Origin of the sequence: Spirosoma soli (assembly GCF_042684525.1) — a bacterium.
GTDB lineage: Bacteria > Bacteroidota > Bacteroidia > Cytophagales > Spirosomataceae > Spirosoma > Spirosoma soli.
This window is the reverse complement of record NZ_JBHULN010000002.1, coordinates 115,344-164,502: the sequence shown is the minus strand read 5'-3', so window position 1 is coordinate 164,502 and position 49,159 is coordinate 115,344. Positions and strand designations below refer to the sequence as shown.

At 49.4% G+C, this 49,159-nt stretch carries 36 protein-coding genes, 1 pseudogene and 1 riboswitch (1 of these 38 running past the window's edge); of the genes and pseudogenes, 19 read left to right on the top strand and 18 right to left on the bottom strand.

Annotated features, from left to right (window positions below):
• Positions 1 to 7,857 (bottom strand): SdrD B-like domain-containing protein (locus tag ACFSUS_RS04185; protein ID WP_381519498.1); only part of this gene is annotated, 7,857 nt, incomplete at its 3' end.
• Between the two features lie 362 nt (positions 7,858 to 8,219).
• On the opposite strand from ACFSUS_RS04185, the gene ACFSUS_RS04180 reads away from it, so the two are divergent.
• The 6 genes from ACFSUS_RS04180 to ACFSUS_RS04155 all read left to right on the top strand — a co-directional run bounded on the left by ACFSUS_RS04180 (position 8,220) and on the right by ACFSUS_RS04155 (position 13,746).
• Positions 8,220 to 9,716: an arginine deiminase family protein gene (locus ACFSUS_RS04180; RefSeq protein ID WP_381519495.1), complete on the top strand. Its 1,497-nt coding sequence runs from the start codon at positions 8,220 to 8,222 to the stop codon at positions 9,714 to 9,716.
• Between the two features lie 153 nt (positions 9,717 to 9,869).
• Positions 9,870 to 10,799 (top strand): citrulline utilization hydrolase CtlX, encoded by a 930-nt coding sequence (gene ctlX, locus ACFSUS_RS04175; protein ID WP_381519492.1) that lies wholly within the window; start codon positions 9,870 to 9,872, stop codon positions 10,797 to 10,799.
• 189 nt (positions 10,800 to 10,988) lie between these two features.
• A complete protein-coding gene (locus ACFSUS_RS04170; protein ID WP_381519489.1) occupies positions 10,989 to 11,453 on the top strand; it encodes a MarR family winged helix-turn-helix transcriptional regulator in 465 nt (154 codons plus the stop codon).
• A 51-nt stretch (positions 11,454 to 11,504) separates the two neighbouring features.
• Complete coding sequence (locus ACFSUS_RS04165; protein ID WP_381519487.1) at positions 11,505 to 11,714, top strand: hypothetical protein; 210 nt, start codon at positions 11,505 to 11,507, stop codon at positions 11,712 to 11,714.
• A 75-nt stretch (positions 11,715 to 11,789) separates the two neighbouring features.
• Positions 11,790 to 12,674, top strand: coding sequence for an NAD(P)H-binding protein (locus ACFSUS_RS04160; RefSeq protein ID WP_381519485.1), 885 nt, complete (start codon positions 11,790 to 11,792; stop codon positions 12,672 to 12,674).
• A 226-nt stretch (positions 12,675 to 12,900) separates the two neighbouring features.
• Complete coding sequence (locus ACFSUS_RS04155) at positions 12,901 to 13,746, top strand: SDR family NAD(P)-dependent oxidoreductase (protein WP_381519482.1); 846 nt, start codon at positions 12,901 to 12,903, stop codon at positions 13,744 to 13,746.
• Between the two features lie 90 nt (positions 13,747 to 13,836).
• On the opposite strand, the gene ACFSUS_RS04150 is transcribed toward ACFSUS_RS04155, so the two are convergent.
• Positions 13,837 to 14,787, bottom strand: coding sequence for a porin family protein (locus ACFSUS_RS04150; protein ID WP_381519479.1), 951 nt, complete (start codon positions 14,785 to 14,787; stop codon positions 13,837 to 13,839).
• Positions 14,788 to 14,931: 144 nt separating this feature from the next.
• On the opposite strand from ACFSUS_RS04150, the gene ACFSUS_RS04145 reads away from it, so the two are divergent.
• The gene (locus tag ACFSUS_RS04145; protein WP_381519476.1) at positions 14,932 to 15,645 is read left to right on the top strand and encodes an SDR family oxidoreductase; all 714 of its coding nucleotides are present in this window, start codon (positions 14,932 to 14,934) and stop codon (positions 15,643 to 15,645) included.
• Positions 15,646 to 15,764: 119 nt separating this feature from the next.
• Here ACFSUS_RS04145 and ACFSUS_RS04140 read toward each other — a convergent pair whose 3' ends face one another.
• Positions 15,765 to 17,720, bottom strand: coding sequence for a S8 family serine peptidase (locus ACFSUS_RS04140; RefSeq protein ID WP_381519473.1), 1,956 nt, complete (start codon positions 17,718 to 17,720; stop codon positions 15,765 to 15,767).
• A gap of 210 nt (positions 17,721 to 17,930) precedes the next feature.
• Here ACFSUS_RS04140 and ACFSUS_RS04135 point away from each other — a divergent pair, with 210 nt between their 5' ends.
• A complete protein-coding gene (locus tag ACFSUS_RS04135) occupies positions 17,931 to 18,353 on the top strand; it encodes a hypothetical protein (protein ID WP_381519471.1) in 423 nt (140 codons plus the stop codon).
• A gap of 2 nt (positions 18,354 to 18,355) precedes the next feature.
• Here ACFSUS_RS04135 and ACFSUS_RS04130 read toward each other — a convergent pair.
• The 3 genes and pseudogenes from ACFSUS_RS04130 to ACFSUS_RS04120 form a co-directional block, all read right to left on the bottom strand.
• Positions 18,356 to 18,919 (bottom strand): annotated as a pseudogene (locus ACFSUS_RS04130) (Uma2 family endonuclease).
• Positions 18,920 to 19,024: 105 nt separating this feature from the next.
• On the bottom strand, positions 19,025 to 19,432 hold the full coding sequence (locus ACFSUS_RS04125) for a MaoC family dehydratase (RefSeq protein ID WP_381519468.1): 408 nt from the start codon (positions 19,430 to 19,432) through the stop codon (positions 19,025 to 19,027).
• Between the two features lie 148 nt (positions 19,433 to 19,580).
• A complete protein-coding gene (locus ACFSUS_RS04120) occupies positions 19,581 to 20,639 on the bottom strand; it encodes a 3-oxoacyl-ACP synthase III family protein (protein ID WP_381519466.1) in 1,059 nt (352 codons plus the stop codon).
• Positions 20,640 to 20,866: 227 nt separating this feature from the next.
• Between ACFSUS_RS04120 and ACFSUS_RS04115 the strand changes: the two genes are divergently transcribed.
• Together ACFSUS_RS04115 and ACFSUS_RS04110 are read left to right on the top strand one after the other, a co-directional pair.
• Positions 20,867 to 22,198 (top strand): OmpA family protein, encoded by a 1,332-nt coding sequence (locus ACFSUS_RS04115; RefSeq protein WP_381519463.1) that lies wholly within the window; start codon positions 20,867 to 20,869, stop codon positions 22,196 to 22,198.
• A gap of 279 nt (positions 22,199 to 22,477) precedes the next feature.
• Positions 22,478 to 23,422: a DUF2382 domain-containing protein gene (locus ACFSUS_RS04110; RefSeq protein WP_381519460.1), complete on the top strand. Its 945-nt coding sequence runs from the start codon at positions 22,478 to 22,480 to the stop codon at positions 23,420 to 23,422.
• Positions 23,423 to 23,500: 78 nt separating this feature from the next.
• Here ACFSUS_RS04110 and ACFSUS_RS04105 read toward each other — a convergent pair whose 3' ends face one another.
• From ACFSUS_RS04105 to ACFSUS_RS04085, 5 genes are all read right to left on the bottom strand, one after another.
• Positions 23,501 to 24,976, bottom strand: coding sequence for a RagB/SusD family nutrient uptake outer membrane protein (locus ACFSUS_RS04105; RefSeq protein ID WP_381519457.1), 1,476 nt, complete (start codon positions 24,974 to 24,976; stop codon positions 23,501 to 23,503).
• 20 nt (positions 24,977 to 24,996) lie between these two features.
• A complete protein-coding gene (locus ACFSUS_RS04100) occupies positions 24,997 to 28,194 on the bottom strand; it encodes a SusC/RagA family TonB-linked outer membrane protein (RefSeq protein ID WP_381519455.1) in 3,198 nt (1,065 codons plus the stop codon).
• 202 nt (positions 28,195 to 28,396) lie between these two features.
• Complete coding sequence (locus ACFSUS_RS04095; RefSeq protein WP_381519453.1) at positions 28,397 to 28,876, bottom strand: hypothetical protein; 480 nt, start codon at positions 28,874 to 28,876, stop codon at positions 28,397 to 28,399.
• 62 nt (positions 28,877 to 28,938) lie between these two features.
• Positions 28,939 to 30,438, bottom strand: a complete 1,500-nt coding sequence (locus ACFSUS_RS04090; RefSeq protein ID WP_381519450.1) for a RagB/SusD family nutrient uptake outer membrane protein — start codon at positions 30,436 to 30,438, stop codon at positions 28,939 to 28,941.
• A gap of 24 nt (positions 30,439 to 30,462) precedes the next feature.
• Entirely contained in the window at positions 30,463 to 33,600 is a 3,138-nt protein-coding gene (locus ACFSUS_RS04085; protein ID WP_381519447.1) for a SusC/RagA family TonB-linked outer membrane protein, read from the bottom strand.
• Between the two features lie 141 nt (positions 33,601 to 33,741).
• Here ACFSUS_RS04085 and ACFSUS_RS04080 point away from each other — a divergent pair, with 141 nt between their 5' ends.
• Positions 33,742 to 35,079, top strand: a complete 1,338-nt coding sequence (locus ACFSUS_RS04080; protein ID WP_381519445.1) for an amidohydrolase — start codon at positions 33,742 to 33,744, stop codon at positions 35,077 to 35,079.
• 90 nt (positions 35,080 to 35,169) lie between these two features.
• Here the strand turns inward: ACFSUS_RS04080 and ACFSUS_RS04075 are convergent, their stop codons facing one another.
• From ACFSUS_RS04075 to ACFSUS_RS04065, 3 genes are all read right to left on the bottom strand, one after another.
• Positions 35,170 to 35,967, bottom strand: coding sequence for an SDR family oxidoreductase (locus ACFSUS_RS04075; RefSeq protein ID WP_381519442.1), 798 nt, complete (start codon positions 35,965 to 35,967; stop codon positions 35,170 to 35,172).
• Positions 35,968 to 35,973: 6 nt separating this feature from the next.
• A complete protein-coding gene (locus tag ACFSUS_RS04070; protein WP_381519440.1) occupies positions 35,974 to 36,888 on the bottom strand; it encodes a S66 peptidase family protein in 915 nt (304 codons plus the stop codon).
• Between the two features lie 75 nt (positions 36,889 to 36,963).
• The gene (locus tag ACFSUS_RS04065; protein WP_381519438.1) at positions 36,964 to 37,977 is read right to left on the bottom strand and encodes an ion channel; all 1,014 of its coding nucleotides are present in this window, start codon (positions 37,975 to 37,977) and stop codon (positions 36,964 to 36,966) included.
• Between the two features lie 149 nt (positions 37,978 to 38,126).
• Between ACFSUS_RS04065 and ACFSUS_RS04060 the strand changes: the two genes are divergently transcribed.
• The 4 genes from ACFSUS_RS04060 (at position 38,127) to ACFSUS_RS04045 (ending at position 41,860) form a co-directional block, all read left to right on the top strand.
• Positions 38,127 to 39,125 (top strand): glycosyltransferase family 2 protein, encoded by a 999-nt coding sequence (locus ACFSUS_RS04060; protein ID WP_381519435.1) that lies wholly within the window; start codon positions 38,127 to 38,129, stop codon positions 39,123 to 39,125.
• Positions 39,077 to 39,862 carry a polysaccharide deacetylase family protein gene (locus ACFSUS_RS04055; protein ID WP_381519433.1) on the top strand — a complete coding sequence of 262 codons (786 nt, stop codon included), beginning with the start codon at positions 39,077 to 39,079 and terminating at the stop codon, positions 39,860 to 39,862. The genes ACFSUS_RS04060 and ACFSUS_RS04055 overlap by 49 nt, the downstream gene beginning before the upstream one ends.
• 81 nt (positions 39,863 to 39,943) lie before the next feature.
• Complete coding sequence (locus ACFSUS_RS04050; protein ID WP_381519431.1) at positions 39,944 to 41,113, top strand: glycosyltransferase family 87 protein; 1,170 nt, start codon at positions 39,944 to 39,946, stop codon at positions 41,111 to 41,113.
• A 45-nt stretch (positions 41,114 to 41,158) separates the two neighbouring features.
• Entirely contained in the window at positions 41,159 to 41,860 is a 702-nt protein-coding gene (locus ACFSUS_RS04045; protein WP_381519428.1) for a class I SAM-dependent methyltransferase, read from the top strand.
• A 36-nt stretch (positions 41,861 to 41,896) separates the two neighbouring features.
• Here the strand turns inward: ACFSUS_RS04045 and ACFSUS_RS04040 are convergent, their stop codons facing one another.
• Complete coding sequence (locus tag ACFSUS_RS04040) at positions 41,897 to 42,223, bottom strand: DUF721 domain-containing protein (RefSeq protein WP_381519426.1); 327 nt, start codon at positions 42,221 to 42,223, stop codon at positions 41,897 to 41,899.
• 189 nt (positions 42,224 to 42,412) lie between these two features.
• A riboswitch (SAM riboswitch) is annotated at positions 42,413 to 42,531 on the top strand.
• Between the two features lie 198 nt (positions 42,532 to 42,729).
• Between ACFSUS_RS04040 and ACFSUS_RS04035 the strand changes: the two genes are divergently transcribed.
• The 4 genes from ACFSUS_RS04035 to ACFSUS_RS04020 all read left to right on the top strand — a co-directional run bounded on the left by ACFSUS_RS04035 (position 42,730) and on the right by ACFSUS_RS04020 (position 46,733).
• Entirely contained in the window at positions 42,730 to 44,046 is a 1,317-nt protein-coding gene (locus ACFSUS_RS04035) for an O-acetylhomoserine aminocarboxypropyltransferase/cysteine synthase family protein (RefSeq protein WP_381519424.1), read from the top strand.
• 95 nt (positions 44,047 to 44,141) lie between these two features.
• A complete protein-coding gene (locus ACFSUS_RS04030; protein ID WP_381519423.1) occupies positions 44,142 to 45,200 on the top strand; it encodes a homoserine O-acetyltransferase family protein in 1,059 nt (352 codons plus the stop codon).
• Between the two features lie 76 nt (positions 45,201 to 45,276).
• A complete protein-coding gene (locus ACFSUS_RS04025; RefSeq protein ID WP_381519420.1) occupies positions 45,277 to 45,930 on the top strand; it encodes a GDSL-type esterase/lipase family protein in 654 nt (217 codons plus the stop codon).
• A gap of 74 nt (positions 45,931 to 46,004) precedes the next feature.
• Positions 46,005 to 46,733 (top strand): esterase family protein, encoded by a 729-nt coding sequence (locus ACFSUS_RS04020; RefSeq protein ID WP_381519418.1) that lies wholly within the window; start codon positions 46,005 to 46,007, stop codon positions 46,731 to 46,733.
• Positions 46,734 to 46,754: 21 nt separating this feature from the next.
• On the opposite strand, the gene ACFSUS_RS04015 is transcribed toward ACFSUS_RS04020, so the two are convergent.
• The 3 genes from ACFSUS_RS04015 to ACFSUS_RS04005 form a co-directional block, all read right to left on the bottom strand.
• Positions 46,755 to 47,186 (bottom strand): hypothetical protein, encoded by a 432-nt coding sequence (locus ACFSUS_RS04015; protein ID WP_381519416.1) that lies wholly within the window; start codon positions 47,184 to 47,186, stop codon positions 46,755 to 46,757.
• 93 nt (positions 47,187 to 47,279) lie between these two features.
• The gene (locus ACFSUS_RS04010) at positions 47,280 to 48,371 is read right to left on the bottom strand and encodes a lipase family protein (protein WP_381519413.1); all 1,092 of its coding nucleotides are present in this window, start codon (positions 48,369 to 48,371) and stop codon (positions 47,280 to 47,282) included.
• Between the two features lie 92 nt (positions 48,372 to 48,463).
• A protein-coding gene (locus tag ACFSUS_RS04005) for an amine oxidase (RefSeq protein ID WP_381519411.1) crosses the window boundary here: on the bottom strand, positions 48,464 to 49,159 show its 3' portion. The gene runs 513 nt beyond the window's last position; 696 of the gene's 1,209 nt are visible here — the last part of the coding sequence; its start codon lies off the right edge, out of view; the stop codon is at positions 48,464 to 48,466.

Genomic DNA, 49,159 nt, shown 5'->3' with positions numbered 1-49,159 from the left:
GGCCGAGAGGCACTCGCCGGGAGTGATGGCTAAAGCCAGGGCCGGAGGCAAGACTGGTGCCACTGAGCAGGAGCTTGGAGCGGTGTAGGTTGCACTCACTGGGTTGTATCCTGTACCGCTGACGGTTACAGTGTGGGTGTTGGTGCCTGAGCTCAGACCCGTCAAGCTAAAGCTGGCGGTGGTCTGTCCAGCCGTCAGTGAGACGGTGGTGCTCACCAAGCCATCGGTGATGGTGAGTGAGGAAGCCTGGGTGTTGGTCAAGGACAGCGTACCACTAAGAGTGTACTGGTTGGTGGCTGAGAGGCACTCGCCCGGAGTGATGGTTAAAGCCAGGGCCGGGGGCAGCACTGGTGCCACTGAGCAGGAGCTTGGAGCCGTGTAAGTGGTGCTGATGGAGCTGTAGCCTTGCCCACTGACGGTAAGGGTATGGGTGTTGGTACCTGAGCTCAGACCGGTCAGGGCAAAGCTGGCGGTGGTCTGTCCAGCCGTCAGCGAGACGGTGGTGCTCACCAAGCCATCGGTGATGGTGAGTGAGGAGGTCTGGGCGTTGGACAAGGACAGCGTACCTGAGAGAGTGTACTGGTTGGTGGCCGAGAGGCACTCGCCCGGGGTGATGGCCAAAGCCAGGGCCGGGGGCAAGACTGGTGCCACTGAGCAGGAGACAGGAGCCGTGTAAGTCGCACTCACTGGGCTGTAGCCTTGCCCACTGACGGTTACAGTGTGGGTGTTGGTACCTGAGCTCAGACCCGTCAAGCTAAAGCTGGCGGTGGTCTGTCCAGCCGTCAGTGAGACGGTGGTGCTCACCAAACCATCGGTGATGGTGAGGCTAGCGGCCTGGGTGTTGGTCAAGGACAGCGTACCTGAGAGGGTGTACTGGTTGGTGGCCGTCTGGCACTCGCCCGGGGTGATGGCCAAAGCCAAAGCCGGGGGCAAGATCGGTGCCACTGAGCAGGAGACAGGAGCGGTGTAGGTGGTGCTGATGGGGCTGTAGCCTTGACCACTGACGGTTACAGTGTGGGTGTTGGTACCTGAGCTCAGACCCGTCAAGCTAAAGCTGGCGGTGGTCTGTCCAGCCGTCAGCGAGACGGTGGTGCTCACCAAGCCATCAGTGATGGTGAGACTACTAGCCTGAGCGTTAGTCAAGGACAGCGTACCTGAGAGGGTGTACTGGTTGGTGGCCGAGAGGCACTCGCCGGGAGTGATGGCTAAAGCCAGGGCCGGAGGCAAGACTGGTGCCACTGAGCAGGAGCTTGGAGCGGTGTAGGTTGCACTCACTGGGTTGTATCCTGTACCGCTGACGGTTACAGTGTGGGTGTTGGTGCCTGAGCTCAAGCCGGTCAGGGCAAAGCTGGCGGTGGTCTGTCCAGCCGTCAGTGAGACAGTGGTGCTCACCAAGCCATCAGTGATGGTGAGACTACTAGCCTGAGCGTTAGTCAAGGACAGCGTACCTGAGAGGGTGTACTGGTTGGTGGCCGAGAGGCACTCGCCCGGGGTGATGGCCAAAGCCAGGGCCGGGGGCAAGACTGGTGCCACTGAGCAGGAGACAGGAGCCGTGTAAGTGGCACTCACTGGGCTGTAGCCTTGCCCACTGACGGTTACAGTGTGGGTGTTGGTACCTGAGCTCAGACCCGTCAAGCTAAAGCTGGCGGTGGTCTGTCCAGCCGTCAGTGAGACGGTGGTGCTCACCAAACCATCGGTGATGGTGAGGCTAGCGGCCTGGGTGTTGGTCAAGGACAGCGTACCTGAGAGGGTGTACTGGTTGGTGGCCGTCTGGCACTCGCCGGGGGTGATGGCCAAAGCCAAAGCCGGGGGCAAGATCGGTGCCACTGAGCAGGAGACAGGAGCGGTGTAGGTGGTGCTGATGGGGCTGTAGCCTTGACCGCTGACGGTAAGGGTATGGGTGTTGGTACCTGAGCTCAGACCGGTCAGGGCAAAGCTGGCGGTGGTCTGTCCAGCCGTCAGCGAGACGGTGGTGCTCACCAAGCCATCGGTGATGGTGAGTGAGGAAGCCTGGGCGTTGGTCAAGGACAGCGTACCACTAAGAGTGTACTGGTTGGTGGCCGAGAGGCACTCGCCCGGAGTGATGGCCAAAGCCAAAGCCGGGGGCAGCACTGGTGCCACTGAGCAGGAGACAGGGGCCGTATAAGTGGTGCTGATGGGGCTGTAGCCTTGCCCACTGACGGTTAGGGTATGGGTGTTGGTACCTGAGCTCAGACCCGTCAGGGCAAAGCTGGCGGTGGTCTGGCCAGCCGTCAGTGAGACGGTGGTGCTCACCAAGCCATCGGTGATGGTGAGTGAGGAGGTCTGGGCGTTGGTCAAGGACAGCGTACCACTAAGAGTGTACTGGTTGGTGGCCGAGAGGCACTCGCCGGGGGTGATGGCCAAAGCCAAAGCCGGGGGCAGCACTGGTGCCACTGAGCAGGAGCTTGGGGCCGTATAAGTGGTGCTGATGGGGCTGTAGCCCGTACCGCTCAGGGTGACGGTGTGGTTGTTGGTACCTGAGCTCAAGCCGGTCAGGGCAAAGCTGGCGGTGGTCTGTCCAGCCGTCAGTGAGACGGTGGTGCTCACCAAGCCATCGGTGAGGGTGAGTGAGGAAGCCTGGGTGTTGGTCAAGGACAGCGTACCACTAAGAGTGTACTGGTTGGTGGCCGAGAGGCACTCGCCCGGGGTGATGGCCAAAGCCAAAGCCGGGGGCAGCACTGGTGCCACTGAGCAGGAGACAGGAGCAGTGTAGGTAGCGCTAGCAGAACTACAACCGATTATACTAGCTGTCAGCGAGTGACTGCCTGTACCCGAAGGCAGACCTGTTAAAGAGAAACTAGCCGACGTTTGACCTGCATTGACCGAAAGGGTAGTACTGAAAGCACCATCTGATATAGTTAAAATACCTGCTGATGAGTTACTAATAGACACAGTCCCTGTTATACTATACTGATTAGTAGTTGGCTCGCACTGACTAGCTGTAGCCGTTACCGCTGCGACCGAGCAATTACATTGAGATGGTTGCAACGTCACGGTTAGATCTGTGAAGCAGCCCCAATTGTTATAAATGCGTACGGTGTAGTGCTTGTCTCCCGTTGGATTAACTAGTGTGCTGGCTAGAACACCGTTCGTGGGAATCAGTTTTGCTGATCCTGATAGCACTGCGCCCGCATTGAAGCTGGTACCTTCAGAATACTGATAGGTGTATGATCCCTGGAAATTTGTCAGCACAATCTGACCGTTAGTTTGTGGAGTGCTCCCTACGCAGCTAACAGGTGTCGTTGTCGCCTTGATGGCAGCTAACTTATCTTCTTCTACAATAAACGGACAGCAGCTGAAATTAGGACACTTTCCTGACAAGCTATCTACTGAAAGCTTGTATTCACCAAGTTGAGTGATATCTAAAATATTCGTAGTAAAGCTGGTTAACTCTGTTGTCACACCATTGGCAGTCCGGAACCATTGATATTTGCTACGTCCCGCCGGGGCGGTAAGGCGAATAGTAAATGGTTTGCCTGCGCAAACTTCAACGGGAATACTCGTACAAACTATAGCTGTGTCACCGGGGATGGTGGCCATATTGTAAAGAATACCTGCGCTATCAGCTTTAGCCTGGTATGTTAAGCTTAAGCTCTGCCCAGCTGCTATGTTTGGGATTGTCCATACACTTATAGGTGCACCCGCAACGAAACTAGTACCCGTCGAAGCCGTGGCTGAACCCGGAACATAGGTAGCTCCCGTGCTGAGAGAATCTCGGACAGTAGTACTTCTGGAAGTAGAGCCACCATTAGTGAGTATTAATGTATACGTCAGGATGGAACCCTGGCTGGCTTTTGGCTTGTCGACAAACTTAGTAAGACTTAACGTGGTGCTGGGAGAATTCTGTTGGCACGACGCCGGAGCGGTGTAGGTTGTTCTGGCTGTACTGCATCCATTCAGATTAGCTGTTAACGTATGGCTACCCGTGCCCGAGCTTAATCCTGTTAAGGCGAAGGGGGCCGTAGTCTGACCGGCTGTTACCGATAAGGTAGTCGTGGTGTTGCCATCGGTAATTGTCAGGGTGCCCGCCTGAGCGTTAGTTAATGAGAGTGTGCCACTTACGCTGTATTGATTGGTAGCGGTCTGACACTGACTAGCTGTGGCTGTGGTCACCTCCAACAGACAGCTGCATTGTGTTACAGGCAGGGTTAACGTAACATCTGTGTAACAACCTGACGTATTATAAACACGAACCGTATACTGAGTAGTAGTGGCTGCATTCTGCAGTGAGTTCACTAGAATACCATTAATAGGTACCGCCTTCGCAGGCCCTGATAGCGATGCTGCCGGATTAAAGTCAGCTCCTTGTGAATACTGATAGGTGTATGATCCCTGGAAGTTTGTTAGTACGATCTGGCCGTTGTTTTGCGAAGAACCACCGGTGCAGGTAGGGAGTATTATGTTGGCGGTGAATGTTGGTAAAGCGTTCTCCTCCACAATAAACGGACAGCAGGAAAAATCAGGACATTTTCCGGTTACGTTATCCACAGCCAGGCTGTATTCACCCGGTTGAACGACGTCTAATACGTTAGATGTTTGACTAGTCAACTCTTCGCCGTTGCGATACCAACGGTAACTACTACGACCAGGCTTGGCTGTTAGTCGGAACGTGTATTGATCGCCCGTGCAGACTACGACAGGAACACTCGTGCAAACAATGGCGGTGTCGCCCGGAATGGTAGCGAAGTTGTAAAGAATACCGGTACTGTCGGCGGTTACCCGGAACGTCATAGACAAGCTTTGCCCAGACGAAATGTTAGGAATACTCCACAGGCTAACGGGTTTGCCCGCCGTAAATACAGTTCCGTCAGGAGCAGACGCTGATCCTGATACATAGGTTAAGCCTGAGCCCAGTGAATCACGAACAACTGTCGACGCTGGCGTCGAACCTGTGTTAGTTAACACCAGGGTATATGTCAACACATTACCTTTTTGCGCTTTAGATAGACTTACCTGCTTGTCGAGTTTCAGGGAGGAATTTAAAGCTACGGGCTGACAGGGGTTAGGTGCCTGATAGATTGCTGTTGTGTTACCGCAGCCAGGTAGGCTAATGGTTACGACATGCGTCGAGTTGTCGGCGGACAAGCCGTTAAAAACGCCAGTTATAACGTTGGTCGAAGGTGTCACCGCAAACGTAAGGGTCTGCGAACCGTCGGTGATGGTTAACGTGCCTACTGTTGGGTTAACCAGAGAAACTGTAACACTTGAGTTGTAAACGCTGCTAACAGTTCCGCCATTATTGACCGTGCTACAGCTACCTGCCGTGGCTACAGCGTTTAAGGTGCAAGTGGGGGTGCTCACGCCTGCACAGGAAGCGGGTGCTGTATACGTGGTTGAAGCTACGCCACAGTCAGAGCCTGCTGACGTCACTGTTAGCGTGTGCACGCTTTGATTAGCCATTAAACTGGCACCACTCAGGGTAAACGACTGCGGACTGGTACCAGCGGCCAGCGTTGTAGTTGCCTGCCCATCACTGATGGTGAACGGACCCGTACCGGCGTTGGCGAAATTAATTGTACCAGTTACTGTGTATTGATTGGTAGCTGTGTTACAGGTAGTACCCGTAATGGCTGCGCTCAGAACACAGGCTGACGTAGTTAGATAAGCGACATCATACGAGAAATTGTTCTGACCAGCCTGCCCGAGCGTAAAGTTGACGACGCCACTGGCATCGACGTCTGAGTCAATGTTGTCAGCATTGTCGCCTGTGGCTGCGTTATTCTTGCTGCTTAAAATTAAGCTACTGAAGCTAGTCGGGAAACTCAATGAATATGAGCCGCCATAACTTAGCGGTAATCCATAGGCGTAACCAGTAGCAGAGGCACCATTACCACTCGAAAAATAGTATTCTCCTTTTGCATCGGTCGTAACTGTTGCACCCGATGGTGGCAAGCCTGCTCCTTTTAAGGTTACCTGCACGCCAACCAGCGGAAGTTCGCCGGCGTCCTGCACGCCATTGTTGTTCAAGTCGGCCCACACACGGTTGCCAATTTCAATTGGTGCCGATGCACATTGGAGTACTAAATCACCCGTTCCGGATGCTTTTCCGAATGAACCTGGGTCTGTTGAACTATACAATTGAAAACCACGAGTAGTCGTACCGGTTGTGTTATTAAACCAGCGTATACCGCCCGTAAACGTATTGTTAACGGGATCCATGGCTGAAACAGCCAGCTCATTCGAACCCGCGAGCAGACTGATGCCACCATTCGAGATCTCTCTGTGAAAATCGTTCAGGGCATTGTCCTGGTAGTAGAATTCACCACCGCCGGGCCCTTGGTTGTTCTGGGCTGATGCCGAAGCCACTGGCCGACCACATACTGATCCGTTGCTTTCCAGTGTGAACTGATTGGCAGATGAACACCGGGCGGCCCGTAATTGATCGCCGTTTGCCCAACCCCTAATCAATGTATTATCGTTGGCATCTGGTGGGTAGTTTCTGTACCCCATCTGATGCCCAAACCGATCCATAATGCTGACGATCATTTCGCCATTGACATCGAAATCAATGTCAGACAGCAGCGGTTGAGGATAAGCATACTGGTCACCATTTTCTGCTGACAGCCACGAGCCTACGTTCGTGTTGGTGAGCCATGGGTGCCACCGATCGCTTTCGCTGCCAGCCATTCCGTTATCACCTACACGCCCTCGTTTGAAATTTGACAAAGCGAACGAAAGCACCTGAGTAAACGTAGTCCCATCGAACTCATAAACCGTCGCCGTAATTCTTGTATTTCCAGGCTGCCCGAGTGCTGTCCTATCCTGATTTGATTCGCTGGTACAAGTGACACCCACGTAAACTTTACCCCGGTAATATTTAACCGCAAATGGCCGGAAGTCAAGCACGTTGGTGCAAGGACTGGGAATAGACCATGAGATTATATTTGCTGCGGTAGGCGAAGTAGTTGGAATGCGGTATAGTTTGCGGTCAAATAAATTGATTGTGTACAGGTATTGGTCATCATCTGAAATAGTCAGACCACCCAAGCCCATCTTACCTACCTGAAGAAAACTGTTTGAATCATGAGAGGGTTGGAGTGGATCATTCGGGAGCGTCTCGTGCGGATCGGTTCCCGTATCGAAACCTAGCAAATCTAAGTTAACCAGGGTGGTTGCATTCGTAGCGTTTCCGGTAACGTCCGTACTGTAAATGGCTCCTGTGCCACTAGGGCCGAACCCTGCATGGCGCTTCAAAAAAGCCGCAGAGTACACTTTCCGGCGTGTTCGGTCATAAGCGAGGCCCCAAACCGATCCGACTTGGCCGGCTCTAGCCCAGCGGCTGGGCGTTGTCGATGTGCCGGATGTTGTGTATGGAAAGCTAACAACGACGTCATCTGTAAAGTTAGAGTTGGCCGGAATTGCATTCTGAACGAAGCGCGTAGCGTATACCGGTGGATTCTGAGTATCGCAGTAGTTCTGGGCGTAGTTGACCCCCAGATTAGCGTTGGTTGTTCCTCCAGCAACAAACTGAATGTTTGTACCATTATTGGCACCACTGAAGCTCACGAAATCGCCAGAGACCAGGTTCGTAAACTCCAGGCGGTATTGACTCGTCGAACCAACAGCCAGTGTATAACCGCCCGTTGCCGATGTTGTTGTTGAAATTGGCGCTGTTGTGCTAGCACTACCGTAAGCCGTAACGATCACTCCCGCTATACCTGGCTCGCCATACGTAGCATTGGCCGGGTTGGCGATGCTCTCGTAAATTCCGTTTGAATTGAAATCTCTGTAAACAGTACCCGTTATTGTCTGCCCCAGGCTTTCTAAAGAGCTGCTCACCAAGCTTACAATAAGTACAAGAAACAGAAAAAAACGCTTTACGGTAGATGTACGCATAATCCACTGGTTATGAATGGTTGAGTAGTGGTCAGATTCGGAGCAACTGATGAAATGCATATTAACTTGGGGATGCTTTCTTCGTGATGGATAGAAGAGAACAGTTACTTAAAATCAAGAATCTAGCAGTGAGCAGTCACATAAACGCTACTGAGCGACAACTAGTCAAATTGTATGCCAATTATTTAGACTGAGCTAATTGCCGCTAGCTACTTATGGATTTGTAAGGTTAAATACTTGTTAATGAGAGTGTTAATTTAAGGCCGCGGCTGAGGCTGGTATAAGGAAAGGTTTTTACTTTTCTCAATCAAAGCTGTACCTTGCATAACAGACCTGATTTAAACCAGGCTTATTTTATTGGTATGAAAAACGGAAAACAGGCTATATCAACGGATACGTTGACCAGCGAAACGGCAGTAGCTCTCCCTCGCATCAACGTTTCGTCGGAGATTGGCACACTTAAACGACTGCTTATTCATAGCCCTGATCGAGGACTAGGAAAAGTTGTTCCTTCTAAAGCGCAAGACTGGCTATTTGAAGACATCGTTCACCTCGACATGATGCGCCGGGACGAGTACGATTACTACGTTAAGATTTTGTTATACTTCTTAGATCCCGATAAGGTGCGGGGAAATGTAGCTAAACTCGGACCTACTTCCGACCGGTCATTCTTTAAACCTGATCACGATGATTACTTCCGCTCAGATAGGGTCGTAGATATTCAATGTCTGCTGTCCGATATTTTGGCTGATGAAGTCATTCGTACCCGCATGATTGCGGCTATCTGTGGTATTGAGCGAACATCGTTTCGGACACAGCAACAACTAAATCAGTATGACCCCGTTGAGCTGGCCAAGATCATGATTTCGGGATCGTTGCCTAACGAAACGATGTTGTTTGCCCCCTTGCCTAACTTCATTTTTACCCGTGATATTGGCATTGTTATCAACGACCATATTCTGCTCAACAAACCCGCTAAATTAGCTCGTACCCGCGAGGCATTGCTGGCTCAATACATCTTCTTCAATCATCCGTTGTTTGCCGACTACCAAGATAAAATCATCGAAATTCCAGACAACGAACATGCATTTCTGCTGCCCGACGCCGACATTAATCGCGACGTTACGCGGTCGACGCTCGAAGGGGGAGATGTGATGATGATTGCAAAGCGCCACTTAATGATTGGCGTCAGCGAACGGACCACCCTCTACGCAGCGCAGCAGGTTATGCGGCTGGTATTCAGCAAAAATCTGGTCGATACCGTCACAATTATTAAGATACCGAAGAAGCGCGATTACATGCACATCGACACGATATTCACGCAGGTGAAACGCAATGTATGGGTGTTACTGGCGTCGCTGGCCCGAACGGGCGATGAAGCCAAGAAGCGCGATGTTATTCATTTTTTCGCGCCGAAGGACGTATCGGAGGATCTGAAAATTCTCCAATTCATTAAAGGGCTTGAGCATAAGCCTATTGAAATTGAAAATCTGGAAGATTTGTTAGCCGACATCAGTAAGAACGATTTAGGTGCCACCGAACCTGTGCAATTTATTTATTCGGGGAATAACGAATTTCCATTTGGAGCTCGCGAGCAGTGGACCGACTCGTGCAACCTACTAGCGCTGAAAGATGGGGTTGTGGTTGGGTACGACCGAAATCAGAAAACGGCTGAAGCGTTCCGGAGAGCTGGTTTCGAGGTTATTGAAGCGGCTAAATTGTTAGAGCGTTTCGAGCGGGGAGACTCATCCCCCGACACCATTGAAAACACATTTATCATGCTGCCATCGGCCGAGTTAAGCCGGGCGCGGGGTGGCTCGCATTGCATGAGCTTGCCGTTGCTGAGAGAGGAGATTTGAATGAATACGTAACGAGGTGTTTGCTGTCAAAGCTGCCAGAGAATACCCAAAAATGATACCCGCTTTCGAGCAAAGGTTGGCCGATTGAGGGATCAATACTAATTTGCCCGTCGATTCTGTCTTACTGACCGTCCAACTGACTAATTATCGTTTATGCAATCTCAGGCTACTTCAAGAATTCTCATGATTCGTCCGGTTCGTTTTGGCTTCAACGAGCAAACCGCCGAATCAAACGCGTTTCAGGACATAAAGTTGGCTGCGCAAACGAAAGATGTAGCTCAGGACGACGCCCGCCGTGAGTTCGATGAAATGGTTCGTCAACTTGAGGCTATTGGGGTTGACGTTATGGTATATGATGATACCCTTGAGCCGTATACGCCCGACTCAATCTTTCCGAACAACTGGGTCTCTTTTCATGCCAGCGGCACGGTAGTGCTTTATCCCATGCAGGCCGAAAACCGGCGCTTAGAGCGCCGGCCTGATATTATTAATAACCTGGCAGAACGGTTTCACGTAGCCAAAATTATCGACCTCACCCACTTTGAGCAGGAAGGTAAGTTTCTGGAAGGTACGGGTAGTATGGTACTCGACCGGATGTATAAAGTAGCCTTTGCCTGTCTGTCTCCCCGAACCCATGCTGATGTACTTGATGAATTTAGTCGTCAAACGGGCTATCGGACGGTATCGTTTCGGGCAACCGATGCCAACGGCAAGGCTGTTTATCATACCAATGTATTGATGTGCATTGCCGATACGTTCGCAATTGTGTGCCTGGCTGCTATCAGCGATCCTGATGAGCGATTGATGGTTCGGCAAGAGCTGGAAGGATTGAGGAAACGTGTTATTGACATTTCGCTGGAGCAGATGGCCAGTTTTGCCGGAAACATGTTGATGGTACAAACTCGCAAAGGGCAGAAACTGCTTGTTATGTCTACCCGGGCGTTTGAGTCACTGACAGCTAAGCAAATCGATTTGCTGGACGATTACGCTACGTTGCTTCATTTCGATTTGTCAATGATTGAGGGAAATGGAGGAGGGTCGGCCCGGTGTATGATGGCCGAGGTACACCTGCCTTTAAAGTAGCACAGATAAATTATTGTCGCGGAAGCGCAGAGAACACGAAGGCTAGAAAAATCTCCGTGTTCTCTGCGCTTGTGATTGTCAGGCGGTTACTGAATTAGCGTTATAAATTAAGAATAAATTTTTAGGAATATTGCTTGCACATACAAATGTGATCTGTTAGTTTTGTTTCACCAATATGAATGAGGAGCCATGAACGAAGAGAAAGCAATAGCCGTAGCCGAAGAGGAAAAGAGCGCAACGCGTTATAGCGCTTGTTTGCTGTTCTCTGCTAATGCATTGGCGCGCGCCATTACGGCTATTGGCGATGAAGAATTTGGTCGGTTTGGTTTATCTTACTCGCATGCGTACCTGTTGTGCGAAGTAGTCGATAATCCAGGTATAACCCCTTCAGAAATAAGTGGAACGCTGTACCTGACGCCGTCTACCATCACGAGACTCGTCGAAAAGTTGGAGCAGAAACAGTTGGTTCGGCGGGAAACCGAAGGCAAAAAGACGCTTATATACCCCATGACCGCTGGTATTGCAATGCGTCCTGCCATTGACGAAGCCTGGAGTCGCGTGGGTACCCGATACTCGCAGGCGGTTGGCGAAGTGGATGTATGCCAACTGACAAAACAAGTGTTTAAGGCGGCTCAGGCACTGGAGAAGGTATAAAAAATTTGTGTTTTTGGTTGTATGTGCAAGCAATATAAATAAGGAGTAGTGATGAAAACGAGACAAGACGCAGTATGCCTGCTAGCAGGTAATAGTAATGCAACCTCACAGGATATTTGCCGGTCGCTGGCCAAAGAAGGAATTTCGGCCATTGTTGTCCAGAAGGAGGCAGATGCGCCCGAAGCTGAAGACACATCCCGGCAGTGGTCGGGCCAACCCGGTAAAGATTTGTTCTTTAATGGGTGGAAACTACTCTTCTAATCGAAGCCTGCTGCTAGAATTGTAGGGGCTAATTAAGTATATCTCACACTACTAAACACTAACTTTTAAGCAGTCATGCATTACGTAATCACCGGCTCCATTGGCCACACCGGTAAACCCATCACCGAAGGTCTTGTTAAGGCAGGTCATACCGTTACAGTTGTTACCAGTAAACCAGACAATGCTGCGGCTATTGAAGCCCTTGGTGCAAAGGCCGCAGTTGGTAGCGTTGAAGACGCCGACTTTATACAACAAGCTTTTGCCGATGCTGACGCTGTTTATCTGCTTATTCCGGCGAAGTGGGGCGTTGAAGGCTGGCGTGCCTACCAAAACCAGATCATTGATAATTATATAGCTGCCATTCGGGCCAATGATATTCGGTTTGCCGTGTTATTGAGCAGCGTTGGAGCTCATTTGGGCCAGGGCGTCGGGCCGGTAGACGGCTTACACGACGCCGAACACAAGCTAGCTGAAGTGGCGGGGTTAAACAGTAAATTCCTGCGGCCGTCCTATTTCATGTACAATCTGTTTAGCATGATTGGTATGATCAAAAACGGCGGCATTATAGGCAGCAACTTCGGCGATGATCCCATTGTGCTGACTCATACCAATGATATTGCCGATGTAGCATTGACAGAGTTACTAAATCTAGACTTCACGGGTCATCAGGTGCGATACATTGCCAGCGATGAACGTACTGGAGCCGAGATTGCAAAAGTTCTCGGCGAGGCCGTAGGTAAGCCCGAAATCCCGTGGGTGGTGTTTCCGGACGATCAGAATAAACAAGGCTTGTTGCAAGCCGGCCTGAACGAAGAAATGGCTACGGAGTACACCAAGTTGGGGCAATCCATGCGAAACGGTGAAATGCAGAAAGACTTCTATAAGAATAAGCCAACGTATGGTAAGGTAAAGCTCGAAGACTTTGCCAGGAACGAGTTTGCTCCTGCATTCAGCGCCTGATCGGCCATCCTGTGCAGACACGCTCATTATACCGGATGACCACCTGCGTTGTCTGGTATTTTTATTGATACCTTCCGTCACTTATACTCTTGTAACAACCTTACCTAGTTCTCGTTGGTAGAAAGCGGACTGAAACAAAAAGCGTCGACAACGATTTACATAATACATGTTCAGGCAGGGCAGTCGCAACGTACCTGCTTCGTATTCTCAACTTACAATCCATTGTATGGGAAGTAAAACTGCTGTCATTACGGGTGCTAACTCTGGCATAGGCTTAGCTACGGCCAAGGCGCTCGCTCAACGTTCGTTCGACTTAATTCTGATCTGCCGTAATCAGCAAAAAGGTCGCGAGGCACAGGCTAACGTGCAGATGGCGAATCCAGCGGTAAAAGTAGACTTACTGTTTGCTGATCTCGCCAGTGCCGATTCGGTACGTGAAGTAGCCAGGCACATCAAAACAAATTACACAAAGCTAGATGTCCTCATTAATAACGCAGGGTACACACCAGCTAAGATTGAGTTTGTCGATGGTATCGAAAAATCGTTTTACGCCAGTCATATCGGACATTTTATTCTGACGTATCACCTGATGGACTTGCTTAAGGGGGCCGGAGCAGCGACTGGCGATGCCCGCATTATTAATCTGTCGTCAGCCGCTTATTTGGGTGGTAGTGCCGCCCGGTTCTTTCGTAAGATTGATGACTTGTCGCCTATGTTCGCCTATTGTGATGATAAACTGGCTAATTTGCTCTTTGCCAAAGAGCTGGCTCACCGGACTGCGGGGCAGGGTATCACCGCCTATTCTGTTCATCCGGGTGCCGTTCGGACCAACTTTGCGTCGGACACGCCTGGGTTTTTAGGAAAAGTATTCTCAGTGGCGGGACCGCTCATGCGCTCACCCGAACGAGGGGCTGAAACATCGGTTTTCCTGGCGGCAGCTCCGCTTAAGGCTATTGGCGAACGTAACAATGGCGGATATTTTGCGGATAGTAAACCTAAAAATACGCACAACCGCGACATAACCGACGAAAAAGCTAAATGGCTTTGGGAGAAGACTTTGCCATTTGTTTAACCGGGTATTGTACGCGCCAGCTCAAACAAAAATGGCAGCGCCCAGGCGGTCGTTGCCATTTTAAACCCACTCTATGAGAAGTCGTATTGGCTACCGGCCACCTAAGGGAAAGATGTAGCCAAGTGTTGCCTGCGAAAAAATCGTATTAACGTCGGTAGAAAAGCCATTCTCTATATCGCCCAGTGGATAATGACCACGTACTTCGACGGTGAAGTGCCCAGGCCCCGCTTTAATAGCAGCGCCTATTCCCGCAGCTGCCCCAAATCCAAAACGAGTGTTGCTATCATCGAGCGATTCTTTTTTGCCATCTACGCTAACGCCCGCAATATAGGTGGCATAAGGACCAACGTTCAGGAAGAAGCGGTTGCCTTCGTACGTCCCCGATGAAATCTTCAGAAACAACGGAACCTCAACTAAATCACTGGCTGCGGTGATTGAAAGACCCAGTATTGATGCTTTTGTACTGTAGCGAGCATAATTGATTTCGGGCTGAAACGATAACGTGCCTTTCCCAAAATTGAACGTAATACCGCCGACAAAGCCAACCGTCGGGTCCGCTCCTGCTCGTTGCTCGGTAAAAACCAAATAGGTTACGCCCCCTCGGAGACCAATCCGAACATTGGACTCGCTGCTACCCGCTGGCGAAGACGGAGCAGATTGCGCCGGTGGACTGGCAGTTTCAGTTCTAGCTGACGGCGCAGGAGTGGGGCTAGACTCAATCCGGCTGGCTGGTCGACTTACCGCCTGTTTTTCGGCAGTGGCAGGAGCTGTAGTCGCCGTCGTTTTCTTATTTATACCGTGATATTGATCATAAAGCTCCTGTTGCCGGTTGGAGCTGGTTGACGGTGTGGGAGTAGCATTTGTAGAGGCACCTCCTTGATTGTCAGTTACTGCTGGCCGTGTGGCAGGGGGCTTCACGGCCGGTCGGCTGGTTGTAGCAGGTTTCGACGGGCCAGTTGACGATGTTGGTGTACTAGTCTGAGCTACCGATAAACCAACTGGCAACAGACTTAAGAGCAAAAAAGAACAGAATGATCTCATTGGATGCATGGTCAGTGAACTGATTGTGTAAGATTAGTCGCTAAAGTATCGAAATTCGTAACAGCACTGAGGAAACGGTCAGGTAGTTGAGCATACGGTTAGCTTTCTGCAAACATTTTGAGGCCGGGTCGAGTAAGAACTAGTATGAAGACTGAACACCAACGTACGGCTCTCATTACGGGAGGCAATAAAGGAATTGGAAAGGAGATTGCCCGGCAGCTGGCTGAGCGTGGCTTTGCGGTATTTATTGGCGCCCGCGACATAGCTAAGGGCCGGGAAACTTCCGAAGAGTTATGCCGTCAGGGCTACGAAGCGACGTTTATTCAACTCGACGTAACGGACCCGGTTAGTATAAAAAACGCCTGTGGTACGTTTTCACAGAAGGCCGACCACCTCGATGTGCTGGTCAATAATGCCGCGGTTCTCGAAGATCACGGCGAAAACATTATTAAACTAAACACCGAAATGCTCGACCGGACATTGAAGGCAAATGTCAGTGGACCAATTTTAGTGATTCAGGACTTTTTACCCTATCTTCTCAAGAGTACCATTGGGGCGCGTATTATTAACGTATCGAGCGGGGCCGGAGCACTGAACGATATGACCACTTACGCACCAGCGTACAGCATTTCGAAGACGGCTTTGAACGCCGTCACGAGGCAGTTTGCCGGAGCACTCAAAAGTGAAACTATTGCTGTGAACTGTGTTGATCCGGGCTGGGTTCGTACCGATATGGGAGGCCCTAATGCGAGCCGACCCGTTGAGAAAGGAGCCGAAACCATTGTTTGGCTAGCTACAGAAGCTCCACTATCTGAAACCGGTAAATTCTGGCACGATAAGCGAGAGGTTGAGTGGTAAGGAATAGCATGCGTTTAAGCAGATCATCATTCATTGCCAGGGATCGTCGTGTATTGAAATCAGCGATTTAACAACGAATCACAACCAATAGCCCGGTATTTATTTGACCCGGTTGTTTTTTAATTACCCAGTGCCAGCTTCACGGCTTCGTAGGCATTCAACAACCCGCCGGATCGGCTCAAGCTTTTAAAGGGGACCTTCTCCGATAAACGGCCCGGCTTGCGTACCGTAATGTCGGGCTTATGACTGCTTTTTACCAAAATCTCTTTTACCTGCACCGCTGTTAGTTTCGGAAAATAAGAGCGGAGTAAAGCCGCAACGCCGGCTGCATTTGGAGCGGCCATGCTTGTACCCGATAAATTAGCATATCGATTGTTGGGTAAGGTTGAAAGTATGTCCGTGCCAGGTGCAAACAAATCTACTGTTTGGGCGCCATAGTTAGACGAACGACTGACCAGACCTTCGTTGATGCGCCAGGTACTGTTCCCAACAACCAGCACGTTCTGCGCTATTTTGCCATTTTCGTAGCGAGCCGAGGGATAAGCCGGGAGCGAATCATAGTTCTCGCCGTTATTACCAGCTGCGTGAACAATCAATACGTCATGTTCCTCGGCAAATTGGATGGCAGCATCAACCTGCTCTTTGAAAGGCGATAGCCGTTTGCCAAAGCTCATGTTTATTACCCTGGCGCCGTTCTCGACGGCATAACGAATGCCGTTGGCTACATCCTTATCACGTTCGTCGCCATTGGCTGGTACTACCGATACCGGCATAATCCGAACGTTATCGGCCACGCCATCAATTCCCCGGCCATTATCACGTTTGGCTCCAATGATACCCGCTACGTGACTACCATGGAACGCTAGCTGCTGCGATTGGCCAATGCGCATGGTCGGGCTGCCGTAATAGCGTTCAGTTGGGTTAGCCGGATCATCGCCAACGGCTTTTCGAGCATTGTAACCCGGATTGTAGGCAATCTCTGCATCGCCCGCTGCTATCTGCCGAAACCGCGACCAATTCTGACGAATAACGGCGGTGTATGTCCAAAAGGGGCCGTATTGTGGATCATAAACATCGGCTAACAAGTTTCGAACCGCAATCGCGACAGAGTCTGCCCCTACATCAACGGCTCGGATGGCCTGTTGCGAGGTAGCTGTACTCGGTAACTTAGTAGCAAGTTGATCGGCTATCTGCCAGAATCGGCTTGTGTCGGCGAAGGCAAGGCGTTTTGATCGGCTGGCGTTGTATCGCTGCAGAAACTGCTTTTTCGCGGTTTGGTAGGTCTCGTATTGCCGCTTTTCGTAAGCGCTAAGTCTGGCCGGGTCCGCTTTGTCATATTTATCCTTCAGAAGAAGATACGTTTGCGAAATCTCGGGTTGGTCGTACTCATAGGTCGTGCCATCCTTGGCTCCCATGAAGTTCCAACCGTTTACATCGTCGATATAGCCGTTTTTATCGTCGTCAGTAGTGTTGTTAGGTACCTCTTTGGGATTTATCCAGACCACATCCTTTAAATCTTCGTGGGCTATGTCGACGCCCGAGTCCAACACGCCTACCACGACTGGCACTGACGACCGTCCTTTGAGTAACTCATAAGCCCGGTACAAGCTCATGCCAGCCACAGAGTCGGCGGCAGGGTCTAGATAGGGCCAATTACGAGGGGGCGGGCTAAGGCTGGTACGTACGCGTTTGAACGCCGTTTTTGACAGTAAAAGGTCTGTACGCTCGGGACAATCATCACTAATTATCTGTAAAGTAAACTGCTCACCGTTGTCCAGATAAGTTAGGCGGTATAATCCGGCGCTACGTTGCGTACATGAAGTCAAACGTGAATCAGTCAATACGGCCAACGTATCGCCGATCTGCTCATACAGCATTGGTGGCAGCGAATTGTTGGACGATTCGAATGTAATCTGTAGTGTATCATTACGAAACGTCATTAGAACACGTGTCTCCTGACTCCCTTGCACGACACCCTGCCAACGTGAATTTCTGAGTGGTAGTTGTGCTTTCGTAATGACCGATAATCCTAGAACGATAAACAGGACCAGTAGACTGGTTTTTCGTGAATTCATGAGTATTTAATTAACGTCCTGCTAAGGTAGAACACGGGCCTTCATGATGGAGCGATTCAATACATGGGCTAAAAAAATCCCCGGACTATGCTGTAACGTTTCTGCACTGCCTCTTTATTATTAGCTGCGTAGTAATCCTGTTTATCCTGTCAAAAACACGCTATTCCAACGGATTGATCATTGGTTGGGTCATTCTTCCAAAACTGCGTCATGACTCATATTAAACGCTTATCGTTTTTCTCGGGAATGCTGCTGATTGGCTTGTGGGGTTGTTCACAAGAAGACGCTCAACCAACGCCTAATCCCTCAATCGTTGGGAGTTGGCTGTTTGTAGAGTATGGCTATTCGCCGGGAGCAGGCTATATTGTCAAGAAAGCTCCTCTGATTCCACCCCAGGCTGTAAGCTTCACGGCTCAGGGAGAAGTGGCAACCGTGAACATGGGTAAATCGGCGCTGGCCCAAGCCCGAACCTACCGAATAGATTCGACTCGGTACGGCACTTATTTGATTATACTCGATAGCACCCAGCGGCAAATCGGCTACAGTTTATTCGTCAGTATTAGAAACGATACGCTACGGTTGTCGCCACCTTGCATTGAAGGATGCCACAGCGGCTACGTTCGTATTCGATAAGTTTAAACAAATAGGGCACTCACTTCCACCAGTAACCCTTTGAGGACAAACGACTCTACTTCGCCTTTTTCTACCGCGAACGACATTAATTCATAGCCAGACTCCTGCCGTTGATACACCTCAATACTACGGTTATTTACGTCGACAATCCAATACTCCGCTACGTTCATGCGCTCGTATAGCTTGAACTTTTTACCCCGGTCGGTTTTGATTGAACTCGGCGAAATAATTTCAACCAGCAAGTCGGGAATGCCAAAAATGCCAGCTTCCTAAATGATCTCCTGCTTTGCTTGAGAGACAAACATAAGGTCCGGCTGAACGTCGTTAAAGCCATCTATAATAACGCCGAAGGGAGCAAACAAGACCCGACCAAGTTGGTTCGTTTTAACGTGGCTACCTATTAACATGGTTAGCTCAAATAAGATACGCTGATGCGTAGCGGTAGGGTAGTTACGGGCTACAATTTCTCCGTCAATAAGTTCAAATATGAATTCTTTGAGTTCCTGCTCCTCAAACTCCATCTCTCTGAACTCCTGATACGTAATTGGTCGGGTGAGCGTCTGCATAATCATCAGCGGCTGGTATCGGTATCCTGGTAAAAATAGCGAAATAAGTTGATCAGGGGAAGGGTATATCTTACTCCACTCAATTCACTCACTGCACTTATTTTGCTACTCAACAAACATCTCTTTGTGAAACACAATTCCAGTGCCCCGTAGCGTTACTTTACCCGTTTCTGGATCGACAACTGTGCAGCTGATCTCAGCCGTATGGCGTCTGGTATCAATGGCCTTGCATTCAAAACGAGCTTCGTAATCGGTGTCGGGGTACATGGGTCTGACAAACTCAAGTAGCTGCGAAAGATGAACTCCACCCGTACCGCCAAAGTCCCGCCCAAAGACCCGAGCGAACACGCTGGCACTCAGCATACCGTGCATAATTGGTCGTTTGAAAGGCGTACCAGCCGCAAACTCGGGGTCGAGGTGAAGTGGATTATCATCGCCGGTTACCTCGGCGAACTTTCGGACGTCGTCCTGCGAAAAATGATAGCGGTAACTGTATGTGTCTCCTACTTGCATAGTGAAATCGGACCGCCAAAGCGGAGCGAAAGAGTGAATGAGTGAAAGAGCGAAATTGGACCGCCGAAGCGAAGTGGGTCGTTAGTGCGGTAAATAATACGCCTGGATAGCCACCCTTTCATTCATTCGCTCATTCACTCTTTAGTTTTTACCAACGAATCAGCGCCGAGGCCCAGGTGAAGCCGCTCCCAAACGCTGATAGACAAAGTAAGTGGCCTTTGTGTAATTTGCCGCTCTCCCAAAGTTCGCTAAGGGCAATAGGTATCGAAGCCGACGTAGTGTTACCGTAGTGCTGGATGTTGTTCCACAGTTTCTCGTCGGGCAGGTTCATCTTACGCTGCACATATTCAACGATGCGTAGGTTTGCCTGGTGCATAACAAAAAAGTCAACATCGTTTAGCGTATAACCGTTTGAACAAACGGCTTCACAAATAACCTCTGGAAATTTCTCGAAAGCTTTCTTGATAACTTGTAGTCCTTTAAAAATACCGGTAAAGAGGTAGGGAAGCTCAAACGGTCCATCGTTTTGATGAATGAAATTATGCGCTGTATCTAGGTAGTAGGGCTTGTATTTCTTAAAATGATAATTTCCGTGACTACCAGGGTTGATGATCGATAGTTCTTCGGCATACGTACCGTCGGCGTGCAGGTGCGTTGATAGAATACCCTGACCGGGCTCGTCCGTTGGTTGTAGCACCACCGCCCCGGCTCCATCGGCAAACAAAACAGCTACGTCGCGCCCACGAACGCTATAATCCAGATTAAACGATTGGCGTTCGGCGCCCACAACCAGAATGTTTCGGTACACACCTGATTTAATAAACTTATCCGCTACTGATAGCGCATACAGAAACCCCGAGCACTGATTCCGAATGTCGAGGGCGCCAATTTCGGTGTGGGTAATTCCTAACTCCCGTTGAAGCAGAACCCCACAACCGGGCACCTGATAATCGGCACTCATGGTCGAAAAAACAATAAAATCGATGTCGGAGGCTATGATGCCAGCTCGTTCGATAGCGATTTTTGCGGCAGCGGCTCCTAATGTAGTGGCAGTGTCTTCACCCGACGCGGCATACCGCCGTTCTCGAATACCCGTACGTTCTTCAATCCAGGCACTATTCACCTCTATTTGGGGCGCCAACTCGTCATTGGAGACAATCCGCTCGGGTAAGTAATGGCCAACGCCGGCAATTCTGGAGTTTATCATGTAGCTGAAAGGGGCGCAACGTATTCGTTTCGAATTGAGCAGATAAGGTTTGCCCAACAGTTAGCACGTTACTCTATGCATAACCATTTTATCGGACATTTGTCCGAAAAACTGACCGAGCGTATCCTGTTACCTGCCGCTGGGCACATAGCTAACGAGGTCCTGAATGTAACTTTTGTGAACATATCACATACGCTTAGGTTCCTACTATAAAAACTCTATAGGATATGTCTAGTATAATATTAGACCACATGCGGTCAACGTTTAGTTCTACCGCGGTCAACGATCTAGCACGGGTACTCGGAGAAAATGCAGCTCCAACGCAGAAGGCTGTTGATGGACTTTTACCTACCATAACAAGTGGAGTAATCAACTACACCGAAGATGGTAATGGGGCTGCCACTCTGTATCAATTGCTTAAAACAACTCCCTTCGACACTGACCCCAGTTTAGCGCAGTTAGCCGAAACAAGTGACCATCGTCGAAAAGCGGCCGAATCGGGTAATGACCTGTTGAGACGGTTGTTCGGAGATTCAACAGACCGGCTCGCAGACGCCACCGCTCAGTACAGTGGGGTTAGTACGACGTCGGCCAGTACGTTGGCGGGATTGGTTATGTCCGTATTGATGGGATATCTTCACAAGCAGATAACCACCCGCAATCTGAGCGAAGCACAATTAGCCAGCTTACTGCGGGGCGAAGCCGATACAACCCGGCAGGATGTACCAGCTGCGTTGGCCGGAATACTGGGTCTACTGCTGACTGCAGGCACAAGACGTCCGGTTACTACAACCACAACGGTACCGACCGGGGCGCCTGTTACGCCGGTATCCACCAGCGACGACCGGACTGGTACACCCTGGTGGAAGTGGCTCTTATTGGCCCTAGGTCTATTACTGCTATTTTTACTGATTACCCGGATGTGCAACCGGGACGAAAACGAAGGCGCCACAAGCGGCCAAACCGACGGGTCGTCGGGTGTGGTGGCAACGGATACGATTGCTAGTGACACGGTAGGCTCCGATGGTACTGCCGGAGCGGGTGCAGTATCGGGCGATTCGGCCAATGGAGCAGCTGGTAATGGGACCGCTAGTAGTTCGGGACCAGAGGTGCGGGTTGGTGTTGACCTGCCAGGAGGACGGCGGCTGAACGTTGCCGAAAATTCGTTCAACTATTCGCTGGCCCGGTACCTGGCTGATAAAAGCCGCAAACCGAACAAAGTCTTTACGTTCGATAACCTGACATTTGAGTCTAACTCGGCTCAGATTACAGCACAGGCTCGTCCTCATGTTGACGATCTTATTCAGATCATGCAAGCCTACCCAACGCTGGCTATACGCATTGAGGGAAACACAGACAGTACGGGGCCTGATGCTATCAATGACCCACTCTCTGCTGATCGGGCTGAGGCTGTGAAACAAGCCTTGGTTAAGGCAGGCATTGACGCTGGCCGGGTTACAACCAGAGAACGTGGTGAAAATAAGCCGGTAGCCTCTAACAAGACTGAAACGGGGCGAGAGAAAAACCGACGCATCGACGTTATCGTTACCAAAGTGTAAAACCTCAGTTATATGTAGTAATGGAGCTTATTTCAAAATAAGCTCCATTACTAAACGTGGGGTGTTTGCCTATGGCACGTAAAGTTGAATTCATCACATCTGCTATTAGCTGAAGTACACAAAACTGTGTACTATTTACCTCATAGACTAAGTATTCTAAATACTTCGAGGTTTATCAATTTTCTTGTTAATGTCTAACTTACAGGTATTTAGGTCAGCACGTTGTTGGTTGGCATAATTTTTAAGTACCGAGCAGACATAACTAACTCTAAACCGATTATGGCACTTACAGTAATTGGCGTTTTCGATAATGCCACTGAAGCACAACAGGCCGTTGACCAATTAGTAAGCAATGGTTTTTCTCGCAGTAACATTGATCTGTCCGCGCAGACGGGCAACTATACAAATGACTCCTATACCTCTGGTAGCCTAAGCGGCACAGTTCCTGACCGGCACCAGAATACCAGCGGTACGTACGCCGAGGAGGTCGTAGACGACACAAAAGACGTTGGTGATAAAGTTGGCAATTTCTTTGGTGGGCTGTTTGGCAGTAACGACAATGACGATGCTCGTCGGTATACAACGGTCGGTCAACGCGGTTCGATTGTAACGGTCCACGCCCAATCAGATGACGAGGCCGAACGGGCAGCCGATATCCTGGACGATAATGGAGCTGTAGACGTAAACGAGCGTGCCGCTCAGTATTCGGGCACAGCAGCTACGGGTGTGATCGGTACGAGTATGACCGATGCAACGACAGTAAATACGTCTGATCGCTTTGGCACTACCGACAATGACCAGACCTTAAAGGTGGTTGAAGAAAATCTGCAAGTTGGCAAGCGCGAAGTAGAACGCGGGGGCGTTCGCGTACGAAGCCGCATCATTGAACGACCCGTTGAAGAAAGCTTACGACTACGTGAAGAACGGGTTCACGTGTACCGCACCCCTGTGAACCGTCCAGCAACCGAGGCTGATTTAAATGCGTTTCAGGAAGGTGAAATTACGCTGACCGAACATACCGAAGTTCCGGTTGTTTCGAAGACGGCCAACGTAGTTGAAGAAATTTCGGTTAATAAGGATGTGACTGAGCGTGAAGAAGTGATTCGAGATACAGTTCGTCGAACGGATGTCGACGTAGAGCAGATAAACCCTACGGATTCAACCACACGCACGGGGCTTACGACCGACCTCGACGACGATGATGTGACGTATTCGACAAAGTAAGGACGCAGTCAATTCGCATAATTAAACAAAAAGAGCTCTCGGCGATGAGAGCTCTTTTTGCTTGACAACATTAATCAGTTAATTATCCGTAGCTAGGTTGTTCAGTGCTAATTCGGTCGCTGAGATTGGCCAGATGTAATTTGGCTCAGTAGGCGCTTTTGCTGGTACTGTTCCTTTTGCTGGAATTGGTTGCAGCAAACGAACCAGATCGTTATTCCGTAAGCCTTCGCCCAGGAATTCTATACGTCTTTCGAGTAAGATGGCGTTGATTAAATCCGTAGGACTGGCAAAGCCAGCGACTGTGTATGTCTTCGTGGCATCTGATCGGTTCCGAACGGCATTTAATAAAGCAACCGCCTGAGGGTCTACCGAGTTTGTCGTACGAACTTTGGCTTCCGCTAAGTTCAATAATACCTCAGAGTAGCGCATAACCGGTACGTAATCCGTATATGGGCTGGGGGCTTTATACTTGGTTAACCAATTTTTGATGGTGGTTGTACCGGTTTGTCTAATGAAAGACCGCCGTTTATCCGTTGCCCGCCAGGACGTATCAGCAATAATGCCTTTCGGATTTAATGAATACTCTGCGTTACCCACACCACCATTCGCCGTAGTTGGCGAGTAGTAATAAGCCAATTGGTTTTGCGTTCCAGGAAAATCACCCGTCGTTGAAGTCATTGGCATCGACAAAATTGACTCTGGGTTTACATAAGCCGTAAATAGTGTCGTGATGTCTGGCTGCAATTGGTGCGCTACCCCAGTAGGAGCCTTGAACGGTGCCGTTGCGCTAACAATCTTATTCGCTTCTGTTACAACATTCGCGTAGTTCTGCATAGTCAAATACACTCTTGTCTTCAAGGCAATGGCTGTATTCTTGTGAGCACGCGTTGTGTTGTCAGAAGCCGCCGTGTAGGTTGCAGGTAAAGCCGCTTCCGCTTCATTCAAATCTTTCAGGACCTGAGCATACACATCGGCAACGCTGCTTCTGGCCAGGTTAGACTGTCCAACACTATTGATGCCCGTTAGCCGAAGCGGAAGGCCGGGTTTGTTGCCGTTGCCATCTGCATACGGCCGAGCATAGTATTGAAGCAGGCTATAGTAAGTTAGAGCCCGAATGAATTTAGCTTCGGCGATGTACTTGGCAGCAGCATCGGCACTGACAACTGATGTTCCACTAGCCGCCATACCATCTAGAAACACATTACACTTGTTGATCGTCAGATAGCCGAAGTACCAGAGCGTTGATACCGCTGTGGCACTGTTAGTGGCGTTGAGGCCCCATACGTCCGAGCCAGTAACCAGGTTAGACGTTTCGTTGATGAAGTCCTCCCCCCGAATATCGCCGTAGATTACATACCGTCCGCCATAAAAATTTCCGTCTTTCAGCGCACCATAGAGCGATAAAAGCTGGTTTTGTACACGGGCCGGTGTGCTTAGGGCCGATGCGTCGAGAACCGTGGTTTGGGGAATTGGGTTAAGCAAACTCCTGTCGCAGGAGCTGAGCCCCACCAAGGTCAGGCAAAAAAATAGAGAGTAATTTATCTTCTTGTTCATGATGTCTCTTCGTATCAAAATTAGAAGCCAGCCCGAAGGCCAACGGTGATAGTACGCGTGTTGCCCACTGTGTTTCTGTCAACGCCCTGGCTGGTGTTACCGCCAATACCCGAGCCGTTCGCCGATACCTCTGGATCAGGACCTGGATACTTAGTAAGAACAGCCAGGTTCTGGCCACTTACGTATACGCGCAGACTACTGATTTTGGCTCTGCTCAACAGGGAGGCAGGCAGGGTATAGCCCAATGAAACCGTCCGCACTTTCAGGAAGTCGCCTTTGAATACGTTAATGTCCATTGGGAATGCCGAGCCATTCGACGTGTTGTCGTTAAACACAGGCTTCGCGTATTTCTTGCCGGTATCGCCTTCTTTCTGCCACGCGTCGGTCAGCACGTCGCGATCGTTGTTCCAGAAACGCTGATCGTGTAGACCTGCGTTAGTACCGTAGTAGACGTAAAAGCCCAACTGATACGTGAGTAAAACACCCAGATCAAAGTTCCTATACTTGAAGTTGTTATCCCAGCCACCGTATGTTTTAGGATTCACATTGGCATACATCACAGCATCTGCCGCTTGGGTAATGGAGGAGCCTCCCGTTGGGCTAACGTATCTGGTTTTTCCGTCCGGCGTCGTGGAGTAATTGAATTGGCCGGAAGGAGCGTAGAATTGATAGTACACGTTCTGGCCAGCCGAGTTAACGAAGATTCGTTTGCCGGTTGACGGATCAACACCAGCCGTACGAACCACCCACAACTGCCCAAGCGAATAGCCTACAGCCGTCTGGTTTACTGTTTCCAACGAACCCGTTGAGGTTTGGATCACATTAAGGCCAGGCGCTAATGCCGTAACCTCATTCTTGTTAAACGTTATGTTGAAGTTCGACGACCATTGAAACGATTTTGTATTGACAACTCGCGCATTTAGTGAAACTTCTAATCCTTTGTTGTACATGGCACCAACGTTTTGTGGAGGATACACAACGGTAGTGACCGGGCCGAGCGGACCAGGAATACCTGTAGAAGGAGCCTGCGCTACGTTCAGAATCAGGTTGTTAATATCGTTTTTGTAGTAAGCCAGCTCACCCGTAATCCGATTATTAAACAGACCGAATGTAAAGCCAACATCTGTTTTAGTACTGGTTTCCCATTTAAGGTTGGTGTTACCTACATTCTGGAAAAACAGGGTTGGAACTCCACCATACAGGCCAGACGCGTAGAGTGAGTAAGGCGAGTAGTCATTGATACCGCCGATGTTACCCACTTTACCGTAGCTACCCCGCAGTCTGAAGCCACTGAAGATGTTGTCGAGGCCAGCCCCTTTCCAGAAGCCTTCCTGCGCTAATTCCCAACCCGCCGAAACGCCGTAGAAGGTTCCCTTTTTCACTCCGAGCGCCGAATACTCATCCTGACGTAAATTACCGCTCAGGAAGTACTTTTCTTTATAGTTGTAATTCAACCGCCCAAAAGCAGACAGAAGGTAGTTTTCGGTATAAATCAGGTTGGCCGGGTTGTTCGTGGCCCAGCCAGCCTGAATTACGTTGTAGTTAGGGTCCGATACGTTTTGCCGATTTAATCCATAACCCGTCTGCGTGGTGCGTTGCTGCTCCTGACCAAGCAAAAGGCTAAAGTTATGAGCACCTCCAAACGAGCGGTCGAACTGAGCGGTATTCGTCCACAGCCATGTTTTCAGTTTCCGGAAGTTACTCGTAGCAAATCCACTGGAAGCGTAACCATCACTGGTGATTGGCGACTGGTATAAATCATTGTCTACCAACAGATAATCAATGCCGTAAGTGCTTCGTAGCGTTATCCAGTCTAATGGCTTGAACTGAAGGTAAGCGTTCGATTGAATGTGATCATTTTCTGTATTAGACCGGTTAAGATCTAACATTGGCAGTGGATTAGGATACGAGATAGACGTGCCAATTACATTGTTGGCAAAGCCAATGGCCGAGCCATTGAGGTTATACGTACCATCGTTATTGTACGGCGACAACAGCGGAGGCAATACCAGCCCAACGCGGCCTAAACCACTCGTATTGAATGCCTCTCCGCTCAACGAGCCAGATGTGCCCGCTGCCAGATTCTTTTCGTTAGAATAGGCAATTTTACCGCCGATAGTGAATAACTTACTCAGCTTGCTGTCAATATTGAACAGGACGTTCATCCGCTTGAAGTCGTTTCTACGAATAACTCCCTGTTGATTTGTGTAACCAGCTGAGAAATAGTAGTTCGTGTTTTCGCCACCGCCCGACACATTCAGATTATGGTTGTGAGACACCCCCTGGCGGTAGATATAGTCATACCATTTTGTGTCAATGGGGTTGCCGTTGGCGTCATTGGTTTGTACAAACTTTACAGCCGAAGCCGTTGGGTTATTAGCAACCGCTGCGGTTTTGAAGCCGATGTACTCCTGAGCATTCAACAACTGGGGGAGTCGATACGTATTAGAGAAGCCTACCCAGCCATCGTAATTTACTCTGGCTTTACCTGACTTACCCCGTTTGGTTGTGATGAACACAACACCATTGGCGGCACGGCTACCGTAGATGGCGGTGGCTGCCGCATCTTTAGCTACGTCCATGCTTTCGATATCGTTCGGGTTGATACTGGCCAGCGGGTTGCTTGGCGCATTGGTAGAGCCTTGATCGCCGGTGAACGTCGGAACGCCATCGACAATAATCAATGGGTAAGAACTCAGCGAAATAGAGTTAGTCCCCCGAATCCGGAAAACGGGTGGGTTATTTAATACGCCGTTTGGTACGGTAATTTGCACGCCTGGCGTTCGTCCTGCCAAACCTGATTCAAAGCTTTGAATAGGCATCTGAGCAATGGCAGCACCTTTAACTGTTGCAATGCTACCCGTAGCGTCCTGCCTGCTTTGTGTACCGTAACCAATAACGACTACTTCACTCAGTTGTTGAGCATCTCCAGCCAACGTGACGTTGACAGTCGAACGATTGTTCACGGCAACTTCCTGCGTTGTGTAGCCAATAAAGCTAAATACTAATGTGCTATTGGCAGAGGCACTAATACGATAGTTGCCTTGGGCGTCGGTGTTTGCACCACGATTTGCCCCTTTCACTTGTACAGTCACACCGGGTAGGGGAGAGCCGTCATCTGATGAAGTGACTCGACCGCTTACCGTCACATCCTGTGCCAGAGCGGGCAGGCAGACGAGTACCGAAAGGAGCCAAATTCCCAATAAAATTTTGCGCATAAACGTGTTGATATTACGGAAATAATAAGATTTATGGAATAAGGAGACAAATATAGGGCGAAGAGTATTTATTAGTCTGCTAACTATTTAAGTTATTTTTAATGCTACACTTGTAATTTACTTCTGATATCGATACATGAATATCAAAAAAGCCCCTCAGATGTCTTGAGGGGCTTTTTTGATATTCATGTATTTGGAGATATTACTGCCGGAACGAGTAGCCTAGGCGCTTGTAGTTCTGACTAGGCTTAAAATCTGTACTCGTACTGTCAATGACCAAAACAACATTAGTCATTGGTGCCGTTGTGCTCGTTGCTCTAGCTACTGTCATTCTTAACACACCAAAACTTGAGTCAGCTGGTATCACAACATTACCGCCATTGGCTAGTGTATAGCTGCTTGCTGCTGCGGTCGTCGCAGCCGGATCAGGTAGTACACGTACGGTTAAAGCAGTACTACGTTGGCGACCAACTAAATTTAATTGAGCGGTAACTGTGCTAACAGCTGTCGTATTCGAAATGGGGGTGATTGAATACGTCCGTCCAGTAGCGTTGGTGCGCAGGATGGCATCATTGAATTCCACCAAAGTCTGATCGTCAAAGACTTTGTCGATACTATTGTCGCAGGCATAAAGCATTAATAACGCTAAAGCCCCCGCTATAAATCCAGTTATTTTTTTCATTGAAAACGAATAGTTGATGCCCACAGGTCCTTCTGATGCATCAGAAGGCTCCGCAGAGCAGGTTAGTAACCGAAATTCTGCCGAATGCTCTTATTAGTTGATAATTCGTTAACCGGAAGGGGAGCCAGAATTCGGAAGTCGTTGTAAGGAATATTGTTGGGCGTAGTAGTCAGCGGAATAGTCTTGACAACATCCTGTCCGCGTCGTTTCAGATCGAACCAGCGGTGACCTTCAAAACCAAACTCCAGCCGACGCTGCCGCAGAATCTCTGCCAGCAGTGCGTCGCCAGTCAGACCAGTCCGCTCAGGCAGGCCCGAGCGTGTACGGATTACGTTCAGATCGACCAGCGCGTCTGCCGTGTTACCCAGCATAGCGTTGGCTTCGGCCCGGTTCAGGTAAGCTTCCGAAATTCGAATAACCGGCACATTATCCAGGTTAATGGTTCCGTTTTTGCCTAAGAACTTTGTACACTCGATAAAGGCGTTACCCCGCCCCGTGGTCCCTAACTCGTATAACTGCCGACGAATGTCGAGCGGCTGACCGGCTGCGTTTTTCTCAGCTTCCAGCTCAGCAATGAAAGCATTGTTTGGTACCAGATCACCAAAACCACCCGTTGTCGACCGATCGCCGACGCGTACCAGCGTGGTATAGGTTGTTTGCAGCGAGTTGTTCACCCCAATATTTTCCGGTGTTGTGAACGCTAGTTCGAACAGCGATTCAGGGTTACGTGGAGCCCGCCAGCCACCGACATACGATGCATTTGGCGATAGCTTGATGGCACCGGCAATAGCATCAGTAGCGTTTTTCACGGCTGTAGCGTAATCTTTGTTGTACAAGGCTACCCGTGAGAACAGCACCTGAGCAGCCTGTAGGTTTCCGTTCGTAGGCAGGGTACCGTTGCTTGATGCGCTGCGGCCAAACGAGTTGATTGAGCCTTGCAGATCAGTGTAAATCTGTGAGTATACATCAGCGATAGCGGGCCGGGCTGGGAACGTAATCTGTTGCTGATTCAAAACGCCGGTTGTCAACAGTGGAACACCACCTCGGTTATTCTGCGCAATCTCAACGCCAGGCTCGTATGCGTAGATTCGCATAAGATCGTGGTATAGCAGTGCCCGCAGGAACTGTGCCTGTCCCCGGATCGAATTGCGACGATTAGTATCGGTCAGGGCTGTTACGCCGGGCAGGGCGTCCAGAATCAGGTTCGCCTGGTTAATGGCAAAATAAGCCGATTGCCAGGTGCCGGGCGCAAACGTTGTACCGAAGGTAGAGCCAGCAATATTCCGGTTTTCGTTGTTCAGACGGCCCGATTTGTTAGTTGCCTGTGCATTGTCGGCCAGTGCTTCGGCTACGGCCAGCATATCACGGCCATAAAGCGCCGTGTTTTGCAAACGGTCATAAATACCGTTCAAGCCAGCATCGAGGCCTTCGGCGGTGGTCAGCGCCGTCTGCGAATCAACATTCGAACGTGGCTTAACCTCAAGCAAGTTCGAGCAGGCCGTTACCGTGAGTATACCGGTTGTCAGCAGGCTCAGGGACCATATATGTTTTATTGTACGCATGGAGTCAAAAAGTTGTTGTCTGAGTTAGAACGTTAAGTTGATACCTGCCTGGTAGGTTTTCGAGTTAGGTACCACCCCAGTGTTGCCACTACCAAAGTTGAGGAACTCGGGGTCATAGCTCGTCCAGTTGGTGAACGTGAGCAGGTTGGCGCTCTGAATGTATACCCGGGCTTTCGAAGCGCCGATCCGTTTCGAAACGGCAGCCGGTACATCATATGCCAACGTGATTTGCTTCAGGCGCAAGTACGAAGCGTCTTCCAGGGTGCGGGTACCACCCAGGCCGCTAACCCCACGGGTTTCAACATTACCGTTGATGGTACGCGGCACATCGGTGATGTCGCCCGGCTTCTGCCAGCGACGATCGTATACCGATCGCAGGGCGTTGAAGTCACGCCCAGCCAGCTCAGCCAGGAACGAGGTCTGGGTATTGAACGATCGACGACCGTAGTCATATTGAAACAGTACGTCGAGGGTTAAGCCACCATAGGTGAAGGTGTTGTTGAAACCACCGTAGAACTTGGGTAGCTCGGTGCCGAAGTACTTCTGATCGCGTGGAGTAACTGGGGTGTAAGTGATATTCCCGGCATAATCGCGGAACATAGGCCGACCCGTGGCGGGGTTAACCCCAGCGTAATCGGTTGTGTACTGAGCTAGCAGCGGCCGACCCAGAATAGCTTGCCGTGCTACACCGTAGAAGTCGGTATACGCCAGCGTAATGGCACTATCAGGGTTCGCCAGCGGTACAATACCGGGATAAAGCGATGTTACCTTGTTCTCAATGAAGGTGATGTTGAATGAAGAGCGCCACTGGAACGGCCCCGTCTTCAGGTTTACCGAGTTCAGTTCTATTTCAAGCCCTTTGTTCTCAACTGAACCTACGTTGCGCGAGATCGTTGAGTAACCGCTGGTGAACGGAAGGTTGAACGGAAGTAGCAGGTCTTTACTGACTCGCTTGAACACATCGACCGAACCCGTCAGGCGGTTTTGAAAGAAACCGAAGTCAAGACCAATATTCGTTGTCTGGTTGGTTTCCCACCGCAAGTCAGGGTTAGCCAATTGCGTAGGCGCAAAGCCAGCAGCACCGTTGTAGTCATAACCTGCGCTGACCAGCCCCAGACCGGGGAAGTTCGACTGGTTGAATAGCGATCCCAACTGGTCGTTACCCGTTGTACCGAACGACGCCCGCAGCTTCAGGTCACTGACCAAGTTGTTGCCTTTCAGGAAATCTTCTTCGGTAACCAGCCACGCACCCGATACAGACGGGAAGAAGCCGTACCGGTAGTTGGAACCGAACCGGCTCGAACCGTCCAGACGACCAATCAGACTTAGGTTATACTTCTTGTTGAAGTCGTACTTGATGTTTCCGAAGAGAGACGCCTTGCGGAAGTTGTTGAACGTTCCGAAGATGTTCTGGGGCAGAGCAGCCGCACTGGCATACTGAAAATCAGGCGTGGGTACATTGGTGATGTTGGTCGCCAAGTTCTCGTTCACATCGGAGCGGTACTCGGCACCCAGCAGCAGGCCTACATCGTGCTTGCCAGCAAACAGCTTGTTATAGTTCGCTGTAACGTTGGTCAGGAAGTTCTTATTCTCGTTCAGTTGATCCTGAATCCGGCCGCGTACGTTGAAACCATCGGCAGTACGTGGGTCCGAGAAGTTCCGACCCCGGATGATACGATAATCGAGGCTGACAAACGGACGAATCGTCAGCCCTTCAATTACTTTGTAGTTTAAGGCTAAGCTACCTACAAATTGATTGATATCAGCCCGAATGGTGTTCAACTCGCTAACCTGCAGAATGTTCTGGTTTAGGATACCTGGAATTCCACCTTGTGATGGCGGCCCGAAATACGATCCATCCGGATTATAAATAGGAATGCTTGGAATGATTAGGGGCGACGCGAATGCTCCGGCACCCAGGAATGAACCCCCGGCTGGCCCCCCAAACTGACCCCGCGAAGAGATCGTGCTCAGCTTTAGCGTCTGGTCGACACTCAATTTAGGGTTGATTTGGTGCGTCAGCGTTGTATTCAGCGTACCACGCTTGAAGTCGACGTTAACGATGTTAGCGCTCTGTGTGTAGTACGAACCCGATACGTAGAAGCGGGTTTTCTCGTTACCACCGTTCAGACCCAGCTCGTAATTGTTGGTGATACCGCGCTTATAGACCGCATCCTGCCAATCATAGGTAGGTAAGGCTGCAACTTCTGCATCCGTTAAATTTGGTGGTAGGTTGTTAGGATTAGGGGCATTAGGTATACTGATCAAACGCAATGTTTGAAGTACGGACAAGCGGGCGGCTTCTGCAGACTGACCACCGTTGATGCGAGCCTGCGTCCGTAGAGCAATCCACTCCTGGGTGTTCAGTACGTCAAGTTTCTTGATCGGATCAGCAACCCCCGTGAAGTAATTCAGTGTAACCTGAGTTTTACCAGCTTTACCGCGTTTAGTCGTTACCAGTACAACCCCGTTTGCTGCCTGCGATCCGTAGATAGAAGCCGCAGCTGCATCTTTCAGAATCTCAATCGATTCAATGTCGCTGGGATTTAGAAATGCCAGCGGGTTACTGCTGGTGAAGGTTGAGTTGTTGGTCGTATTCAACTGAACACCGTCAACTACGTAAAGTGGATCGCTACCCGCCGAGATCGAACCAATACCCCGGACCCGAATCTGAATTGCACCACCTGGTACGCCGTTGGCCGACGTAACCTGGACGCCGGCTGCCCGGCCCGCCAGAGCTTTATCAAAACTACCGACCGGTAGGTTAGCTACTGTAGCTCCCGCTACTTTCGAGCTGGCTCCGGTGAACTCACGCCGGTTAACGGTACCGCCGTAACCTGTAACGACTACTTCGGTAAGGTCATTTGCGCTGTTCTCTAGTTTGACACTTACTGTCGAGCGGTTGCCAACAGCAACTTCCTGGCTGGTGAAACCGATAAAGCTGAATACTAAACGTGCATTGCTTGCGGTACTTATGCGATAATTACCAGTGGCATCTGTAGTCGTACCACGGGTTGTACCCTTCACTTGCACACTCACACCCGGTAGGGGAGAGCCGTCATCTGATGAAGTGACTTGGCCGCTCACTGTAATGTCCTGGGCCACTACGGGCAAACAGAACAATAATGAGAGCAACCAGCTTCCCAATAGAAGTTTTCTCATGAGAGATTGTTAGATGAATTGTTTAGAAAAAATATGCAACGGACAGCAAAATTAACATAATTATGCAAGAAGCAATATATTCTTCGGGTAAAAATGTAAATTGCCTTCTAAATGTACATACAATTAAAATTGAACAATTTTATGAACGGCCGTAGTTTGCAAATTAGTGTACTTTTGGTGACATCTTTGGCTGCGCAGACCGTATTGGGTCAGGTTTCTGCCCTTAACAGCCGCATTGATAAAGCTGCCGAAGGCTTGGAGAAAAAGGTGGTAACCTGGCGTCGCGACTTTCATCAGCACCCCGAATTAGGCAATCGCGAATTCCAAACGGCGGCAAAAGTGGCGGCCCATCTGCAAGCTTTAGGCATGGAGGTTAAGACCGGTGTTGGAAAAACCGGAGTTGTTGGTTTACTAAAAGGGGGCAAGCCTGGCCCCGTTGTAGCGCTCAGGGCTGATATGGACGGTTTGCCCGTAACGGAGCGAGTTGATCTGCCGTTTAAATCAGAAGCACGGACCGAGTACAACGGTCAGCAAACAGGAATCATGCATGCCTGCGGGCACGATACTCACGTAGCCATGCTGATGGGGGTGGCCGAAGTGCTGGCTTCCGTAAAGAGTGATCTGAAAGGGACAGTGAAATTTATCTTTCAGCCAGCCGAAGAAGGGGCTCCCGCGGGTGAAGAAGGTGGGGCTTATCTGATGGTAAAAGAGGGTGTGTTAGAAAACCCCAAAGTAGATGCCATTTTCGGCTTGCACATTAATTCGCAAACGGAAGTCGGTACCATTAAATATCGGCCCGGCGCGACGATGGCAGCCGTTGATCAATACGCCATAAAAATAAAAGGTAAGCAAACGCATGGCGCATCGCCCTGGTCGGGCGTCGACCCAATCGTTACGGCGTCGCAGGTCGTCATGGGGCTTCAAACCATTGTTAGCCGTAATCTGCCGCTGACCGAGAATGCGGCTGTTGTTACGGTTGGAGCGATTCATGGCGGTATCCGGCAAAACATTATTCCGGAGGAGGTAAACATGATTGGTACGATTCGCTCATTGGACAGCGACATGCAGAAAACGATTCACCGCCGGATTAATGAGATTGCCACAAACATTGCCGAAAGTGCTGGAGCGAAGGCCGATGTGAAAATTGATATCATGTACCCGGTTACTTATAACGATCCCAAACTGACCGACCAGATGGTGCCAACGCTTGAAGTGGTAGCCGGGAAAAACAACGTTAAAATCACACCGGCTCAGACCGGGGCTGAAGACTTTTCGTTTTATCAGCAGAAAGTACCGGGATTTTTCTACTTCCTGGGCGGAATGAGCAAGGGAAAAAAGGTAGAAGATGCTGCACCACACCATACACCTGACTTCCAGATCGACGAGAGTTGCTTTGTGTTAGGAATGAAGTCTCTCTGCCATCTCGCTGTCGATTACATGGAGCAGTCGGGTAAAATAGCGACTGCTAGCGGAAAGTAATTTTTAACGCAGAGGTCATGGAACAAATCACAGCGTAAACGGAGCGCATTCTATTCTCTGCTAACTCCGTGACCTCTGTGTTTACCCCGTTTACACGCCCTGACGCTTTCGTAGAATGCGTGACAACAGACCAGGTAAGAAGCGTTTTAAGTAGATGCCGTACGTTTCTGTACCGCCAATGTAGACCTCTTCTTTTTCTTGTAAAACGGCTTTTAATAGCTGACGGGCAAATTTGTCAGGCGCCATGCCTTTTGCCTGGTTATCATCCATCTTGCCGTGACTTTGGCCGTTCGCACTAATGGCATGGAGCGAGAGGGGAGTCCGAATGTAGCCTGGGCAGATAATGGTCACCCGGATCTGATCGTCGTAGGTCTCCGCCCGAAGCGCATCGAAGAAGCCATGCAAAGCATGTTTGCTGGCACAGTATCCCGAGCGTTGTTTAGTTCCTATCTTTCCGGCCACACTACTTGTCACCACAAAATGGCCGCTTTTCTGTGCTAACATGAATGGCAAAACTGCTTTTGTCAGCGCTACAACCCCGAAAAAATTAACGTTCATCAGTCGTTGATAATCCGAGTATCGAGTATCAACGACTGTACTTCGCTGCGTAATGCCCGCATTCTGAAAAACATAATCAATTCGTCCGAAGCGTTGCCGGACTGCTTCCACGTGGTTAGGCAAACTGTCTACATCGGTCATATCCATTGGCAGGACCATTACATCCGACTTGGGCAAACCGGTTTGCAGGGCTACGCGTTCCAGCTCGTCCTGTCGCCGGGCCGATAGTACCAACTTAATCTGATGATGGGCGAGTTCCAGCGCTAAAGCTTCTCCGATGCCAGATGAGGCCCCCGTAATCCAGATCACCGATTGAAAAAATTTACTCATGTGTAGTTACAGATTTCCAAAGATGAGTCGCCCTTGTTCGCCATCGACTTGTAATTCTATGTTCACACCAATAGGTAGCGCCAGGTTATAGTCAACATGCCCGGCCGGAAAATTAAACAATACGGGGTAGGTATAACCTGACACTTTCTCGGCAATGATTTCGAAGGCATTCTTTCCAAATGGTAGCGAAAGGTTCTCGCGCATGTCGGTAAACTGGCCAACTACTAAACCTGCGAGTGATGAAAGACGCCCTGATCGCTTTAGTTGCGTCATCATACGATCTAACGAGAAAAGTGTCTCGTCGATGTCTTCAATAAAAAGAACAGCACCATCCAGCTTTAAGTCAGTTGGTGTTCCAAGTGAATTGACGAGCAATGTGAGGTTGCCACCAACAAGTGGGCCCTTGGCGCTGCCGAGTCGATTCAGCGAATGGGTAGGGACAGAATAATGCGTTGGTGTTTCTCCGAATAACCACTGTCGTACGGTCTCCAGCGACTCCGAGCGCTCTGGATGCCCGAACTGCCTGGGCATGAGCCCGTGTAAGCTGGCGATACCATTATTATACAGTAAACTTAATAGTACCGTTACGTCGCTAAAGCCGACCAGCCATTTAGGCTTAGCCCGTACGTTTGTTAGATCCAGCCCATCGGCAATTCGGTAGCAACCATATCCACCCCGAGCGGCAAAGACGGCCCGAACAGAGGGATCATCAAAAAAACGTTGTAAATCGGCTCGCCGGAGTTCATCTGGCCCGGCGAAAGGACCATCAATAGCCTGTAAGCTTTCACCTTCAATTACCCGAAGGTGCCAGTCATCGCGAAGAATACGTAGGCCATCGGCCAGTTCTTCGTATGGAAACCAACTGGCTGGCGCTAACACTCCGACTGTATCGCCGGGGCGCAAAAAAGCAGGAACTTGCAAAATGATTAACGTATTTGAGATGTATCGTATTTAGCGACTATCAGCCTTTATTACCACGAGAACCACTGTTGTAAACTAGTTCAGAGGGGCTGGGTCTGTATCGTCTAACTTATCTAGATCGAGTCTTACTATTCCCTGATGGCTACTATCAAACATAACGCGGTACTTACGACCCCATAAGACCTCATCGAAACGGTAAGAATAGCGGGTATGTACCACTTGAGAGAACGTATCGTCCATGGCTCGTAGCAAAATTAAGAATTCAGCATCAGATTCTTTAAGATCTTCAGGCGTACAGCCATGCAGTGGGCTCTCGCTGGTAATGGGATGCACCAGGGTCCAATTGGTCGGAAAAAACGTGACTTTGGCACGTTCCAGATTCAGTCCGTAATACCGACGATAACGGGTACCGTCCGGTTTAGCTTCCAACCGAGAAAGGGTTACCTCCACTTGTAAATCAATGAGCTGGTGCGAACGTGTGTTGATAATTCGAAACATCCAGCCATTTACATCGAGATAAGGAGCAAAGACAGCGTTACGTGAGAAACGTATGTGGGCGACTGGTCGGGAGAAACGGCCATACAGCAATCCAGTCACTAGAGCAAACGCCAGTAAGCCAATCATAGATTCAAAAGCGGCAATGAGACTGGTTACGTAACCAACGGGGCTGATGTGGCCGTAACCCACCGTTGTTAGTGTTTGAGCACTAAAGAAAAAAGCACCCCAGAACTGGCCAAACGTACTGCCATCTGTAACATCCAGCAGACCTCGTAAATTTTCGGGGCCAGCTAGCATGTAGAAGGAGGCAAACACAAGGTTCTCACTTACATAAAAGAGCAGCACAAGTCCCAGAAACTTGGACCATCTCATAGTAATGAGCCGGTTGTACAGATTCAGGCGATCCCAAAACGAATCGTTAACCCGGTTGATGTTGAAGCTACCATCTTTGTTGATCAGCCGCGAATAGGCATCGTTGAGCTTAGTTCCAAATCCTAAATCTTGGCGTCGTTCTTCCTGTTCAACTAATGTACTATTAATACCACCTAGATTTTTTGTAACTGGCCGTGTATTAGGAGATTGTGCTTTCACAAGGTATTATTTCTAGAAGGCTATAAGATATATAAGGCAAGTTTAAGCCAACTTTAATCTGATGATAAGTAGATTGGTGAGTATAAGTACTTATTTTAGCGAAAATTTTTAAAAAACCGTCCGTAACGGTACTTGATGACGAATATAGTATGAAATCTTATCAAGGAATGATAAGTTTAATTGTCCCTGCTTTCAATGAGGAGGAAAACCTCCCTGTGTTGGTTCATCGGTTGATGAATGTAATGAAGCCGTACGAATCGTATGAGATCTTGATTATAGACGATGGAAGCTCTGACCAGAGTCGCTACGTGCTTCGGCAATTGAGCAAAGCCTATTCCGTGGTTCGGTTTCTTTCGTTCTCCCGTAACTTTGGTCATCAAATGGCGCTGCGGGCGGGGTATCAGAACGCTCGGGGAGAAGCGGTCATATGCCTCGATGCTGATCTGCAGCACCCTCCCGAATTAATTCCGACACTGATCGACAAGTGGCGCGAGGGCTACGAAGTGGTTTATACCGTTCGGCAGGCTGACCCCAAACTATCCTGGTTTAAGCGCACAACGTCGAAATACTTCTACAGCGTACTTCGTAAAGTCTCTAATCTGCAGATTGAAGACGGCGCTGCCGATTTTCGATTACTTGATCGGAAGGTAGTAGATACCATCAACCAGTTTAAAGAAAACGACCTTTTTCTGCGCGGAGCTATATCGTGGGTGGGTTTTCGACAATGCCGAGTCCTGTATGAGCCAGCGGCCCGGTACGCTGGGCGTTCAAAATACTCATTCCGCAAGATGCTTAAGCTGGCAGCAATGGGCATTACGTCGTTTTCTACCCGTCCGCTGTACCTGTCAGTCCTGCTTGGGTTCGGTATGTCGTTGTTTGCCACCCTGTTTGGCGCAGAGGTGCTGTATGAGTATTTCTTTACTAATGCGACTGTCTCGGGCTGGACAACGTTGGTTGTGCTGATGGCTTTAATTGGCGGTGTACAGTTTATTATGATCGGTATCATCGGCGTATATTTGGGCAAGACGTTTGTGGAAGTAAAGCAGCGACCTGCTTACATCATTAACGATACGAGCGAGATAGAGGAGACCGAAACTATATGGCAAGCCCAGATCGAGGAAAACGTATACTATTCACCGTCGATGTAGAAGAGTTCGATACCGCTGTTGAATTTGGCCATGACATTCCTATGGATGAACAAATAGCTGTTTCGACAAGAGGACTCAACTTGCTGGCCGCACGGTTCGACGTTGTGGGGGCTCGTACTACGTTGTTCACAACAGCCAACTATGCATTGCACGAGCCAGAATTAATCAAAGCGCTTGCACGCAAACACGAAATTGCCTCGCATGGGTATTTCCATACAACATTTGAACCGGCCGATCTGCTCAAATCTCGGTTAGCGTTGCAGGAATTACTTAATCAGCCTATTACTGGTTTCCGACGAGCGAGAATGGGTTACGTTGATCCCAATGACGTGCGTGAGGCCGGGTATCAATATAATTCTTCCCTTCATCCGACCTGGTTACCTGGCCGGTATAACCATTGGGGTGAGTCGAGGCATCCGTTTCGGGAAGCGGAGGTTTGGCAAATTCCGGCCTCAGTGACTCCTACAGTCCGTTTACCCTTGTTCTGGCTAAGTCTGAAAAATTTTCCGTTTGCTTATTACAAGCAGCTTTGCCGACAAACGCTAAAAACAGATGGATTCCTAAATCTCTATGTTCATCCCTGGGAATTTACAGATTTGTCGGCCTACGAAAAGATTCCCACCTATGTTCGTCGTCACTCCCGCGATATACTGCTCGACCGTGTAGAGAATCTCCTGCGCTATTTAAAACAGTTTGGTGAGTTCAGTACTATGGGTGAGTTTGCTTTAGTCTTGTGAAATGCTACTAGTTCGAGAAGCTACTATTATACTGGTTCGGTTGTACACATTATCTAAACCGATTGTATTTGCTCAGAAGTGATGTTGTCTTTTTTTAGGAAACCGTTGTTCAGCGATTACCGCTTCATTTTTTGGGTGTATGCTTCGCTTACGTTGCTGGCCAGCATCAAGGTTGTATTTTTGGAAGGCTCCAACAATTACAGTATCTTTTATCATTCGTTATATCACCTGCTCGACGGTAAAAGTTTATACGATCTTTATCCTGACGAGTACTCTGATCATTACCACTACGCCCCTACGTTTGCGGCTTTGTTTGCGCCCGTATTTGCGCTGCCCTATTCAGTCGGTTTATTTATCTGGCAATTTTTGTTCGCTGGCGTCTGGGTGTATGCCTTGTACCGAATGCCGCTACCCAAACAGCAAAAGGTGTTTGGGTATTGGTTCGGCCTGCACGAATTGTTCACGTCGCTTGTCAACAGTCAAACCAATCCGCTGATCGGGGCTATTCCCTTATTCGTGTTTATGAGCTTCGAGAAGCGAAAACCGTTTTGGGCTGCGTTTTTTGTTGTCTTAGGCTTCAATATTAAGATCTATAGTTTAGTAGCAGCAGCTTTGTTTCTGCTGTATCCGCAGCGGCTCCGGTTTTTGGCGTCAATGCTGTTTTGGGGCATAGTGCTTGGCGCTTTGCCCATTCTGCTGACCTCGCCGGCTAAACTGCTCTGGCAATATGAGATGTGGGTTCGCCAATTACTCATCAAGTCGGACCATGACAAGTGGGCCAATACGTCTATTCATCGGTTAGTTCACATCTTTATATCGCCCGAGGTTTCGACGGCAATCATTATTGGACTGGGGGTACTGCTATTTTGCACGGTTTATGTGCATATTAACAGGTATAAGGAACGGTCATTTCAACTGCTTATGATTGCGTCTGTACTGATATTTCAGGTTATTTTCAATCCGGTTTCTGAGTCACCTACCTACATAACGGCCGTTACGGGGGTACTTTGCTGGTGGTTCTGTTGTCCGCAAACCTGGCTGGATCGTGGGCTCATGATTAGTTGCTTCGTCTTAACGGTGCTATCGCCAAGTGACATATTTCCGTCTTTTCTGCGAGAGCAATTTGTGAAACCATACGTACTTAAAGCGTTACCTTGCGTTCTCATTTGGTTTCGGGTGGTTTATTTAATGCACAAACCAGCGCCGAAGGCATATTTGCTTCATGAGCCCGATGCCCTGGTGTACTCGTAGACTCCGGAAAACACACCTATCAACATAACCCAGCTACGTTCCATAATGACTTCGACCTGGCTTGACTTCTGGCAGAAAGAAAATGAGTTTGACGACTCCATGACAACCAATTACGGTTACTTTCTGGCTCGAGTCGAGAAGTACATTCCTTTATCATCATCCCAGAAAGTACTTGATATTGGTTCCGGCCCCGGCAATTTAGAAGATGCCTGGCACAGCCGTGTTGGTGAAATTCATGGTTTAGACATTTCTAAGCGCTACAACGAAGTGGGGCGAGCCAAACACGCCAATCACCCTAACGTGTATTTCCACGACTTATCGGCCGACGATTATTTAAATTTTGAGCCAGTAGCAAACCAGCGTTTCGATGTCATTATTGTGATGAGTGTGGTGCAGTACTACCGAAATGCCGCCGAAGTAGAGCAATTGCTGGCCAACATCAAGCAGGTAGCGGCCCCCGGTGCCAAAGCACTCGTCTGCGACTTAATCGTGGAGGAGGGAGTACTCAAGGACGTATTTAGTATTCTGGGAAGGTCGTTACGTCAGGGTAAGCTGCTGACAATGCTGAAACTACTTTTTCGACTGAGGTTCTCGTCGTACTACAACATCAGAAAAGAAAATGGCTTTCTCGTTATTCCACAGCAGGAGTGGATGGCTATGTGTCGACGGCTGTCGTTGAATGCCCAGTTTGTGGATGAGCCTCTGACATTACAGCAGGAACGAAAAAATCTGCTGATTCAATTCTAGAAGAACAGCCCAGAAAAATTTCTTGTAGAAACAAGTCTAGATAAACACGACGTCGTCAATCACGTCGGTTCCCATGTCCTTGTTAACTAATTGAATAAGCTTTTGCTTGGCGTTAACGAGTTCGTTACGTAACGGGGCCGAGGCAATTTCGATGTGGAGCTTCCGGTCGCGAACGTAGAGCCGGTTCGTGCGGGAGGCAATGGCTTGCCCCATCATTCGGCCCCAGAATGCCTCCAAGTACGTTTCGTTGAACCGAGTCTGGAGCTGATACGCCTTAAGTAGTTGCCCAATGGCGTCCTTCAGCGTTGTCGTACCGGCCACCCGAGTGGCATTTTCACGGTTATAACGATATGTTTGACTCATTGGCATAGGTGTCTTAGCACAAAAATAAGCAACGATCCGAGTAAACAAATGACCGGGAAGTGGGAAAACTGAAAAATTAAATAACAAGCAGAAAAACCGGACTGCGTTTGGATTCACACCGTTTGACTAGTATACTTGCGGCATCAAGTCAATTGCTACGCGTCACTTTTCTACGCGCCGACGCGAATTGATTTATAAAGAAGCGGGGAGAGATCAGGCTCTGTGAACCGCTGGCAACCTACCCCATGGCAAGGTGCTAACTCCTGCCTAAAGTAACCGCTCAGGCGGGAAATTAGGGAATATAAATCGTATACTCACATGCTCTACAACCGACGCTGTATGCCCCTCGGGGCCTGCTAAGCACTGATCAACACAACGCCACGCAAACTGGGAGGGTTTGGTGTGCTATACGCTTATTTCATGTAATTAATAAGTTGTGGCTGAGTCAATAACAATCGACAGCCTATTTACTAGTCTCACGAGTAAATCATAAACCCCCATAAATAATGTCCTCTCAACTTCATTTCGATACGTTACAACTGCACGCTGGGCAGGAAGCTGATCCAACCACCAATTCACGGGCGGTACCTATTTATCAAACAACTTCGTACGTATTTAACGATTCGGCTCACGGAGCTGACCTGTTTGCGCTGAAGGCGTTCGGTAACATTTACACGCGAATCATGAACCCCACCTCCGATGTATTTGAGAAGCGCATTGCAGCGCTGGAAGGTGGAGTGGCAGCTTTAGCCGTAGCGTCAGGTCAGGCCGCCCAATTCATTGCGTTGAGCAACATTCTGAGTACAGGTGACAATTTCGTAACGACCTCGTTCCTCTACGGCGGTACGTATAATCAATTCAAAGTTTCGTTCAAACGTCTTGGTATCGAAGCCCGTTTTGCGGATGGCGACAAACCCGAATCGTTTGCTAAGCTCATCGACGACAAAACCAAGGCGATTTATCTTGAAACGATCGGTAATCCTGGTTTCAATATTCCTGATTTCGACGCAATCGCTGCCGTTGCTAAAGAACACGATTTGCCCCTCATTGTCGACAATACATTTGGGGCTGGTGGCTACCTGTTCCGACCTATTGAACACGGCGCAGCCGTTGTAGTCGAATCGGCAACGAAGTGGATCGGTGGGCATGGTACGAGCATCGGTGGGGTTATTGTCGACGGTGGTAATTACAACTGGGGCAATGGCAAATTCCCACAATTCAGCGAACCCTCGGAAGGGTACCACGGCATGGTGTTCAGCGACGTGTTTGGCGTGAATGGGCCGTTTGGCAACATTCAGTTTATTATCCGGGCTCGTGTGGAAGGGCTTCGCGACTGGGGCCCAGCCATTAGTCCATTCAACTCGTTCCTGTTGTTGCAGGGGCTGGAAACGCTTTCGTTACGGGTGGACCGAACAGTGCAGAACGCACTCGCTTTGGCGCAGTGGCTCGAAGCACATGAGCAGGTTGAACTCGTGAACTACCCCGGTTTGGCGAGTAGCCCATACCATGAGCTGGCCAAAAAATACTTAAAGCGTGGGTTCGGTGGGGTGTTTACGTTTAAAGTAAAAGGTGGCAAGGAGGCCGCTGACCTGTTCGTGAATAGCCTGAAACTGGTGAGTCACCTGGCAAATGTTGGCGACTCTAAAACGCTGATTATTCACCCGGCGTCGACCACCCACCAGCAGTTAAGCGAACAAGATCAGGCCAGCGCGGGCGTTGAGCCAGGTTTGTTACGTATTTCGGCGGGTATTGAGCACATCGATGATATTAAAGCTGACTTAGAACAGGCTTTTGCCCAGATTGCCGAGCCGACTTTAGCGTAGGTTTCAGTTTGAATAGTTTACGGTTTACGGTAAGTGAGGCAGTTGAGTAGTGCTGCGTCGGCCACCATAAACCGTAAACTGAAAACCTTTTTGTTTTGGAGCTTCAATATTTCGACTATAAATACTCTTTTCCGCTTGAGTCGGGTGAAAGTTTACCCGGTTTCAGGTTGGCCTATACTACGCGCGGTAAACTGAACGAGAATGCCTCTAATGTAGTGTGGATATGCCATGCCTTAACGGGCAACGCCGATGCCGGCGACTGGTGGGGTGGCATGGTTGGACCCGGAAAATTTTTCGATCCAGCGCAAGATTTTATTGTTTGTGCTAACGTGCTTGGCTCCTGCTACGGCTCCACGGGTCCTTTGTCGGTCAATCCGGCTACTAAGCAGCCATATTATCACGATTTTCCGTCAATCACGATTCGTGATATAGTCGGCGCGCTGGATTTACTACGTCAGGAATTGGGTATCGAAACGATACAAACCTGCATTGGTGGATCAGTAGGGGGCGAACAGGCGTTGGAATGGGCGATTTCGCAACCTAATCTTATCAAAAACCTAGTGCTGATTGCCGTCAGTGCAGTAGCTTCGCCCTGGTGCATTGCGTTCAACGAAGCGCAGCGAATGGCCATTGAGGCTGACCCTACCTGGTGCGAACGGCGCGATGATGCAGGCGTAGCCGGTATGAAAGCTGCCCGGGCAATGGCTATGATTTCGTACCGTAATTATGATACGTATGGGTTTACTCAAGCTCTTGACAATAACGAACAACTGGATGGCTACAAAGCTGCCGGTTACCAGCGCTATCAGGGTGATAAATTAGCCGATCGGTTCAATGCATTTACCTACTGGACGCTTTCTAAGGTAATGGATTCGCACAATGTCGGACGTAACCGGGGGAGCATCCTAAATGCCTTGGGCCAGGTTAAAGCTAAAACATTGGTGGTTGGGATTCGGTCTGACTTGTTATTTCCGCCTTCGGAGCAGCAATTTTTGGCTCGCCATATTCCTGAAGCTGCTTATGAAGAAATTGATTCGCTCTATGGCCACGATGGGTTTTTGATCGAGTTCCGGCCGTTGGCGGGCATCATACGGCGGTGGATATTGGCCGCAGAAGCAGATAAGAAAACAGTTGAGCCGATTAAAAGTATTTAAAGAAAACCATTAGCATTTGTGCACCTATTCAGGTAAGCATGTATGGCGATGGTGGTGTAATTTAGTTCATTACGTTGTGAGTAGCCAACAGGCGAAAACGGATCACAATAAATTTAACCAGATGCTCTGGTACGAAGACGAAGTACGGCAACTTGAAGCAAATGTCCGTTCATTAACACTTGATAGTAAGCATCGAGGGAAACCTCAGGTCGTTTTTTATGGTAGTTCATCCGTTCGGCTCTGGACAACACTGGCGCAGGATTTTCCCGAAACCAACCTACTTAATTTAGGATTCGGCGGATCAACACTAGCCGCTTGCGCCTGGTTCTTCGAGCGACTAGTGGTGCCGGTTGCGCCTAAATCCATTGTATTTTATGCTGGCGACAATGACCTTGGCGATGGCCGACATCCGGAAGAAGTCTTTCTGTTTTTCTGCGCTTTTGCCGAAAAAGCGCGTCAGTTACTCCCCAATACATCATTGACGTATTTGTCGATCAAGATCAGTCCTTCTCGTTGGAACATTGCTGGTCCAATCCGCTACGCAAATAAGCTTATTGCGGATGAAATTAAACAGCTACCCAACTGGCGTATGATTGATATGACATCGCCACTGCTGGGTGTCGACGGTCGGCCGCGTCGGGAGCTGTTCGAAAACGACGGTTTGCACTTGAATAAATCGGGGTATAAAGTATGGCAGCAGGTATTAGAAGGCCGGACCGAGATATTTTAACGATTTGTTCATCAAATGACCACGTCTAGTTCGATATAAACACTAGAACTTCGCTGCTCTCTAAGGCCAACATTATGCATCGTGAGTATCATAAATGGTTTAGTCCCAATCTCGACCGCGACATGGAGTTGCTCGTCTTTGGCCACTCGGGAGCTAGAGTTCTGGTGTTTCCTACGCGGAAAGGGCGGTTCTTTGACTACGAAGACTTTGGGCTTGTTTCAGCACTTACTGAGTCATTAGAGAGTGGAAGCTTACAGCTTTTCTGCGTCGACAGCGTTGATCAGGAGAGCGTATACAATAAGTACATACCTCCTCAGGACCGCATTCGCCGACATGGTCAGTATGAGCAGTACATATTAAATGAAGTGCTGCCGCTGTCGCGTCTGAAGAACCCGCAGCCGTTCATGATTGCTCATGGGTGTAGTCTGGGTGCATATCACGCAATCAATATTGCTTTTCGACATCCGCAGTGGTTCGGGAAAGTAGTGGCCCTCAGCGGTCGGTATGATCTGTCAGAGCCGGTCGCTGAATTTCGGGGCTTGTTCGATAATTACTACGACGATGAAATCTATTTTCATAGCCCTAATCATTTCTTGCCTAATCTGAACGACGAACAAATACTAAGCCAACTGCGTCGGATGGAGATTGTGATGACAATAGGCAAGGAGGACCCCTTTCTGAACAGCAATCTTGCCTTAAGCGAAGCCTTATCGGCTAAACAGGTTCCTCACGAATTATACATTTGGGACGGACGGGCGCATAAGGCCGCTGACTGGCAGAAAATGGTTCGGCTCTATCTGTAAGTCGGTGATGAGAACAAGCCGTTATTGAAACGTGATCGATTCAAAGATCTTAAGCACCGTTGCTTCGTCCTGAATATTGGTTCCGCTCATGACAAATCGGTTTTGGTTCTTCGTCAGTAAATAAATACCAATCACCCCTGTCCCTCGTCGTTTGGGCCGGACCAGTAGTGCGGTCTGCCCATCGATGACCATGTTCGTTCGGACGTAGTCGGGAGACACCTCGTTCCTTAAGTCATACGAGTACCAACCATAATCGTAGCTCAGCAAATCCCGCCCGTTGGTTAGGCTGCCAACCTGCGAATCATATCCTATCTGGGCTATCGATTGCCAATTAGCCGGTGTCTGGAGCTGGAATGTTTTCAGGTCAATGGTTTTAACCGGCTCCGTGCTTTTATCCTGGCAACCTGATAAAATTAGTCCGATAAAAGCCAGGTAGGCGATCATGTAGTTCATAGGCTTTGTGAGAAGGAGTTTCACCATTGACCCTCATTACAACTTCATAGTTGTAAATAAATGTAATACTAAAGCCAACTTTTCATTCAACCATTACGGTAGTTTGTTCGCCAGATAGAGGTAAGGCGGGTGGAAATGATGGGTGAAAATCTTTTCCTTGCTGTCCGGATATTGCTTGTAATACGTACTGTCGGCCAGGAGAACGATCATGTTACCAGTCCGAACGTAATTATTGCTGTTATAATACGCTGGTGGTACGTAGCCGTTCAGGTTTTTCTTTACGGTTCTGGAGGCTAGTTTACCCAGGTACTTTTGGTAATTCTTCTGCGCTTTCAGGGCTGGTCTGCTTAAACTATTGTAGACGTACTTGAGCGCAATACGCCTGGGGAGTTTCTGCTTTTTTATAATGCCAGGAGCGCCCTTAAACGGATTCGTTTCGTTGAAATCGTTAATCGTCTGTACTGAAAGTGGCACCTCCGGCACCCAATCGGCTGAGTTAACGACATTATAGGCCCAGCCGTTTTGCGTAGCCGCTTCGTATTCATAAGCAAAATATAAATTGCCTGGCTTTGGCCCTGCACTGCAATACGTCTTAAACCGAACGTCAGCCGGAATGCGCTGCTGTTTTTGCAGATTGTAGAGATAAGCCGTGAGCAGAAAAGCAATGGCCCCGCCCTGACTGTGTCCTGTGATGATTACGTCTTTAATGCCGCTGCGATAACATGAGTCCAGTTTGGGCAGAATGTCTTTCGCCAGAAATGCCGTACTCACTAACCAGCCAACGTGCACGGCTGCTTTGGGGCCCGCAGCCAGTTCGTACACGAACTTTTCCTGATCCGTAAGTTGAATCTCGCCTTTGGCGGGTACCATGGCTGCGTAAAAGTTAGCCAGCCAGCTCACACTGTTTTGCGTAGTACCTCGGATGCTAAACACGGCAATACCTTCATTACTGGTCCATAGGTCCCAGCGATTGTCAAGACCAACGATAGGAGACCGATATACCGGTTTAAACTGCTGAGGGGAAGGGAACGCGTTAATGTAGGTAGAATCGCCAAACCGTGCGGAAACTTTCAAAAGCTCAATGTATTCGGCTTTATCGAAACCGGGTTTCAGTTTCTGGCCCAGTAGGGCAGTTGAACTAAATGCACTGTAAACTAGGTAAAGGCTGAGCAGAGGAATCTTCATTGGCTATAAGGTTGTGAGGTAGACCATAACGTATTGTACCACATTAAGTTACCTTTATTTCGAGCCAAGTTCGGAAAAGCCTTATTATTTTATTAAAACGTAATCATTTTTTCGGCTGGATCGGCCAGTTCTGCCAGTGCAGCTGCTACGGTTGATTGCGCATTCAGCAATGCCTTCGCGTAAGGTTTGTATAACACCCGACCCGGTGGGGTTGTCGTTAAATCAGCGTCCCACAGGCCGGATTGGTGCCAGCGGTCGAGGTGATCCCAGTCGGGACGGTCGATGATCGGGTACAGACAAACACCCCATAACGGAACACCGTCGCGAATGACAGCGGCACACTCGCGGCCAATCATGTCAATCCAGATCGGTCGGTCGATACCCGGATGGCTGGTTTCTGTCAGTACGATAGGCCGGTTGTAGCGTCGGTAGGCTTTCGTAAACAACCAACGGGGCTCCACCCAGCGAGGGTCAGGGGGCGTATCGTTCCACGGTAAGAAACTGCCCAGGCCCAATAGCCACTGATTATTGTAGTAATAATTAAAACCCAGAATATCTAAAAATGCAGGCGAGCCACCCAGCTCTGGGCACATTTGTCCGGCCAGCATGTCAACTGCCTGAAATTGATACTCGTCTTCAACCGCTGCGTCGAGTATTTGCTGTTCCGTGGCATTCATGGGCGGCACGATCTGTACTAAAGGCTCGGTGGTCAGAATCCGGATCGTGGGGTCTAACTCGCGCATGGCTGCTACGCCTTCGATGTACGCTCGCATCAGGCCGTACTTAAC

Excerpts from the sequence above, each read along its gene's own strand:
- ACFSUS_RS04180 (WP_381519495.1), top strand. The coding sequence starts at position 8,220 with ATGAAAAACGGAAAACAGGCTATATCAACGGATACGTTGACCAGCGAA.
- ctlX (WP_381519492.1), top strand. The coding sequence starts at position 9,870 with ATGCAATCTCAGGCTACTTCAAGAATTCTCATGATTCGTCCGGTTCGT.
- ACFSUS_RS04170 (WP_381519489.1), top strand. The coding sequence starts at position 10,989 with ATGAACGAAGAGAAAGCAATAGCCGTAGCCGAAGAGGAAAAGAGCGCA.
- ACFSUS_RS04165 (WP_381519487.1), top strand. The coding sequence starts at position 11,505 with ATGAAAACGAGACAAGACGCAGTATGCCTGCTAGCAGGTAATAGTAAT.
- ACFSUS_RS04160 (WP_381519485.1), top strand. The coding sequence starts at position 11,790 with ATGCATTACGTAATCACCGGCTCCATTGGCCACACCGGTAAACCCATC.
- ACFSUS_RS04155 (WP_381519482.1), top strand. The coding sequence starts at position 12,901 with ATGGGAAGTAAAACTGCTGTCATTACGGGTGCTAACTCTGGCATAGGC.
- ACFSUS_RS04150 (WP_381519479.1), bottom strand. The coding sequence starts at position 14,787 with ATGAGATCATTCTGTTCTTTTTTGCTCTTAAGTCTGTTGCCAGTTGGT.
- ACFSUS_RS04145 (WP_381519476.1), top strand. The coding sequence starts at position 14,932 with ATGAAGACTGAACACCAACGTACGGCTCTCATTACGGGAGGCAATAAA.
- ACFSUS_RS04140 (WP_381519473.1), bottom strand. The coding sequence starts at position 17,720 with ATGAATTCACGAAAAACCAGTCTACTGGTCCTGTTTATCGTTCTAGGA.
- ACFSUS_RS04135 (WP_381519471.1), top strand. The coding sequence starts at position 17,931 with ATGACTCATATTAAACGCTTATCGTTTTTCTCGGGAATGCTGCTGATT.
- ACFSUS_RS04125 (WP_381519468.1), bottom strand. The coding sequence starts at position 19,432 with ATGCAAGTAGGAGACACATACAGTTACCGCTATCATTTTTCGCAGGAC.
- ACFSUS_RS04120 (WP_381519466.1), bottom strand. The coding sequence starts at position 20,639 with ATGATAAACTCCAGAATTGCCGGCGTTGGCCATTACTTACCCGAGCGG.
- ACFSUS_RS04115 (WP_381519463.1), top strand. The coding sequence starts at position 20,867 with ATGTCTAGTATAATATTAGACCACATGCGGTCAACGTTTAGTTCTACC.
- ACFSUS_RS04110 (WP_381519460.1), top strand. The coding sequence starts at position 22,478 with ATGGCACTTACAGTAATTGGCGTTTTCGATAATGCCACTGAAGCACAA.
- ACFSUS_RS04105 (WP_381519457.1), bottom strand. The coding sequence starts at position 24,976 with ATGAACAAGAAGATAAATTACTCTCTATTTTTTTGCCTGACCTTGGTG.
- ACFSUS_RS04100 (WP_381519455.1), bottom strand. The coding sequence starts at position 28,194 with ATGCGCAAAATTTTATTGGGAATTTGGCTCCTTTCGGTACTCGTCTGC.
- ACFSUS_RS04095 (WP_381519453.1), bottom strand. The coding sequence starts at position 28,876 with ATGAAAAAAATAACTGGATTTATAGCGGGGGCTTTAGCGTTATTAATG.
- ACFSUS_RS04090 (WP_381519450.1), bottom strand. The coding sequence starts at position 30,438 with ATGCGTACAATAAAACATATATGGTCCCTGAGCCTGCTGACAACCGGT.
- ACFSUS_RS04085 (WP_381519447.1), bottom strand. The coding sequence starts at position 33,600 with ATGAGAAAACTTCTATTGGGAAGCTGGTTGCTCTCATTATTGTTCTGT.
- ACFSUS_RS04080 (WP_381519445.1), top strand. The coding sequence starts at position 33,742 with ATGAACGGCCGTAGTTTGCAAATTAGTGTACTTTTGGTGACATCTTTG.
- ACFSUS_RS04075 (WP_381519442.1), bottom strand. The coding sequence starts at position 35,967 with ATGAGTAAATTTTTTCAATCGGTGATCTGGATTACGGGGGCCTCATCT.
- ACFSUS_RS04060 (WP_381519435.1), top strand. The coding sequence starts at position 38,127 with ATGAAATCTTATCAAGGAATGATAAGTTTAATTGTCCCTGCTTTCAAT.
- ACFSUS_RS04055 (WP_381519433.1), top strand. The coding sequence starts at position 39,077 with ATGGCAAGCCCAGATCGAGGAAAACGTATACTATTCACCGTCGATGTA.
- ACFSUS_RS04050 (WP_381519431.1), top strand. The coding sequence starts at position 39,944 with ATGTTGTCTTTTTTTAGGAAACCGTTGTTCAGCGATTACCGCTTCATT.
- ACFSUS_RS04045 (WP_381519428.1), top strand. The coding sequence starts at position 41,159 with ATGACTTCGACCTGGCTTGACTTCTGGCAGAAAGAAAATGAGTTTGAC.
- ACFSUS_RS04040 (WP_381519426.1), bottom strand. The coding sequence starts at position 42,223 with ATGAGTCAAACATATCGTTATAACCGTGAAAATGCCACTCGGGTGGCC.
- ACFSUS_RS04035 (WP_381519424.1), top strand. The coding sequence starts at position 42,730 with ATGTCCTCTCAACTTCATTTCGATACGTTACAACTGCACGCTGGGCAG.
- ACFSUS_RS04020 (WP_381519418.1), top strand. The coding sequence starts at position 46,005 with ATGCATCGTGAGTATCATAAATGGTTTAGTCCCAATCTCGACCGCGAC.
- ACFSUS_RS04015 (WP_381519416.1), bottom strand. The coding sequence starts at position 47,186 with ATGAACTACATGATCGCCTACCTGGCTTTTATCGGACTAATTTTATCA.
- ACFSUS_RS04010 (WP_381519413.1), bottom strand. The coding sequence starts at position 48,371 with ATGAAGATTCCTCTGCTCAGCCTTTACCTAGTTTACAGTGCATTTAGT.